Below are 56921 nucleotides of genomic sequence, written 5' to 3' on the forward strand. Positions count from 1 at the left end.
CGCGTCATGGGTGAGGGCCGCCAGCGCGTCACCGATCTCCGGGCCGTCCTCCCCGGTGAGCCCGTTCAGTACCGCCGCCAGCACCCCCAGGTCCTTCTCCGGGCGGCCCAGGGGGGAAGACCTCCTGCCCACGGCCGTCGAACGGCGCGTGCCCCAGGGCGTCGCCCAGGGGCAGGCCAGCAGCAGCTCGGCTGCGAAGAGGCGAGGTACCTTGTCGGCCGCGCGGCTCAGGGCCACGGCCGCCGTCCAGGTGTCCTCGTCCAGCCGCCGGGCGGGCGTGGACACGGCCTCGGACCAGACGGCGTGGTCCCGGTCGGGCCGTACGAGCGCCCGCGCGAGCAGTTCTCCGAAGAGCGTGGGCATACCGAAGTCCGCCCCCAGGCGGGACAGGACTGCCGCGTGTCCGTCCCGTGCGGTCAGGCCGCCCACTGTGACCTGGTCGTAATGGCAGAACCAGTGCCGGTCCTCGACGCGGTTCCGCTCGGCCGGCCCCGTCGCGCCGGTTCGGCACCGCAGCTCGGCCTGCACGCCGGTCCGGGTCCCGTGGCGGGCTCGGTCCAGCGGCTCGTCCCGGTCGGCGCCGCCTGGGAAGTGTCGTCACATGGGCTTGTCAGGGCGCAGGGCTGACCTTCGGTCTGGCCTGCACGTACCATCCCGCGCATGGGGAAGTGGGGATTTCTGCTGGGGCTGCTTTTTGCCGGAATGCTTGGTTGGGCGTTGGCTGGAGCGGTGACCAGTGGCTGCGGGCCATCGCGTCGAGGCGGCTGTGGTGTTCCAGACGGGGCCGGCTGGTATTTCGCAGCGATGATGACCGCGCCGTTGCTGTTGGTCTTCCTCGCGCACTCAGTGACCCGCCACGGCGGCGGGGGGCCAACAGCACTGGGTGTCTCTGCCGGGTTCCTCGTGAGCATCGCATTCGTACTGTCCAATGACCCAGTGCTGCCACGCATGTGGGGCCTGACTGTGGTTCTTGCGGGCTTGGCGATCGGTACGCCCCTCGTCGCGTGGCGCCTGCGTCGCAACCGACGTACTTCGCCCGCTCGGAGGTGGCAGCCTTGATACGCCGCCATGAACTGTCCGATGGGTGAGCGGGAGTTCGTCCGGTCGCCTCTGCATGCGCCGATCAGAGACTCGGCCGCCGGGGGAGCCTAAGTGCCGGGAACCGGCCGACGCACGGGGTTAACGCGCGGCGACCGTCGCCCCGGGTGCCGGGCCGGCGGCCGTCCGCACGGTCCGGCACGTGCCGGACGCCACCAGCGCCTGCGCCACCGCGGCCGCCGACTCCGGGCCGCGGACGAGGAACGCCGTGGTCGGGCCGGAACCGGAGACCAGGGCGGCGAGGGCGCCGGCGGCGCGGCCCGTGGCCAGGGTGCCGGCGAGTTCCGGGAACAGGGAGAGGGCGGCCGGCTGGAGGTCGTTGGAGACGGCGGCGGCGAGCGCGTCCGGGTCGCCCTTCGCCAGGGCCGCGAGGAGTTCCTGGGAGGCGACGGGCTCGGGGATGTCCGTGCCCTCGCCGAGCCGGTCGAACTCCCGGAACACGGCCGGGGTGGACAGGCCGCGGCCGGCCATCGCGAACACCCAGTGGAAGGTGCCGCCGACCTCCAGGGGCGTCAGCTGCTCCCCCCGCCCGATGCCGAGGGCTGCCCCGCCGACCAGGCTGAACGGCACGTCGCTGCCCAACTCGGCGCAGATGTCGAGCAGTTCATCCCGGGATGCGCCGGTCCCCCACAGCGCGTCGCAGGCGACCAGCGCGCCGGCGCCGTCCGCGCTGCCGCCCGCCATGCCGCCGGCGACGGGGATGTCCTTGGCGATGTGGATGTGCACGCCGGGCGTCCGGCCGTACCGCTCGGCGAGCGCTTCGGCCGCCCGCGCGGCCAGGTTCGTACGGTCCAGGGGGACCTGGGCGGCGTCCGGGCCCTCGCAGGTGACGCGGAACTCGTCGGCCGGGGTGACGGTGACCTCGTCGTAGAGGCCGACGGCGAGGAAGACGTTGGCCAGGGGGTGGAAGCCGTCGGGGCGGGCGGGGCCGACCGCGAGCTGGACGTTGACCTTGGCGGGGACCCGGACCGTCACGCTCACGCGGACTCCTCCTCCTGGGGCTGGTTCTGCTTGTGCTCGGCGATCCGCGCGAACTCCTCCACGGTCAGCGACTCGCCCCGCGCCTGCGGTGAGACCCCGGCGGCGACGAGGGCCGCCTCCGCGGCGGCGGCGGACCCGGCCCAGCCGGCGAGCGCGGCCCGCAGCGTCTTGCGGCGCTGGGCGAAGGCGGCGTCGACGACGGCGAACACCTCGCGCCTGGAGGCCGTCGTCTTCAGCGGTTCGGTCCGGCGGACGAGGGAGACCAGGCCGCTGTCGACGTTGGGCGCGGGCCAGAAGACGTTCCGCCCGATGGCGCCGGCCCGCTTGACCTCGGCGTACCAGTTGGCCTTGACCGACGGGACGCCGTACACCTTCGAGCCGGGCGGGGCGGCGAGGCGGTCGGCGACCTCCGACTGGACCATGACCAGGGTGCGTTCGATGCTCGGGAAGGCTTCGAGCATGTGCAGCAGGACCGGGACGGCCACGTTGTACGGGAGGTTGGCGACCAGCGCGGTCGGGGCGGGGCCGGGCAGCTCCGTGACGTGCATCGCGTCGGAGTGGACGAGGGCGAACCGGTCGGCGCGCCCGGGCATGCGGGCCGTGATGGTGGCGGGCAGCGCGGCGGCGAGCACGTCGTCGATCTCGACGGCCGTGACGCGGTCGGCGACCTCCAGCAGGGCGAGCGTCAGTGACCCGAGGCCCGGCCCTACCTCGACGACCACGTCGTCGGGGTGGACCTGTGCGGTGCGGACGATACGGCGGACGGTGTTCGCGTCGATCACGAAGTTCTGGCCGCGTTGCTTGGTGGGGCGTACGCCGAGGGCTGTCGCGAGCTCGCGGACGTCGGCGGGGCCGAGGAGGGCGTCGGGGGCGGGGCTGGTCACGGGGACAAGGGTACGGGGGGTTCGGGGGGCGGGTTTCTTCGCCTGCGGTCCACCCCTACCCGCGCAAGCGGCCCCCGCAGTGCGGCCAAGGGCTCGCCCCCCGCCGCACATACAGCTTCTTCGCGCGGTACGTCTGTTCCGCCGCCGGGGCGTCCTGGGGGCGGCCCTTGCCGCCGAGGGCCTGCCAGGTCTGGGTGTCGAACTGGTAGAGGCCGCCGTAGGTGCCCGACGAGTCGACCGCGTCGGGGCGGCCGCCGGACTCGCAGGCCGCGAGGCCCTGCCAGTCGAGGTGGTCGGCGCCCTGCACGGACGTCGGTCGCGGCTTCGTGCCGACCTTCACCACTTGCGGGCGGGGCTCGCGTACCACCTCTGACCGGATCCGGCGCGGCTTCTGCTTGACGCCGTTGACGGTGCGCAGGGAGTAGGTGACCCGGCGCAGGCCGGGCCGGCCCGCCTCTTCGACGACCTCCGTGCCGCGGAACAGGGCCGGGTCGTCGGTGCGCCGCACCTGGAAGGGGATCGGCTCCTCGCGGACCTCCTTGCCGCCGGTGATGCGCAGCACCGTGACGGTCTGCCCGTCGCGCGGGAAGCTCGCCTGCGGGACCGACGTGGTGTCCTGGCCGCGCAGGGTGATCCCGGCCTCCTCGACGGCCTCCCGCACGGTCGCCGCGTTGGTGCGGACGGTGCGGGCACGGCCGTCCGCCATGATCGTGACCGCGCGTTCGGTCCGCACGTCCAGCGCGAGCCCTTCCCGCCCGATCCGCCGGGAGCGCGACGTGGACACGTACGCGCCCTCCTGTCGCACCCCCAGTTGCCGCAGCGCCCCCTCCACGGTGTGTGCCGTCGTCCACACCTCGCTCCGCTCTCCGTCGAGGGTGAGCCGCAGGGGGCGGCCGTAGTGCACGGCGACCTCGTCGCCGCTGGTGAGCTCCGTGCCGGGTCCGGGTGCCACCACGTCGTGGGCGCCGACGTCGACGCCCTCCTCCGCCAGCAGCTCGGTGACGTCGTCGGCGAAGGTGTGCAGGGTGCGCGCCTTGCCGTCGACGTTCAGCTCGATCGCCTTGTCCTTGGCGACGAACGCCGTGGTGCCGCCCGCCAGGAAGGCGACGACCAGGGCCTGCGGGAGCAGCCGCCGCATGGAGCCGTCGCCCGGCCGCTCGGCGTACCGCGCCTTGCGTCGGCGCGCGGACCGCCGGTGCGAACCGGCGCGCGCCGCGGCGCGGGCTTCGGCGCGCGCTTCCACGCGCGTGGTGCGCGCGCCGGTCGCGGGTGGTGCCGCACCGTCGTCCGGGACGCCCTGCCGGGGCACCCCGGGCAGGGGCGGCACCTCGTAGGCGGGCCGGTAGGTGTCCTCGTAGGCGACGGGCGCCCCGGGCGGTCCGTACCCGAGCGTCTCGGCGCTGTACAGCTCGGCGGGCGGCGCGTCGAAACCGCCGTACACCGGGTCAGCGTAGGGCGGGCCGTACGTCTCGTACGTCCCGGATGTCTCGTACGTCTTGTAGGTCTCGTACTGCGAGTTGCTCACGCCGACACGCTCCAGGGGCCGGAGGGGGTCCAGAGGGGTCCGGATCGGGCCCCCAGAACCTAGCGGAGCGTTCGTCACTCTCCAAAGCGACGCGACTACGCACAGTCGTGCGGCGCGGCTGGGGTCAGTAGCCGAAGGCGCGCGCCGTGTTGTCCGCGAGAGCCGTCGCCAGCGTGTCCTCGTCGACGCCGCGCACCCCGGCCATGGCCCGCACGGTGATCGGCACGAGGTACGGGGCGTTGGGCCGGCCGCGGTAGGGCACCGGCGTGAGGAAGGGCGCATCCGTCTCCACCAGCAGAAGCTCCGGCGGGGCCACCGCCACCGCGTCCCGCAGGTTCTGGGCGTTCTTGAAGGTGACGTTGCCGGCGAAGGACATGAAGTAGCCCGCGCTCGCGCAGATCTCCGCCATCTCGGCGTCGCCGGAGTAGCAGTGGAAGACGGTGCGCTCGGGGGCGCCCTCCTCCTTCAGCACGCGCAGGACGTCGGCGTGGGCGTCGCGGTCGTGGATGACCAGGGCCTTGCCGTGCCGCTTGGCGATCTCGATGTGGGCGCGGAAGGACCTCTCCTGCGCGTCTTTGCCCTCGGGCCCGGTGCGGAAGTAGTCGAGGCCCGTCTCCCCGACGCCCTTGACCTGCTCCAGCCCGGCCAGCCGGTCGATCTCGGCGAGGGCGTCGTCCAAAGCGGCCTGGCCGCCCGGCTCGCGCGCGCCCTGCCTCGACCAGCCGTCGGGGTCGCCGTGCACGATGCGCGGGGCCTCGTTCGGATGCAGGGCGACCGTCGCGTGGACGGCGTCGTACGCGGCCGCCGTCTCGGCCGCCCAGCGGGAGCCCGCCAGGTCGCAGCCGACCTGCACGACGGTCGTCACTCCCACCGACGCCGCCTTCGCCAGCGCCTCCTCGACGGTGCCGGACTGCATGTCCAGATGGGTGTGGGAGTCGGCGACCGGCACCCGGAGGGGTTCCGGGAGCGGGGGCGCGGCGTTCTTGCCGGAGTCGTTCGAAGGCATGCCCCGATCCTACGAAGGGGCACGCCCTCCCCGATGGGGGAGGACCGGGGAGGGCGCCGACAAGGGGAGCCGGACGGGTCAGCTCGCCTTGCGCTGGAAGGGGTGCAACAGGTCGGACAGCTGCCAGTGGTGGTGCTCGGGCTTCTCGTCAGCGCCCTCCGGCACGGGCGCCTCCACGGGCCCGGCGAGCGGCGGCACGCGGTGATGCCGGTGCTCCGCGTTGCGCGCCGACTCGACCCGCCCGGGCCGCATGATCCGTACGACGTGCCCGTCGCAGTTCTGGCACGTGGGCTTGCTCAGCGGGGAGGGCACGACCTTGCCGTCCGCCACGTAGAAGACGACCTCGTGTCCCGCGGCGTCCGTGTGGTGCTCTATCTCGTAGGACTGCTCCCAGCCGTACCCGCAGCGCATGCAGGCGAAGGAGTACGACTCGTTGACGACGGCGTTCGCACCGGCGCGGAGCCCGGTCTGCCCTGCGATCTCACTCATGCCAGCTCCTGTTCCGCTGTGGCGTGAGGACGATTCCGTCCCCGCGACCCAGTGGACTCCCCGGCCGGACCGAAGGCAGCAGAACTGTCGACTGTTGGCGCCGTTTTGGGGGGTTCCTTGCCTCAGCGCCCGTCGCCTTTGCCCACCCATGGGATGCGCCCCGAAGGGGCGCGGGACCGTATCGATGTGCGGCTCCGCCGCGTGGGCGTGATCAACCACACACGACCCGCACCCCGCGAAGCACCCGAGGCCCCACCCCGACCCGGCTACCCCGCGGCGTTCTTCGCGGCGACCACCGCGTCGAAAACCTGCCGCTTCGGCACCCCGGCCTCCTGAGCCACCGCGGCGATCGCCTCCTTGCGCCGCTCCCCGGCCTCCTCCCGCACCCGGACCCGCCGCACCAGCTCCTCCGCCGTGACGTCGTCGGGACCTCGCTCCGGCGCCCCCTCCACCACCACGGTGATCTCCCCGCGCACACCCTCCGCGGCCCAGGCGGCCAGCTCGCCCAGCCCCCCGCGCCGTACTTCCTCGTACGTCTTGGTCAGCTCCCGGCACACCGCGGCCCGCCGCTCCGCCCCGAACACCTCGGCCATCGCCGCGAGCGTGTCGTCGAGCCGGTGCGGGGCCTCGAAGTAGACGAGCGTGCGCCGCTCCCCGGCCACCTCACGCAGCCGCCCCAGCCGCTCCCCGGCCTTGCGCGGCAGGAACCCCTCGAAGCAGAACCGGTCGACGGGCAGACCCGACAGCGCGAGCGCGGTGAGCACGGCGGACGGCCCGGGCACGGCGGTGACCCGCACGTCCCGCTCCACGGCGGCGGCGACCAGCCGGTAGCCGGGGTCGGACACCGACGGCATCCCCGCGTCCGTGACGAGCAGCACCCGCGCCCCGCCCACCAGCTCTTCCACCAGCTCCGGCGTCCGCGCGGACTCGTTGCCCTCGAAGTACGACACCACCCGCCCCTTGGGTGTGACGCCGAGCGCCTGGGTCAGCCGCCGCAGCCGCCGCGTGTCCTCGGCGGCGACGACATCGGCTCCGGCCAGTTCCTCGGCGAGCCGGGGCGGGGCGTCCGCGATGTCGCCGATGGGGGTGCCTGCGAGTACGAGGGTTCCGGTCACGCCCTCCATCCTCCCAGGGGCCGAGGAGGGGGACGCATACCGGCCATGCACGGGACTCACACAGCACGGTTCCCTACGATGGCGCGGTGACCAGTACCGCGTCCTCCACGGACACCCGGCAGGGCCAGGCGCCGCACGAGCAGCGGCCGCCCTGGCAGCAGCGGCTGCGCCGCTTCGGCTACCAGCGCCCACGAAGCGACGCCGGTGACGTCCGTGACCGGCTGGTGCCGCCGTACACCGAGCCCGGCCCCCGCCTGTGGGCCGCGCTCGGCATCCCGCACACGCTCGCGGGTCGGCTGGTGCGCTGGTCGGGCTGGATCGGCCCGCTGCTCGTCACCCTGCTGGCGGGCGTGCTGCGGTTCTGGAACCTGGGCAATCCCAAGGCGGTGATATTCGACGAGACGTACTACGCCAAGGACGCGTGGGCGCTCGTCCACCGCGGTTTTGAAGTCAACTGGGACAAGAACGCCAACGACCTGGTCCTCTCGTCCGGCGGGCACGTCACCATCCCGACGGACGCGGCGTACGTCGTGCACCCTCCGGTCGGCAAGTACGTCATCGGGCTCGGCGAGCTGCTGTTCGGTTTCGACCCGTTCGGCTGGCGGTTCATGACGGCGCTGCTCGGCACGCTGTCCGTGCTGCTGCTGTGCCGGATCGGCCGCCGGCTGTTCCGCTCGACGTTCCTGGGGTGCCTGGCGGGCGCGCTGATGGCGGTGGACGGCCTGCACTTCGTGATGAGCCGCACGGCGCTGCTCGACGGCGTGCTGATGTTCTTCGTGCTGGCCGCGTTCGGCTGTCTGCTCGTCGACCGGGACAAGGCCCGCGAAAAACTCGCCGCGGCGCTCCCGGTGGACGCCGACGGGCGGGTCCGCCCCGACCGGCACGTCGCCGAGACGGCCCGCCTGGGGTGGCGCCCCTGGCGCTGGGCGGCGGGCGTGATGCTGGGCCTGGCCTTCGCCACGAAGTGGAACGGCCTCTACATCCTGGCCGCGTTCTGCCTGATGGCGGTCCTGTGGGACGTCGGCACGCGCAGGGTCGCCGGCGCCCGGCACCCGTACTCGGCGGTGTTCCGGCGCGACACGGGCCTGGCGTTCGTCGCCACGGTCCCCGTCGCGATCGTCACCTACGTGCTGTCCTGGACCGGCTGGATCCTCTCCGCCACCGACGGCAAAGGCGGCTACTTCCGCAACTGGGCCGCGACCGACGGCAAGGGCGGCAGCTGGACCTTCCTGCCCGACTGGCTGCGCAGCCTGTGGCACTACGAGCACCAGGTGTACGAGTTCCACGTCGGCCTGTCCTCGCCGCACACCTACCAGTCCAACCCGTGGAGCTGGCTGGTCCTGGGCCGCCCGGTGTCGTACTTCTACGAGTCCCCCGCGCCCGGCCGGAACGGCTGCCCCGCGGACGCCGGCGAGAAGTGCGCCCGAGAGGTCCTGGCCCTCGGCACGCCGCTGCTGTGGTGGGTCGCCTGCTTCGCGGTCCTCTACGTCCTGTGGCGCTGGCTGTTCCGCCGCGACTGGCGCGCGGGTGCCATCGCCTGCGCCATCGCGGCCGGCTACCTGCCCTGGTTCATGTACCAGGAGCGCACGATCTTCTTCTTCTACGCCATCGTCTTCCTGCCGTTCCTGTGCTTGGCGGTGGCCATGCTCCTCGGCGCGATCATCGGCCCGCCCCGCTCCACGGACACCCGCCGTGTCGTGGGCGCCACGGGCGCGGGCGTACTCGTCCTGCTGATCGTGTGGAACTTCATCTACTTCTGGCCGCTGTACACGGGCCAGGCCATCCCGATCGACGACTGGCGGGCGCGGATGTGGCTGGACACCTGGGTCTAGCCGGTCAGCTGCGAGGATGGTGCGGCTCATCACACGAAACGGGGGGTCGAGCATGCTCGTGCTCATGCTGTCGGTCGTCGTGCTGCTCGTCATCGGCGGCTGCGTCTGCGTCTTCTGGGCGGCCCGGGGCGACGCCCCGCGCTGGGCACGTGGGGTGGCCAAGGCGACGCTGCTCGGCAGCGAACTGGCCCGTAGCGCGGACGGGAGCTCCCGCTCACGGCAGAGCGGCGGGGACGACTAGCCGAATAATCCCGGCACGCTGTCCGGGCGTGGTGCGTGTTCGGTCAAAAATCGAAACAACCGTCCCTGTCGTCACCCTCTGCGCTTAGAGTGCTCCCGGATCGAGCGTTCTGAACGCGTTCAAAGGAGCGCGTGAAGCTCGAGGGGGAGGGGACCGCCCAATGGGCAAGGGGGTCAAGGCCGCTGTCATAGGCGGCGTGTTCACGGTGATGGTGGGCGGGGCCGGGTACGGGGCCTACAACATCATGAGCGCGCTGAACGGGGACGGGGGCGGCACGAGCGGGGTGGCCGCGGAGAAGGAGTCGGGGCCGCCCGACGAGGACGAGGTCAAGGAGACCACGGCCAAGTTCTTCGGCGCCTGGGAGAAGGGCGATGCCGCCACGGCGGCGTCGTACACGAACAACGACGCGGCCGCCGAGCAGCTGCTGACCGCCTTCGGGGACGACGCGCACATCACCGGCGTGAAGATCACGCCCGGCGCGGCGAGCGGCACCACCGTGCCGTACACGGTGAAGGCCAAGGTGGCCTACGACGGGAAGTCCAAGCCGCTGAGCTACAGCGGCAAGCTGAAGGTGGTGCGCGGGCTCACCACCGGACGGCCGCTGATCGACTGGCAGCCGTCCGTCGTGCACCCCGAGCTGAAGAAGGACGACACGCTCGTCACGGAGCGGTCGGCCAGCCCGCCCATCGAGGCGGTCGGCCGCGACGGCTCCGTGCTGACGAAGGAGAAGTACCCCTCCCTCGGCCCGGTCCTGGACGCCCTGCGCGACACATACGGCGAGAAGTCCGGCGGTTCGCCCGGCGTCGAACTGGTCGTCCGGCACACCGGCGGGAGCGCTCCCGACACCCCGCTGCTCACCCTCGCCGAGGGCAAGCCCGGCAAGCTCGTCACCACGATCAGCCCGAGCGCGCAGTCGGCGGCCGAGAAGGCGGTCAAGCGGTTCGCCCAGTCGTCGGTGGTGGCCGTCAAGCCGAGCACCGGCGAGGTGCTGGCTGTGGCGAACAACCGTACGGACGGCTTCAACGCGGCCTTCGAGGGCGAGGCCGCACCCGGCTCCACGATGAAGATCATCACCGCCGCGATGCTCATCGACAACGGCGTGACCTCGATGAACGGTCCGGCACCCTGCCCGGCCGACGCCGTGTGGCAGGGCCAGAGGTTCGAGAACATCACCGACATGCGGCCCGACGAGAGCGCCACCCTCGCCAACAGCTTCATGCGGTCCTGCAACACCGCCTTCATCAAGCTCATCGACGAGAAGCCGCTCACGGACGCCTCGCTGACCCAGGAGGCCGAGCAGCGCTTCGGCCTGGGGCAGGACAACTGGAAGACCGGCATCGTCTCCTTCGACGGCAGCGTCCCCGAAGTCAGCGGCCCGGACCGGGCGGCCGGTGCCATCGGGCAGGGCCAGGTGCAGATGAGCCCGCTGAACATGGCCTCGGTGACCGCGACCGCGATCACCGGCACCTTCCGCCAGCCCTATCTCGTCTCGCCGAAGCTGGACGACCGTCAGTTCGCCCGGGCCCAGGGCCTGAAGGCGAGCACCGCCGCCCAGCTGAAGCAGATGATGCGGCTCACCGCCATCCAGGGCACCGCCCAGGAGGCCATGGCCGGGCTCGGCGGCGACATCGGCGCCAAGACCGGTTCCGCCGAGGTCGACGGGAACGCCAAGTCCAACAGCTGGTTCACCGGGTTCCGCGACGACATCGCGGCGGCGGCCATGACCGAGCAGGGCGGCCACGGCGGCGACGCGGCCGGGCCGATTGTCGCAGCCGTGCTACGAACAGGTGGCTGATCTCACCTCCGCCGGACGGGACTCTAGGGTGGTGGCCGTCGTTGGGACTGCCGAGGGCAACGGGGACCCTGGGAATTCGTGGAGGAACGAACAGCTGTGGGCAACAGAAGGCGCGTCGCCGAGCAAGGGAAGACGAGGCCCGCCGTGATCGGCGGGATGATCGCCGTGGTCGTCGGCGGTGCCGGGCTCGGCGCCTACGCGCTGTACGGCGGCGCGTCGGCCGACGACGGCACCCGGGCGGCCTCCACCGACCAGAAGCCCGAGGTGAAGACCGGGCCCCTGTCGGCGACCGAGGTCACCACCACCGCCAAGGCCTTCCTCACCGCCTGGCAGTCGGGGAAGGTCACCGAGGCCGCCGCGGCCACGGACGACTCGGCCGCGGCGAAGTCCCTGCTCACCGGCTACACGAAGGACGCCCGCATCAAGGACGTCACCCTCACCCCGGGCACGCCCGCGGGCGACAAGGTGCCGTTCTCCGTCAAGGCCACGGTGTCGTACAAGGACACCGAGAAGCCGCTGGCGTACGACAGCGCGCTGACCGTCGTCCGCCGCACGAGCGACGGAAAGCCGCTGGTCGACTGGCACTCCGCGGTCGTCCACCCCGATCTGGAGGACGGCGACAAGCTGGTCACCGGCGAGGCGGGCACACCCCCGGTCAAGGCGCTCGACCGGGACGGCGGCGAGCTGACCGAGAAGAAGTACGCCTCGCTGGGGCCCGTCCTGGACGGGCTGCGCGAGAAGTACGGCAAGAAGGCGGGCGGCAAGGCCGGCATCGAGCTCCGGGTCGAGCGCGGGAAGTCCGCCGAGTCGGACGACCTGTCCGACAAGACCCTGCTGGAGCTGAGCAAGGGCACGCCCGGCACGGTGAAGACCACGCTGGACCCCGCCCTCCAGGCGGCGGCCGAGAAGCAGGTCGCGAAGAAGGCCCGGTCGTCGGTGGCCATGGTGCGGCCCTCGACCGGTGAGATCCTGGCCGCCGCCAACGCCTCGCCCGGCTTCAACACCGCCTTCCAGGGTTCCCTGGCGCCCGGCTCCACGATGAAGGTCATCACCGCGTCGCTGCTGCTCGAGAAGAACCTGGCCTCGGCGGACAAGAAGCACCCGTGCCCGAAGTACTTCACGTACGGGCACTGGAAGTTCCAGAACGACAAGAAGTTCGAGATCAAGAACGGCACGTTCAAGGCGAGCTTCGCCCGCTCCTGCAACACGGCCTTCATCAGCCAGGCGCCCAAGCTCAAGGACGACGACCTGACCAAGCAGGCCCAGCAGGTCTTCGGCCTGGGGCTGAACAACTGGGCGATCGGTGTGCCGTCCTTCGACGGGGCGGTGCCGGTGCAGTCGGCGGCCCAGATGGGTGCCTCGCTGATCGGGCAGGGCGGGGTCCGGATGAACCCGCTGAACATGGCGTCGGTGTCGGCGACGGTCAAGTCCGGCACCTTCCGCCAGCCGTACCTGGTCTCCCCGGACGTGGACGGCCGCAAGCTCGCGACGGCCTCGCGCACACTGTCGGCCGGCACGCTGTCCCAGCTGCGTGAGCTGATGTCGTACACGGCCGACTACGGCACGGCCGCGGAGGCGATGGCCGGGGTCGGCGGCGACGCCGGCGCGAAGACCGGGTCCGCCGAGGTCGACGGGCAGAAGAAGCCGAACGGCTGGTTCACCGCCTACCGGGGTGATCTGGCGGCCGCGGGCGTGGTCCAGCAGGGCGGCCACGGCGGCGAGACGGCCGGGCCGATCGTGGCGGCGCTGCTGAAGACGGGCGGCTGAGCCCCGGGGTCGATGCTCAGTGAGTGACCGGTTCCGCGGCGGCCATGTACGTCCGCCGCAGGAACCGCAGCAGCGCCTGCCGTTCGAACTGCACCACCGACACCCCTTGCGCGGAGTGGAACTCCACGACGGCCTGCACCCGGCCGCACGGCCACACCCGGACCTCACCACTGCCCGCGGGGGCCCGCAGCCCCTCCTCCAGCAGCCGGCGGTCGAAGGTCCACTCGCGCGCCCCGGCTCCGGGCAGCCCGACCCGTACGGCGCCCGGGTCCCGCTCGGGGTCGTAGCGCAGCGTGACCGGGACCGCTTCCCGCTCCGCGTCTAGTGGGATGTCCGCATCCGTGACGATGTGGGCTCGCGCGTACTGCTCGACTACGGACATCCGACGGGCCTTTCACCGTGCGCTACCTGCGTGGAGACTGTGCGTCCACTTCCCTTCCAATGTCGCATATTTTCCGGATTGCGCCCCTGGAGGCCGGACATATCACGGATGAGATAAAACGAGCATCACGCTCTTGCAAATCGTTCGCATCTAGCCACATCATCGAACGGTGCATGTACCTGACGGATTCATCAACGCGCCCACCTCCGCCGCCACCGGTGTGATCGCCGCGGGTGCCATCGCCGTGAGCCTGCGCGGCGCGCGCCGGGAACTCGACGAGCGGACGGCACCGCTGGCCGGACTCGTCGCCGCGTTCATCTTCGCGGTGCAGATGCTGAACTTCCCCGTCGCGGCGGGGACCAGCGGCCATCTGCTCGGCGGTGCGCTCGCCGCGATACTCGTCGGCCCCTACACAGGGGTCCTGTGCGTCTCCGTCGTCCTGCTCATGCAGGGCATCCTCTTCGCGGACGGCGGCCTGACCGCGCTCGGCGTCAACATCACCAACATGGCGATCGTCACCACGGTCGTCGCCTACGCCCTCTTCCGCGGCCTGGTGAAGGTGCTGCCCCGCACCCGCCGGTCGGTCACCGTGGCCTCCTTCGTGGCCGCCCTGGTCTCCGTGCCGGCCTCCGCCCTGGCCTTCACGCTGATGTTCGCGATCGGCGGCACCACCGACGTGTCGATCGGCAAGGTCGCCACCGCCATGGTCGGCGTGCACGTCCTGATCGGCATCGGCGAGGCCGCGATCACCGCGCTGACCGTCGGCTCGGTCATCGCCGTACGCCCGGACCTGGTGTACGGGGCGCGCGGCCTCACGCAGAAGCTCAAGCTGCGGGTGAACGGCGAACTCGTCGACGCGTCACAGGCCGAGCCGGAACCCGCCCCCGTGGCCGCCCGGACCTCGCACCGCAAGGTGTGGGCGGCGGGCCTGGCCGCCTCCCTGGTCCTGGCCGGGTTCGTCAGCTTCTACGCCTCCGCCGACCCCGACGGCCTGGAGAAGGTCGCCGCCGACCACGGCATCGACAAGAAGGCCGAGGAGCACGCCGTGGCCGACTCCCCGCTCGCCGACTACGGCGTCGAGGACGTCGACGACGCCCGCCTGTCCGGCGGGCTGGCGGGTGTCATCGGCGTCGGCGTCACGGTCGTCGCGGGCAGCGCGGTCTTCTGGGCCGTACGCCGTCGCCGTTCGGACGACACGTCCCCGTCGGACACGACGGACACGACCGACACGACGCGCACCACAAGCACGACGAGCGTCTGACATGGGAGCAGGGCACGCGCACAAGCTCTACCGGCACGGGCACTCGCCCGTGCACGGCCTGCCGCCGCACACCAAGCTCGCCGCCGTGTTCGCCTTCGTGGTGGTCGTGGTGTCGACGCCGCGCGAGGCGATGTGGGCGTTCGCGCTGTACGCCGTGCTGCTCGGGGTTGTGGCGTACGTCGCGCGCGTACCCGCGGGGTTCCTGCTGAGGCGGCTGCTGATCGAGGTGCCGTTCGTCGCGTTCGCGGTGCTGATGCCGTTCGTGGCGGAGGGCGAGCGGGTCGACGTCCTCGGCATGTCCCTGAGCGTCAACGGCCTGTGGGGCGCCTGGAACGTGCTCGCCAAAGGCACGCTCGGTGTCGCCGCCTCCGTCCTCCTCGCCGCCACCACCGAGCTGCGCGAACTCCTCCTCGGCCTCCAGCGGCTCAGGCTCCCGCCGCTCCTCGTCCAGATCGCGTCCTTCATGATCCGATACGGCGACGTCATCACGGACGAGATGCGGCGCATGCGGATCGCCCGGGAGTCGCGCGGCTTCGAGGCGAGGGGCGTCCGGCACTGGGGCGTCCTGGCCAAGTCCGCGGGCGCCCTGTTCATCCGCTCCTACGAGCGCGGCGAGCGCGTGCACCTGGCCATGGTCAGCCGCGGGTACGCCGGCTCCATGCCGGTCATCGACGAGGTGACCGCGTCCCGGGCGCAGTGGACGTACGCCCTCGCCCTGCCCTGTGCCGCCCTCGTCGTGTGTCTGCTGGGATGGACCCTGTGACTGATGTGACCCCTTCACCGGCCCCTTCGCTGGACGTGGCCGGTCTGGCCTTCGCCTACCCCGACGGGCACCAGGCCCTCTTCGGCGTCGACTTCTCCGTCGCGCGCGGCGAGCGGGTCGCGCTGCTCGGCCCGAACGGCGCCGGCAAGACGACCCTCGTGCTCCACCTCAACGGCATCCTGACCGGCGGCACCGGCACGGTGAAGGTGGCCGGGCTGCCCGTCGGCAGGCGGCACATGGCGGAGATCCGGCGCCGGGTCGGCATCGTCTTCCAGGACCCGGACGACCAGCTCTTCATGCCGACCGTCCGGGAGGACGTGGCGTTCGGGCCCGCCGCGGCCGGGCTCAAGGGGCCGGAGCTGGAGAAGCGCGTGGACCGGGCGCTGGAGCGGGTCGGCATGGCGGAGTTCAAGGACCGCCCGCCGCACCACCTCTCCTTCGGCCAGCGCCGCCGGGTGGCCGTGGCGACCGTGCTCGCCATGGAGCCGGAGATCCTCGTCCTCGACGAGCCCTCCTCCAACCTCGACCCCGCCTCCCGCCGCGAACTGGCCGACATCCTGCGCTCCCTCGACGTGACCGTGCTGATGGTCACGCACGACCTGCCGTACGCGCTGGAGCTGTGCCCGCGCTCCCTGATCCTCAGCGAGGGCGTGATCGCGGCGGACGGCCCGACCGACGAGCTGCTCTCCGACGAGGAACTGATGCGCGCCCACCGGCTGGAGCTGCCGTTCGGTTTCGATCCGCGTTCGGTGACAATGGGCGCGTGACGAACGAGGAGACCGAGGGCTCGCTGCTGCTGGACGACCAGCTGTGCTTCGCGCTGTACGCGGCCCAGCGGGCGGTGACGTCCGCCTACCGCCCCCTCCTCGACGAGCTCGGCCTCACCTATCCGCAGTACCTGGTCCTGCTGGTCCTGTGGGAGCGCGGGGAGACCACGGTCAAGGAGCTGGCCGCCGCGCTGAGGCTCGACTACGGCACGGTGTCGCCGCTGCTCAAGCGGCTGGAGAGCCTGGGGCTCGTCCGCCGGGAGCGCGCGGCGCACGACGAGCGCTCGGTGCTGGTCGCCTGCACCGGGCCCGGGGAGGAGCTGCGGGAGCGCGCGCAGGGCGTACCGGGCGCCCTGCTCGCGGCGACGGGGCTCGCCGCACCGGAGGTCGCGCGTCTGCGCGAGGAGCTGTGGCGGCTGGCGGAGACATCGCAGACGGCCCCGAACCGCCCGCACTGATCACCCGTTACCCGCGGTTATCACCCCCTGCTGGGCAGACGCTTCCCTACTGGCCGGTACCTTGTGCGCGATGTATTAGTGCGCACCTGTTCTGGGGGATCCAGCCATGACTGACGCCGCCGCCGTCGACACCCGCCCGACGAAGATCATGTATGTCGCCGAGGCCACGGCCCACGGCGGCCGCGAGGGCTATGTCACCAGCCAGGACGGCCGGATCGACCTCAAGGTCGCGATGCCCCCGCAGCTCGGCGGCGACGGCAACGGCACCAACCCGGAACAGCTCTTCGCGGCCGGTTACAGCTCCTGCTTCCACAACGCGCTGATCCTCGTCGGCAACCGGGAGGGGTACGACCTGACCGGCTCCACGGTGTCCGCGAAGGTCGGCATCGGCCCCAACAAGCAGCGCGGCTACGGCCTCGCGGTCGCCCTGAGTGTCTCGCTCCCCGTCCTCGACCCGGGCCTCGCGGGCAAGCTGGTGGACGCGGCCCACGAGGTCTGCCCGTACTCGAACGCGACCCGGGGGAACATCGACGTGACGATCGTGCTTGGTTGAGAGGGGATCGAGTCGGCGAGACGAGGAGTACGGACGTGGACGTGCACGGCACAGTGGCCGAGGGCTTCGAGCCGGTCAGGGACGCGTTCGTACGGAACTTCGGCGCGCTCGGGGAGCGGGGCGCGGCGGTCGCCGTCTACCGGGACGGGCAGCGGGTCGTCGACCTGTGGGCCGGCACGAAGGACGTCGACGGCACGGACCCCTGGGAGCGCGGCACCGCCCAGGTCGTGCGCTCGGCGACGAAGGGTGTCGCCGCCGCCGTACTCCTGCTGCTGCACCAGCGCGGGCAACTGGACCTCGACGCGCCGGTGGGCCACTACTGGCCGGAGTTCAAGGCGCGGGGCAAGGAGCGGGTACTGGTCCGGCACGTCCTGAACCACCGGGCCGGCCTCCCCGTCCTCGACCATCCCCTCACCCCCGAGCAGGCCCTCGACCCGCTCCGGGGCCCGGAGGCGGTCGCCGCGCAGGCCCCCGCCTGGGAACCGGGCACCGGGCACGGCTACCACGCGCTCACCTACGGCTGGCTGCTCGACGAACTGGTGCGACGCGTGACGGGGCAGGGCACCGGCGCATGGCTCGCGTCGCAGATCACCGGCCCGCTGGGCCTGGACCTCTGGCTGGGCCTGCCGGACGCGGAGGCCGGCCGGGTCGGACGCGTGGGCCGCGTCGAGGGGCCCGAGCCGGCCGGCGGCCTGCGCGCCCGCCCGAAGCGTTCGGTCACCGAGGCCTACGCGGACCCGGCTTCCCTGACCCGCCGGGCCTTCGCGGCGATCACCCCGTTCCCGGACCAGAACGACCCGGCCTACCGCGCGGCGGCCCTCCCCGCGACCAACGCCATCGCGACGGCGGACGGACTGGCCCGCTTCTACGCGACGCTGATCGGCGACACCGCCGGCGCCTCACGCCTGTTCACGCCGGAGACGATCGACCTGGCCCGGGGCGAGGAGTCGGCGGGCCCCGACCGCGTCCTGGTGGTCGGCACCCGCTTCGGCCTCGGCTACATGCTGCACGGCAGCGCCTCCCCCTTCCTCACGCCGGGTTCCTTCGGCCACCCGGGCCGCGGCGGCGCCCTCGGCTTCGCCGACCCGGACACCGGGATCGCGTTCGGCTATGTCACCAACGGCTTCCGCAAGACGGTCACGGCGGATCCGCGGGCGCAGGGGCTGGTGCGCGCGGTGCGGGGGGCGCTGGACATCTAGACGTCTCGGAGGCTCCGGGCACCTCCTGGACGTCTCTAGACGTGAATCGGGTGGGAGGTCCGCCCCGACGCCTGGTCGATCTCTTCGTGGGCCTTGGTCAGCAGTCGCATGGCGAGCTCGTTGAGCGCCCGGGCGCCGGCGATCTCCTCCCCGACTCTGGGCTGATTGGCGTCGGTCCGGTGCCGGCTCGCGTGCCCGTGCGCCCGTACCTCGGTGCCGTCGGGCAGCCGGACCAGCGCCACTGCCTGGGTGCGCTGGTCGTCCTCCCGGAACTCCATCTCGACGTGCCACCCCACTGTGGTGTGCATCATGACGATCACCTCCGGAACACTTAGTTCCAGGGTGCTCCTCCCACCGGCTGGACGCACCCCCCTAGCCGGCGTGCAGCATCAGCCCGATCCCGACGACGAGCAGTCCGGCCGCCGCGATCCTCGGCGCCCCGAACCGCTCCTTGAAGAAAACGGCCCCGATGGCGGCGCCCACGATGATCGACGACTCGCGCAGGGCGGCGATGGGCGCGAGCTCGGCCCTGGTCTGGGCCCACAGGACGAGGGCGTAGGCGGTGACGGAGAGGGCTGCACCGATGAGCCCGATCCCGGCGAACGGCCGGAGAACGGCGACCGTCCCCCTCCTCCAGCGGCTCACGGCGTAGGCGGGGATCACGACTCCCTGGACCGCCATCAGCCAGGCGATGTATCCGAGGGAGGAACCGGAGGCGCGCACGCCGAGGCCGTCGACGACGGTGTACACCGCGATCGTCACACCGGTCGCGAGGGCCGCTCCGATCGCCGCCCAGTCGGGCCGGCGCCCGCGCAGTCCCCACACGGCGACGCCGGTCAGCCCCGCGCACGACAGGGCGATACCGGCGGCGGCCCACCCGTCGGGCACCTCGTGCGCGAAGACGGCGGCGAGCACGGTCACGACGAGCGGCACGGTGCCGCGCGCGATGGGATAGGCCTGCCCGAAGTCGCCCAGCCGGAAGGACTTCATCAGCAGCGCGTAGTAGGCGATGTGTATGACGGCGGAACCGAGCAGATACGGCCATGCCCCGGCCGCCGGAAACGCCACGAAGGGCGCCAGGGCCAGCCCGATGACCACCCCGCCGCCCGAGATCAGCGCGAACCCGGCCAGCTTGTCGGTGATCTTGTGGGCGATGGCGTTCCAGCTTGCGTGCGTGACGGCGGCGAGCAGGACGGCGGCGGTGACCAGGGGCGTCACGCGGAGAGCTCGCGCACGTCCACGAGTGTGCCGCCGGCGTGGCCGACGAGGTCGCGGGGCGCCATGGGGAACACGGTGTACGGCGTCCCGGCGGCGGCCCAGACGACGTCGTACCCGAGCAGGGACCGGTCGGCGAGCACGCGCGTCTTCGTCCTGTGACCGAAGGGCGGCACCCCGCCGATGGCGTACCCGGTGGTCTCCCGCACGACATCGGCCTTGGCGCGCGTGACCTTCTCCGCCCCGAGCTCCTTCCGCACGAGCTCCAGGTCGACCCGGGAGGCCCCGTCCATGAGCACCAGTACCGGCACACCGTCCGCCGCGAAGATCAGCGACTTGCAGATCTGGCTCAGCTCACACCCGAGCGCGGCGGCGGCCTCGGCGGCGGTACGGGTGGCTTCGGGGAACCGGCGGACCTGACGTGCGAGGTCCTCGATCCCCAGCTCCCGCAGGGCCTCGGCGAAACGGGGGTGTACTTCGGGGTTCTCGGCGCCCGTGGCGGCTGTCGTCGTCATGCGGGCACGCTAGCGGTACGTGTACGGAGCACGCGAGGTGGTTTCAGCCGGTGCCGTCCTCCGGCCGGACGTCCGCGAACTCCCACCACGCGAGCGGCAGCCAGTCCCCGTCGACGAAACCGTCGACGGACCCGCCGGTGCCCTGGATGGTCACGCGCGTTCCCTCCGGATAGACGATGCCCGACAGGCCGGGGACCGCTACGAGCAATGTGCCGATACGTCGTGACAAGGCCCTACTTCCTTCCCTCTGTAGATGCAAATCGTCTCATCATGCACCAGCCTGGTATATGACCCACGGCACAATTGGAGGTGCGTGACGATGAGGGCTGTCGTGTACAAAGGCCCCTTCGAGGTAGCGATAGAGCAAGTGGAGGACCCACGGATCCAGCACCCGAACGACGTGATCGTCCGTGTCACCTCGACCGCCATCTGCGGCTCGGACCTGCACATGTACGAGGGCCGTACCGCCGCGGAACCGGGGATCGTGTTCGGTCACGAGAACCTCGGGGTCGTCGAGGAGGCGGCAGAGGGAGTCACCTCGCTCAGCCGCGGCGACCGGGTGGTCATGCCCTTCAATGTGGCATGCGGCTTCTGCAAGAACTGTACGGCCGGCTTCACGGGCTTCTGCCTGACCGTGAACCCGGGCTTCGCCGGCGGCGCCTACGGCTACGTCGCGATGGGGCCCTATGTGGGAGGCCAGGCGGAGTACGTGCGCGTGCCCTACGCCGACTTCAACTGCCTGAAGCTCCCCGAGGGCACCGAGAAGGAGACCGACTTCGTCCTGCTCGCCGACATCTTCCCGACCGGCTACCACGGCAACGAACTGGCCGACGTGCGTCCCGGTGACAGCGTCGCGGTCTACGGCGGCGGCCCGGTCGGGCTCATGGCCGCGTACTCCGCGATGCTGCGCGGCGCGAGCAAGGTGTTCGTGGTCGACCGCGTGGCGGAGCGGCTGGAGAAGGCGCGGGAGATCGGTGCCGTGCCGATCGACTTCACGCAGGGCAGTCCGGCGGAGCAGATCAAGGAGCAGACCGACGGCCAGGGCACGGACAAGGGGATCGACGCCGTCGGCTACCAGGCGCAGGCGCAGGGCGAGGACCGCGAGGAACCGGCGACCGTACTGAACTCGCTCGTCGAGACGGTCCGGCCGACGGGCGCGCTCGGCGTGCCCGGCCTGTACGTCCCGCGCGACCCCGGCGGACCGGACGAGCAGGCGAAGCAGGGCATGCTCATGGTCTCCATCGGGCGCCTCTTCGAGAAGGGGCTCCGGATGGGCACCGGCCAGTGCAACGTCAAGCGGTACAACCGCCACCTGCGTGACCTGATCATCGAGGACCGTGCGAAGCCGAGCTTCGTCGTCTCGCACGAGCTTCCTCTCGACCAGGCGCCGACGGCGTACGAGAAGTTCGACAAGCGCGTCGAGGGTTACACCAAGGTCGTCCTCCACCCGCACGCATGAGAGAGCCGGCATGACAAGAGCCGGTGAGGGCTCCCCGTCCCCAGGGGGCCCTCACCGGCCGGTCTCTCAGGACGCGGTCAGGCGCGCACCAGTTCCTTGTCCTGATCCCCGGACGCCGAGCGCAGCCCCTCGCCCTCCACGTCCACGTTGGGCAGCGCCCGGTCCAGCCACTTGGGCAGCCACCAGGCCTTGCGGCCGAGGAGGGCCAGGACGGCCGGGACGATGGCCATGCGGACGACGAACGCGTCGAAGAAGACCGCGATCGCGAGACCGAAGCCGATCATCTTGACCATGGACTCGGACGAGCCGATGAAGCCGGCGAAGACCGCCATCATGATCACCGCCGCGGCCGTCACCACCCGGGCGCCGTGCCGGAACCCCGTCACGACCGCCTGGCCGGCCTTCTCGCCGTGGACGTAGGCCTCCCGCATCCGGGTCACCAGGAAGACCTCGTAGTCCATCGCCAGGCCGAAGACCACGCCCACCATGAAGATCGGCATCATCGACATGACCGGGCCGGTCTGCTCGACGCCCATCAGGCCCGCCAGCCAGCCCCACTGGAAGACCGCGACCACGGCGCCGAGGGCCGCCATCACCGACAGGAGGAAGCCGAGGGCCGCCTTCAGGGGGACCAGGATCGAGCGGAACACCACGATCAGGAGGAGGAAGGCCAGGCCGACCACCAGGACCAGGTAGGGGATCAGGGCGTCGTTCAGCTTCTCGGAGACGTCGATGTTCATCGCCGTCTGCCCCGTGACCAGCACGTTCGCGTCGGAGTCGGCCTTGATCCCGGCGCCCTTGCCGCGGATGGAGTGGACCAGGTCCTCGGTCGCGACCGACGACGGCTTGGAGTCCGGGATGACGGTGATCGTCGCCGTGTCGCCGGCCTTGTTGGGCGCCGGCGGCGTGACCGTGACGACGTCCTCGAGGCCCTTGATCTCGTCGCCGACCGCCGTGAAGGCCGCCTTCGGGTCGTCGCTGGCCTTCGCGTCGACCACGACCATCAGCGGGCCGTTGAAGCCCGGTCCGAAGCCCTCGGAGAGGAGGTCGTAGGCGCGGCGCTGCGTGGTGGACGTGGGCTGGGAGCCGTCGTCCGGCAGGCCCAGTTCCAGGCTCGCCGCCGGGACGGCCGCCGCGCCGAGGCCGATGACCCCGAGCAGCAGGACCGCGACCGGGCGGCGGACGACGAAGCTCGCCCAGCGCGTGCCCAGGTTCGGCTTCACCGGCTTGTCCTGCTTCTCCTGCGCCTTGGCCCGGCCGAGCAGCCTGCCCTTCTCCCCCGCCGGCTTCACCTTCCGGCCCGCGTAGCCGAGCAGCGCCGGGATCATGGTCAGTGCGATCAGCACCGCGATGGCCACCGTGCCCGCCGCCGCGACGCCCATCTTCGTCAGCATCGGGATGTTGACGACGGAGAGGCCTACCAGGGCGATCACGACCGTGAGGCCCGCGAAGACCACCGCGGAGCCCGCCGTGCCGACGGCCCGGCCCGCCGCGTCCTCCCGGTCACGGCCCTCCGCGAGTTCGGCCCGATAGCGGGAGACGATGAACAGCGCGTAGTCGATGCCGACCGCGAGGCCGATCATCATCGCGAGGGTGGAGGTCGTCGAGCCCAGGTCCAGCGCACTGGCCAGCGCCGTGATCGAGGAGACGCCGATGCCCACGCCGATGAGCGCCGTCAGCAGCGGCAGACCGGCCGCGATCAGCGAGCCGAAGGTGATGACGAGGACGACCGCGGCGACCGCGATGCCGATGATCTCGGTGGTGCCGGTGTGCGGGACGGTCTGGAGCGCGTCACCGCCGACCTCGACGGTCAGCCCGGCCTTCCGCGCGTCCTGCGCGGAGTCCTCCAGGGCGTCGCGGGAGGAGTCCTCCAGCTCCATGCCGGAGACTTCGTACGAGACCTGCGCGTACGCGATCGTGCCGTCCTTGCTGACGGCCTTCGCCTGGTACGGGTCGGTGACGCGGACGACCTCGGAGCCGTCGGCGAGTTCCTTGACGGTCTCCTGGACGGTCGCCTTGTTGCCGGGGTCGGTCATCTTCTCGCCGCTCGGCGCCTTGAAGACGACACGGGCGGTGGCTCCGTCGGCGCTGGTGCCGGGGAAGCGCTGCTCCAGCAGGTCGAAGGCCTTCTGCGCCTCCGTGCCGGGGATGGAGAACGAGCTGTTGCCCGCGGCGGGGGCGCTGGCCGCGCCGACACCGGCGAGGGTCAGCAGGGCCACCCAGATCAGGGCGACGAAGTGCCGCCGCCGGAAGGACATCCGGCCGAGTTTGTAGAGGAATGTGGCCACGAGGGCGTACTCCCGGTCAGGTCGTGGGGTTGTTTCTGGGCAGGGCTGGTCAGCCCGACGACGTGAGCGGTGACGTCAGGTGGAGGGCTAGGTCAGGGAATCGTCAGTCGACGGGGAAGTCGTCAGTCGACGGGAACGCCGAGGGCGGGGAGGACCACGGCGTCGATGTACGAGGTGAGGAACTCCTGCGTCGGCGGCCGGTCGTCGATCAGCGTGCGCGTGGCGAACGCGCCGACCAGCATGTGCACGATGTAGTCCAGCGCCGGGCGGCCGGCCTGGACCTCACCGCGGTCGACCGCTCTTTGCACCACCCGGTGGAACTCCTCCATCTCGGGCTCGATGAGCAGTTCCTTGAACGCCTGGAGCAGGTCCGGGTTGCCGTGCACCGCCATGAACAGACCGCGCATCAGCGCGGCGTTCTGCTGCATGGTGCAGTCGTCCTCACGGGAGGTGAGGGCGTGCAGGTCGCCCCGCAGGGATCCCGTGTCGACGTCGGCGATGCTGCCCGGCTTGTTGTGCCGGATCGCCTTCGCCACCAGCTCCGGCTTGCCGCCCCACTGGCGGTAGAGCGTCGCCTTGCTGGACCGGGTGCGAGCGGCCACGGCGTCCATGGTGAGGGCGTCGTAGCCGACCTCGCGGAGCAGGTCGAGCACGGCCGCGTACAGCTCGGCCTCACGCTCGGGCGTGATCCGACTGCGACGCACGGTGGCGGCCTCAGCCATCTCGCTCACCTTCCTGCTCCGAACGACACGGTTTCGTACGTCACGAATGTAGCGCAACCTCATATGAGAACGAAACCGTTTCGTACGTGTCCTGGGTCACGAGATGGCACGCCCGCCGGTTTGTCATAACTTGCTCCGGTCCGCCCCCGGGCAAAGCATGGGGAGGTGAGCTATCTGCGTCTGCCGCACCTCCATGACGACCTGCTGTGCTTCGTGGCCGAGGACGACCTCTGGCTCGCCCCGGTGGACGGCCCCGGCCGCGCCTGGCGGCTCACCGTCGACCGCACCAAGGTGGGCCACCCCCGCTTCTCGCCCGACGGCCGCCACCTCGCGTGCACGAGCTGGCGCAGCCTGGTGCCCGAGGTCCATCTCGTTCCGGTGGACGGCGGTCCGGGCCGGCAGGTGAGCCACTGGGGCAGCGCCGACACCCGGGTCTGCGGCTGGACCCCGGAGGGCGAGATCCTGGCCGTGGCCTCGCACGGCGAGCCCTTCTCGTACTTCACCTGGGCCTACAAGGTCTCCCCCGACGGCGACCCGGGCCGCAAGCTGCCCTGGGGGCCGGTCGCCGACATCCAGGTCGCCGATCTGGACGGGGAGCGCAAGTCCCTCCTCCTCACCGGCACCCCGCCGCACGAGCCGGCCGCCTGGAAGCGCTACCGGGGCGGCGCCACGGGCAGGCTGTGGCTGCACGGCGAACGGCTGCTGGCCGATCTCGGCGGCCATCTGCACTCCCCCATGTTCGTCGGCGGCCGGATCGCCTTCCTCTCCGACCACGAGGGCGTCGGCAACCTGTACTCCTGCGCCTACGACGGCTCCGACCTGCGCCGGCACACCGACCACGACGCCTTCTACGCCCGGCACGCCTCCAGTGACGGCACCCGGGTGGTGTACCAGTGCGCGGGCGACCTGTGGCTGGTCGACGATCTGTCACCGGACGCCGAACCGCGCCGGCTGGACGTACGGCTGAGCGGCCCGCGCGCGGGGCGGCGCCCGTACCAGGTGGCCGCCGCCCAGCACGTCGACGGGATCTCGGTCGACGAGACCGGGCGGGCGAGCGCGGTCGTCGTACGCGGCAGCCTGTACTGGCTCACCCACCGGGACGGGCCGGCCCGCACGCTCACCGACACCCCGGGCGTCCGGGTGCGGATGCCGGAGATGCTCGGCGCGAGCGGGCGGGTGGCGTACGTGACGGACGCGGAGGGCGAGGACGCGATCGAGATCGCCTCCCTGCCCCGGGCGAGCGGCGACCGCCGGCCACGGCGACTGGCCTCGGGGGAACTGGGCCGGGTCCGGGAGCTGGTGTCGGACCCGGAGGGCGAGCGGCTGGCGGTCGCCTCGCACGACGGGCGACTGCTGCTCGTGGACGTGACCGAGGAGTCCGTCGGTGAGGTCACCGAGTTGATCCGGTCGATCAACGGGCCCGTGCGCGACCTCGCGTTCTCCCCGGACGGGGCGTGGCTGACCTGGTCGCATCCGGGGATCGGGCGGACGCTGCGGCAGATCAAGATGGCCCGGCTCGGCGGAACGGCAGAAGGGGACAGGTTCGTCGTCGACGTCACCAACGGCCGTTTCGAGGACGAGAACCCGGTCTTCACGCGCGACGGCCGCTACCTCGCCTTCCTCTCCTGGCGCGGCTTCGACCCGGTCTACGACGTGCACACCGGCGACCTGTCCTTCCCGCTGGGCTGCCGCCCGTATCTCGTGCCGCTGTCCTCCGCGACGCCCTCCCCCTTCGCGGTGAACCCCGAAGGCCGCCCGGCCGCCGGGGGCCTGGACCCGGTGGAGGACGACGAGAACGGGGAGAGCGGCGCCGTGATCGTCGAGGTCGAGGGGCTGGAGAGCCGGGTCACACCCTTCCCGGTGGCCGCCTCCAAGTACTCGGCGCTGTACCCGGTGGCGGGCGGCGGGCTGGTGTGGCTGCGCTGGCCGATCTCGGGCGCGCTGGGCGAGACCTTCGCGAACCCGGACGACACCAGCGGCCGGCCGACCCTGGAGCACTTCGGCATCACCAAGGCCAAGAAGTCCGAACTCGCCGTGCACCTGGACTTCTTCGCGGTCAGCGGCGACGGCACACGGCTGGTGATCGTCGACGAGGGCGAGCTGCGCGCGGTGCCCGCGACCGAGCCCGGTGACGCCGACACGACGGTGTGGATCGACGCGCGCCGCATCCTGCACGTGGTCGACCCGGCGGCGGAGTGGCGGCAGGCGTACGAGGAGGCCGGGCGGCTGATCCGGGCGTACTTCTGGGAGCCGGGCATGTGCGGCATCGACTGGGCCGGGGTGCTGGACCAGTACCGTCCGCTGGTCGAACGGGTCGCCTCCCCGGACGAGTTCGCCGACCTGCTGCGCGAGGTGCTGGGCGAGCTGGGCACGTCCCACGCGTACGTCACCGCCGCCCGGCGCAACGAGGGCCCGCCGCACTACCAGCGCCGGCAGGGCCTGCTGGGCGCCAACTTCGTACGCCGGGAGGGCGGCTGGACGGTCAAGCGGATCCTGCCCGGCGACTCCTCCGACTCCAAGGCCCGCTCCCCGCTGGCCGGCACGGGCATCCGCGAGGGGGCGGTCCTGACCCACGTCGACGGCCGACCGGTGGATCCGGACGCGGGCCCGTACCCGCTGCTGGCGGGCGCGGGCGGTACGACGGTGGAGCTGACCTTCTCACCCGCGGAGGGCGCGGGCCCGCCCCGGCGGGTCGCCGTCGTCCCGCTCGTCGACGAGCGGCCGCTGCGCTACCAGGACTGGGTGGCCAAACGCCGTTCGGTGGTGCGGGAGTTGAGCGGCGGGCGGTGCGGCTATCTGCACATCCCGGACATGGGCGGTTCGGGCTGGGCGCAGTTCAACCGTGATCTGCGTATGGAGGTGTCCCGGCCCGCGCTGATCGTGGACGTGCGGGGCAACGCCGGCGGCCACATCAGCGAGCTGGTCGTCGAGACGCTGAGCCGCACGATCCTGGGCTGGGACCTGACCCGCGACGCCCAGCCCGTGTCGTACACCTCGAACGCGCCGCGGGGCCCGGTGGTGGCCCTGGCGGACGAGGCGACCTCCTCCGACGGCGACATGATCGCCGCCGCGTTCAAACTGCTGAAGCTGGGCCCGGTGGTGGGGCAGCGCACCTGGGGCGGCGTGGTCGGCATGACCGGCCGGCACGAGCTGGGGGACGGCACGGTCATCACGGTGCCGATGAACGCCGCCTGGTTCGACGCCTACGGCTGGTCGGTGGAGAACAAGGGCGTCGCCCCCGACATCGACGTCCTGCGCACCCCGCTGGACTGGGCGGAGGGCCGTCATGCCCAGCTGACCGACGCCGTGGATCTGGCGCTCGGGCTGCTGGAGACCAATCCGCCGGCGACACCGCCGACCTACAGCGACGTACCGGACCGCTCCCGTCCGAAGCTGCCGCCAAGGAGCTGAACCAAGGCCCAGGGCGTGCGGAAGGGGCACCCCGTGCGGGGCACCCCTTCCCTTCAAGCACGCAACGTCAGGCGTCGTAGTCCTGGTCGAAGCGGTCCTCCTGCTCGCGCTCACGCTCGCGGTCGCGGTCACGGTCGCGCTGCGGCTGCGGCTGCGGCTGCGAGGGGTCCATGTCCTCGTCACGCCGGCGGCCACGGCCCTGCATCTGCTCGCGGGCCTGGTCCGCCTTCTGCCGGGCCTGGTTCTGCCACTGCTCGGACTTCTCCTGGAACTGGTCCTTCATACCCATGTGGGTTCACTCCCGTTGGGGGTGAGGGGATCTGGCTCGACCAGATTCACACGAGCCGTGACGCTCTGCATGTCGATCACTTACGGAACGTAGTCCGCTGCTGCTCATCGGCCGCTCCGCCCGCCCCGACGAGGCCCGTGCGCATGCCCGTCAGCCGGTCCGCGAACCGCCGCATCTCCCGTTGGCCCACCGTCCCGATGACCCCGGGCAGATATCCGCGCACGCCCTGCATCCCGCGCAGCCACCACTGCCCGTAGACATGGCTCGACCGGCGCTCGATCCCGGCCACGAGCCGGTCCACCGCCGGGCCCAGCGGGTACGTCTTGTTGGACGGCCAGGGCAGCCGCTGCCTCAACTCCCGCATGACGTCGTCCTGGTCGGCCCCCCGCACCATGTCGGTGTCGGTCCACGACAGATACCCGACGCCGACCTTCACACCCCGGTACCCGACCTCGGCGCTGAGACTGTGCGCGTACGCCTCCACTCCGGACTTGGACGCGCAGTACGCGGTCATCATCGGCGCCGGCGTGATCGCCGCGAGGGACGCGATCTGGAGCAGATACCCCCGGCTCTCCAGCAGCATCGGCAGGAAGGCACGGGCCGTCACCGCCGAGCCGACCAGGTTGACCTCGATCACCCGCCGCCAGGACTCCGGGTCGGAGTCGGCGAACGGACCGCCCGTGGCGACACCGGCGTTGGCGACGACGATGTCGACCCTGCCGAAGCGCTCCTTTACCTCCTCCGCGACCCGGGCCATCGCCTCGTGGTCGGTGACGTCGGCGTGCCAGTGGTCGCTGTCGCTGTGCAGCCGCGCGGACACCTCCTTGAGCGCGTCCGGTTCGAGCCCGACCAGCGCGATCCTCACGCCGCGCGCGGAGAGCTTGCGGGCCAGCAACTCCCCGACGCCGCGCGCCGCCCCGGTCACCACGGCGACCCTGCCTTCGAGGCTCACCCTGCTCATGCGCTCTCCTCGGATACGACCTGGATGTGTGCGTGGACGAGTTCACGGATCTTCCCGGTGACCAGCTCGGGCGCCTCGACGGGCGTCATGTGGCCGATGCCGGGCAGCTCGGTGAGCCCGGTGCAGTGCGGAAGCGCGGCGGCCAGGGCCCGGGCCTGCACCGGCGGCGTCAGCCGGTCCGCCGTACCGACGACGACGGCGGTGGGCACGTCCAACTCCCGGACACCGTGGTCGAGATCGAGCAGGTCCAGCACGTGCGACCAGGTGTGGCGGACCTTGCGGGGGCAGGCGTGCACGATGCGGGCGCAGGCCTCGACCATGTGCGGGGCCGAACCGGGGCCCATCGTGCCGTACTTGAGGATCCGGCGGGCCAGGGGCGTGACCGGGCCGAGCGGCGCCCGGGAGCCCAGGATCCGCCGGGTCAGCCAGGTCCGCAGCCGTCCGGGCCGCATGGGGACGACGGTGGAGGCCGCGACCAGCTGCGAACTGCCCGTGCTGCACAGCAGGACGGCGGCCGTGTGCTCGCGGAAGGCGGTCCTCCCGGAGGCCGCCATCACGGTCATGCCGCCCATGGAGTGCCCGGCGACCACGGCCTGTTCGCCGGGCGCGAGGGTGGCTTCGAGTACGGCCTCCAGGTCGTCGGCGAGGGTGTCGGTGCTGCACGCCGGGCTCGCGGGGCTGCGTCCGTGTCCGCGCTGGTCGTAGGCGACGACCCGGTGGTCGGCGGCCAGGTCGCGGATCTGCGCGGCCCAGAAGGCGGTGGAACAGGTCCAGCCGTGGGCGAGGACGACGGCTGGGGCGCCCTCGGGCCCGTGGACCTCGACGTGCAGCCGGGCGCCGTCGGCGGAGACGGCGGTCAGTTCGCGCGCGGGGGCGGGCGGGGCGTAGGGGCCGGAATCGACGGACAACAGGCGGCTCACGCGTCCACCCCGGCCTTCTGCTCGGCACCCTTCCCGGTCGTCGTCACGGGGGCCCGCAGAACGTCGTACTCCGCGAGATCCACCCGCCGCGTCGCCCGCCGGAACTCGGCTGTCGTACCGGGCCAGATGGTGGTGTTGCGGCCGCTCGCGTCGAGGTACCAGCTGGTGCAGCCACCGGTGTTCCACACGGTCCGCTTCATGCGTTCCTGCACCCGGTGGTTCCAGGCGCTCACGGCGCTCGGCCGGGCGTCGAGGGCGACCCGGCCTCCCCCAGAGCCCGAAGGGCCTGGGGGGACCCCCAGGACGTCGAGCTGGCGTACGAAGTCGGCCAGGTAGTTCAGCTGGGACTCGATCATGAGGATCATCGAGGAGTTCCCGAGGCCGGTGTTGGGCCCGATGATCGTCATCCAGTTGGGGAAGCCGGCCGCGGAGGCGCCGCGCAGGGCCTCCATGCCGCCCTTCCAGGTCTCGGCGAGGGTCCGCCCGTCGGCGCCCACGACCCGGTCGGCGATGGGCATGTCGGTGACGTGGAAGCCGGTGCCGAAGACGATCGCGTCCACCTCGGCCTCACTGCCGTCGGCGGCGACGAGGGTCGATCCGCGGACCTCGGCCAGCCCGCTCGCGACCACGTCGACATTGGGCCGCGCGAGCGCCGGGTAGTAGTCGCTGGACAGCAGGATCCGCTTGCAGCCGATGCGGTAGTCCGGGGTGAGCTTCGCCCGCAGGGCCGGGTCCTTGATGGCCCGGGCCATGTTGCGCCGGGCCAGCTGCTCGACGAAGCCGAGTTCGTTCGGGCGCTTGGTGAAGGCCTGGACCTGCAACTCCCGGATGCCCCACAGCAGTCCGCGCCGCAGCTGCGAGGTGAGGGGCAGCTGCCGGTGGAGCCACCGCTCGGCGTCGCTGATGGCCCGGTCGACGCGGGGCATCACCCACGGCGGGGTGCGCTGGAAGAGCGTGAGCCGCGACACCTCGGGCTGGACGGCCGGCACGATCTGGATGGCCGAGGCCCCGGTCCCCACCATCGCGACGCGCTTGCCGCGCAGGTCGTAGTCGTGGTCCCAGCGGGCGGAGTGGAAGACCTTGCCGGGAAAGGAGTCCAGTCCCGGGATGTCCGGCACCTTCGGATCGGACAGCGGCCCGGTCGCGGACACCACGACATCCGCCGACAGGCTCCCGCTGCTGGTCTCGATGTCCCAGCACAGCCGCTCGGCGTTCCACGTCATCCGCTTCACCTCCGAGTCGAAGCGGATGTGCGGCCGCAGCCGGAACACGTCCGTCACGTGCTCCAGGTAGGCGCGGATGTGCTCCTGCCCCGAGAAGGTGCGCGGCCAGTCGGGGTTGGGCGCGAAGGAGAACGAGTACAGATGCGACGGCACGTCGCACGCGCACCCCGGGTAGCTGTTGTCGCGCCAGGTCCCGCCGACGCTGCTCGCCCGCTCCAGGACGACGAAGTCGGTGACGCCCTCGCGGCGCAGCCGCACGGCGGCCCCCAGCCCGCCGAACCCGGAACCGACCACCGCGACCCGCACATGCTCGCGTTCGTGTTCGCGTTCGCCCATGCCGACACCTCCACACACCACGAGAACCATGCCAGTGAACACTGGCGCAATGGGAGAGTAGGGCAGTGACGTACTGATGGGTAGGGGGCCGTCGAGGAAAGTTACCCTCGGTACGCCTTAAGGTGCCCAGGTGGCCGAGAAGCGTGAATACCGCATGGAAGAACTGGCCCGCCTGGCCGGGATCACGGTGCGCACCCTGCGCTTCTACCGCGAACGCAAGCTGATCCCGCCACCTCGCCGGGAAGGCCGTATCGCCTGGTACGACGACCAGCACCTGAACCGGCTGCGCACGATCACGGCCCTGCTGGAACGCGGCCACACCCTCAGCGGCATCGCGGAGCTGGCGGAGGCCTTCGACCACGGCCGGGACGTCGGCGACCTGCTCGGCGTCGGCGCCCCCACCGAGGAGGAGCCGGTCCACCTCACCCCCGAGGAACTCGCCGACCACTTCGCGGGCGAGGCCACCCCCGAGAACCTCGCCGCCGCGATGGAGCTCGGCTACCTCGGCACCGACGGCAACGAGATCGTCCACATCAGCCGCCGCCTCCTGGACGTCTCCTCGGCCCTGGTCCGCGAGGGCATCCCCCTCGCGGAGGTCCTCGGCGCGGCCAAGCAGGTCCGCACCCACGCCGACGCCCTGGCCGAACTCTTCACCGGCCTGGTCCTGCGCCACGCCACCGAGGACGACCTGCCCCGACTGCGCCCGCTGGCCCGGAGCGTGGTGGAGGCGGAGCTGTCCCTGGCCATGGACCGCAGGATGCGCGGGGGCGGAGGCTGACGCTCAGCGGTCGTAGACGGCGGTCACCGGCGCGTGGTCGGACCACCGCTCCGCGTGCGTGGCGGCCCGCTCGACGAACCCCTTGACCGCCCGCCCGGCGAGCCCCGGGGTGGCCACGTGGAGGTCGATCCGCCAGCCGGTGTCGTTGTCGAAGGCCCGCCCGCGGTAGGACCACCACGAGTACGGCCCCTCGGTGTCCGGGTGCAGGGCGCGTACGACGTCGACGTACCCGCCGTCCGCGGGATCGAAGACCCGGGACAGCCACTCCCGTTCCTCGGGCAGGAACCCGGAGCTCTTGGTGTTGCCGCGCCAGTTCTTGAGGTCGGCCCGCTGGTGGGCGATGTTCCAGTCGCCGCAGACGAGCACCTCGCGCCCCTCGGCGGCGGCCCGCTCCCGGAGCCCCTTCAGATAGGCGAGGAACTCGCCCATGAAGCGCTCCTTCTCGTCCTGCCGCTCGGTCCCGACCTCACCCGAAGGGAGATACAGGGACGCGACGGTGACCCCCGGCAGGTCCGCCTCGACATACCGGCCGCTGCCGTCGAACTCGGCGGACCCGAACCCGACCTGGACCCGGTCCGGCTCACGCCGGCTGTACAAGGACACCCCGGCCCGTCCCTTGGCGGCGGCCGGCGCGTGCACCACATGCCAGCCCTCGGGATCGCGGACGTGCTCGGGCAACTGCTCCGGCTCGGCCCGCACCTCCTGAAGACACAGCACGTCGGCATCGGTCTGCGCCAGCCACCCCACGAAGCCCTTCTTCGCGGCGGCACGCAGCCCGTTCACATTCACAGAGGTCACAGTGAGCACCCCGGCACGATACCGGCACGCTGGACGAGGTCCAGTTCCGGATCGAATACGGTAGCCCGCATGCATATACGCCGGGTCTCCTTCGACCACCCCGACGCCGTGAAGCTGAACGACCAGGTCCAGGCCGAGTACGCCGTCCGTTACGGGGACGACGGCGACGCGACGGTCATGGCCGCTTCGGACTTCGAACCGCCGAACGGCATCTATCTGATCGCGTACGACGAGCTAGGCACCCCCGTCGCCTCGGGCGGCTGGCGCGCTCAGGACGCGAACGACGAGGGCAACCTGGACGGCGACGCCGAGGTCAAGCGCATGTACGTGATCGAGCAGATGCGCGGCCGGGGCCTCGCCCGCCGCATCCTGGCCGCCCTGGAGGAGGACGCCCGCGCGGCCGGCCGCATCCGCATGGTCCTGGAGACGGGCCTCAAGCAGCCGGAGGCCATAGCCCTGTACACGTCCAGCGGCTACGAACCGTGCGCCAAGTTCGGCTACTACCGGCACTACGAGTCGAGCCGGTGTTTCGCGAAGAGCCTCTGAGCGCCGGGGAACAGACGCTTGGGAACAGAGCAGAGCCCCTGTCGGCTTTCGCCGACAGGGGCTCGAAGCTGCGTGGACCTGAGGGGATTTGAACCCCTGGCCCCCTCGATGCGAACGAGGTGCGCTACCGGACTGCGCCACAGGCCCTTGCAACGAGTGAAACTTTAGCACCCCGATCGGCCTGCTTGGAAATCCGTTCCCGAGGGGCGGTCACCTGCGGCTTCGCGGGCTACTCGTTGGCGGCCCGGGGCCGGCCCCCGTCCTCGTACTGGTCGAACAGCGGCGTGCGGCCGCGCTCCCGCGCCCGCCGTGCGGAGGCCGCGCGGCGGGCGTCACTGCGCCCGTCGCCGTCCGCCCTGTCCTGCTCGCGGTGCTCCGCCTCGCCGGGGTCCGCGCCGCCGGCGGGGGCCGGGGCGTCCCCGTGGTCCGGAGTGACGGCGCTCGACCGCGCGGAGCTCCAGGTGTCGGGGGCTCCCAGGTCCACGTCGCTGGTGGCCCGGGGCGCGACGGGTGCGGTCACATAGGTCGGCAGGGGCACCGGCACCGGCTCCCAGCTGTCGCCCTGCCCCGGCCGCCGCTGCCGCTCGCGCTGCTGGTCGACCCACTCGGCGTGGTCGGTCTGCTCGACGAGTGCGCGCCGGTCCGCCGCGAGGGCCGACAGACCGGGGTCGGTCGCCGACCCGGGTCCTTCCTCCGGGTCGTCGGACGCTTCGTCGGCGGAGGCGCGCCGGCGGGGCTGCCGCTGGTGCTCCCGCAGCCTCTGGGCCGCGGCCTCGGCCCGGCGGCGGTCCATCTGGTAGGTGAAGCGGCGGCGCTCCTGGGAGCGCAGGTACGCGATGTACACGCTGAGCATGACGGCGGGCACACCGGGCGCCCACAGGAACGCGAGGCCCCCGACGGCGGCGACGATCGCGCCGAGGGTGAAGGCGAGGAACAGCATGGTGGTGGTGCGCCGACGGCGCGCGAGCACCTTCGAGCGCCGGGCCCGCGCTGCGGCCGCCTCGTTCGCCTTGTTCGCCTGGGGCGTCGCGCCGCGCCGGGCGGCGGGCACGGGCCCCCGTCCGCGTTCGGCACTCGCCGGTCCGGGTGCCGGACGGGCCGGCTGCTCGGGGGCGGGCGACGGGATGGGGGCCTGGGTCTGCGGACGCGTCTTGGACACGGCGAAGGCCCGGACGTCCACCGAGTCGGTGACGGCGTCCAGGTCGTCGGCGCCCTGCTCCCCCTCGTCGGCGGAGCGCGCCCGCAGGTCCCTGGCGTACCGGCGCTCCATGGCCGCCTTTCCGGACAGAAGCCGGATGGCGGTGCTGAAGCGTTCCGTCGGACGGGCCTCGTTCAGCTCGTCCTGCCTACGGAGCCACATCGGCACCAAGTAGGCGGCCCAGGCCCCGACAATGACTGCGTAGATGAGGCCGCTGCTGCTCACGCCTCACACGGTAGAGGGGTTTGCGTGAGGCCATCTGCCAATTGAGCCGGTGTGTCGCACGATCTGGCTGATATTTCGAACTTTTTTTGTGACCGATGCGATCAGCAGACCGACGAGGCCGGGAATTCAATGACCTGAGGCGGTCACCGGTCGATCAATTTCGAACATATATTCAATTCCCGGGGTGGCGCCGGATTCCCGGATTACTCTGCGATCGTGCCCGGTGCCAGCGCCTCAGCAACCCGTCCGGCACCTCTTCCGCCGTCAGCGCGAAGACGAGGTGGTCCCGCCAGGCCCCGTCGATGTGGAGATAACGCGGCCTGATCCCCTCCTCACGGAATCCGAGTTTTTCCACGACCCGGCGGCTCGGCCCGTTCTCGGGGCGAATGCAGACCTCGATGCGGTGCAGCCCGACCGTGCGGAAACAGTGGTCCACGACGAGCGCCACCGCCGTCGGCATCACCCCGCGGCCGGCCACCCCCTCGTCCACCCAGTAGCCGACGTGCCCCGAGCACATCGAGCCCCAGGTGATTCCGGCCACGGTCAACTGCCCCACCAGCCGCCCCTGGTACTCGATGACGAAGGGCAGCATCCGGCCGGCGTTCGCCTCCGACCTCAGGTGGCGGACCATCTGGCGGAAGGTGGGGCGATGCGTCAGCGGCCCGCCGGGCGCGGGCGGCGGAATGGTCGCCTCCCAGGGGCGCAGCCAGTCACGGTTGCGTCGGTTGACCTCGCGCCACGCCCGCTGGTCGCGCATCTTTATCGGCCTGAGGACGATGTCGCCGTCCACCAGCTCGACGGGCCAGGATGGGCTGTTCAGCTCGCACCCCCAGTGCCGGGTCTGGGGTGGTCACCGCCGCGGAGCTGCTCGACGGCGTGGACCAGCAGCGGCTCCAGGACCGCCAGGCCGTCCTTCACACCGCCGCTGGAGCCGGGCAGGTTGACGATCAGCGTCCCGCCCGCCACTCCGGCCAGCCCCCGGGAGAGCGCCGCGGTCGGCACCTTCTCCCTGCCGAACGCCCTGATGGCCTCGGCGATGCCCGGGACCTCGTGGTCGATCACCCGGCGCGTCGCCTCGGGCGTGCGGTCGGTGGGCGAGATGCCCGTGCCGCCGGTGGTGACGATGACGTCGTAGCCGGTCTCGACACCGGCGCGCAGGGCCGCCTCCACCGGGTCGCCGTCGGGGACGACCTGGGGGCCGTCGACCTGGAAGCCGAAGCCCTTCAGGCCGTGCGCGATCAGCGGGCCGCCCTTGTCCTCGTAGATCCCGGCGGCGGCCCGGTTGGAGGCGGTGACGACGAGAGCGCGGTATGTCATGCCCGGCTCCAGTCGCCCGACTTGCCGCCCGTCTTCTCCTCCACCCGTACGTCCGTGATGACCGCTCCCTTGTCGACCGCCTTGACCATGTCGATCACGGTGAGCGCGGCGACGGAGACCGCGGTGAGGGCCTCCATCTCGACGCCCGTGCGGTCCGTCGTCTTCACGGTGGCGAGGATCTCCACCGCGTCGTCCGCGACCGACAGGTCCAGTTTCACACCGGACACCGACAAGGGGTGACAGAGCGGGATCAGGTCCGGGGTGCGCTTGGCCCCCATGATTCCGGCGATCCGCGCGGTCGCGAGGGCGTCGCCCTTGGGGACGCCCTCACCGCGCAGCAACTCGATCACGCGGGGTGAGACGAGGACGCGTCCGCTGGCGCGGGCGGTGCGCGCGGTCACGTCCTTCTCCGACACGTCGACCATGCGGGCGGCACCCGCCTCGTCGATGTGCGTCAGGCGGTCCTGCGTAGGGGGATCCTGCGTGCTCATGCTGTGTGGCGCTCCCGGTCCGGCCTGCTGTGCGCGACACGGTACCCCCAACCAGCGCCTCTCAGCCGAGCAGGACCACCTCGACCTCGGCGCCGGGCTCGACGGACTCGGTGTCCTCGGGGACGACGATCAGCGCGTCGGCGTGGGCCAGGGCCGCGACCAGGTGGGATCCGGCGCCGCCGACCGGGGCCACCCGTCCCCCGGCGTACGTGCCGCGCAGGAACTGGCGGCGGCCCTTCGGGGAGGTCAGCGCCTTGTCCGCGGTCAGGGTCGCCCGGGTCGTCGGCCGGTGGACGTCCTCCAGGCCCATGAGCGCGCGGATGGCGGGGCGGACGAACAGTTCGAAGGAGACGTACGACGACACCGGGTTGCCGGGCAGGGCCAGCAGCGGCGTGTGGTCGGGGCCGATGGAGCCGAAGCCCTGGGGCTTGCCGGGCTGCATGGCGAGCTTGCGGAATTCGATGCCGCTGCCCGCCTCGTCCTCGTCGGCGACGTGGGACAGCGCCTCCTTGACGACGTCGTACGCCCCGACGCTCACACCGCCCGTGGTGACCATCAGGTCGGCGCGGACCAGCTGGTCCTCGATGGTGGAGCGCAGGGTCTCGGCGTCGTCGGCGACGGCGCCCACGCGGTAGGCGATGGCGCCGGCGTCGCGGGCGGCGGCGGTGAGGGCGAAGCTGTTGGAGTCGTAGATCTGACCGGTGCCCAGTTCCGTGTCCGGCTGGACGAGTTCGCTGCCGGTGGAGAGCACCACCACGCGCGGGCGCGGGCGGACGCGGACCGTGCCGCGGCCGATCGCGGCGAGCAGGCCGATCTGGGGCGGGCCGAGGATCGTGCCGGCCTCCAAGGCGCGGTCGCCGGCCTTCACGTCGCTGCCCTTCGCGCGCACGTGCGCGCGGGCCTCGGCCGGGCGGTACACGTGCACGTGTCCCGTGGCGCCCTCGGGGCCGAGGCTGCGGGCGCGCATCCCGGCCACCGGGCCCTCGCCGAGCCCGCCGTCGGTCCACTCCACGGGCACGACCGTCTCGGCGCCGGGCGGCAGCGGGGCGCCGGTCATGATGCGGGCGGCCTGGCCGGGGCCCACGTGGAGCAGTTCGGCCTGGCCCGCGGCGACGTCCCCGACGACCTCCAGGGCCGCCGGGAACTCCTCGCTCGCGCCCGCGACGTCCGCGACCCGCACCGCGTAGCCGTCCATCGAGCTGTTGTCGAAGGGCGGCAGGGACACCGGCACCGTGACGTCCTCGACGAGGACGCAGCCCTGGGCGTCGAGCAGATGCAGCTCGATGGGCTCCAGAGGCCGGACGGTGGCGAGGATGTCCTCCAGGTGCTCCTCCACCGACCACAGGTGGTCGGGGCCCGAGTGGTCCTGGCCGGTGACGCGGGGCGCGGCGCTGCTCAACGTGTTACATCTCCTCGGCTACGTAACTGCGAAGCCAGGTCCGGAAGTCCGGGCCCAGGTCTTCACGTTCGCATGCGAGTCGGACAATGGCACGCAGGTAGTCACCGCGGTCGCCGGTGTCATAGCGGCGGCCCTTGAAGACGACGCCGTGCACCGGGCCGCCGATCTTCTCGTCCTCGGCGAGCTGCTGGAGGGCGTCCGTGAGCTGGATCTCACCGCCGCGGCCCGGCTCGGTCCGGCGCAGTATGTCGAAGATGCTCGGGTCGAGGACGTAGCGGCCGATGATCGCGTAGTTGGACGGGGCGTCGGCCGGGTCGGGCTTCTCGACGAGGCCGCTGACCTGGACGACGTCGCTGTCCTCGGTGGTCTCGACGGCCGCGCAGCCGTAGAGGTGGATCTGCTCCGGGGCGACCTCCATGAGCGCGATGACGCTGCCGCCGCGCTGCTCCTGGACCTCGACCATGCGCTGGAGCAGGGGGTCGCGGGGGTCGATCAGGTCGTCGCCGAGGAGGACGGCGAAAGGCTCGTCACCCACGTGCGGAGCGGCGCACAGGACCGCGTGGCCGAGGCCCTTGGGGTCGCCCTGGCGGACGTAGTGCATCGTCGCGAGGTCGCTGGACTCCTGCACCTTGGCGAGGCGGCTGGCGTCGCCCTTCTTCTGAAGCGCCGATTCCAGCTCGTAGTTGCGGTCGAAGTGGTCCTCGAGGGGGCGCTTGTTGCGGCCCGTCACCATGAGGACGTCGTCGAGACCCGCGGCGACGGCCTCCTCGACCACGTACTGGATCGCCGGCTTGTCGACGACCGGCAGCATCTCCTTGGGAGTGGCCTTCGTGGCCGGCAGGAACCGGGTACCGAGGCCTGCTGCTGGAATGACAGCCTTGCTGATCCGAGGGTGCGACTGAGTCATGCCCGCCACCATATCCGGTGCCTTTGCATGGAATCTGCGGCTCCGGTTCATAGGCGCTCATATGAGCGTATTGGAACGGTACGGGAGCAACCATTGAGTCACATCGGACGTCCGGGCGAGCCTGACAAGCGGAGTTTGCGGCGCGATCTCCTCGCGGTGAGGAACAGGTTGACGGCGGATGACCTGCGGGAAACCTCGGCCGCGCTGGCCGGCCGGGCGCTGGAGCTGCCCGAGTTGGCGAGGGCCCACACGGTGGCCGCGTACGTCTCCGTGGGCAGCGAACCGGGGACGCGCGCGCTCCTGGACGCGCTGCGCGCCCGGGGCGTACGCGTCCTGCTTCCGGCCCTGCTCCCCGACAACGACCTGGACTGGGGCGTCTACGAGGGCGAGGGCTCGCTGGCGCGCGTCCAACACGGCGGCAGGATGGCCCTCTTCGAGCCCGCGGGCGAGCGCCTCGGACCGGACGCCGTGACCACCGCCGACGCCGTGCTGCTGCCGGGGCTGGCGGTCGATACGCGCGGGATGCGGCTGGGGCGCGGCGGAGGCTCGTACGACCGTGTGCTGGCGCGGCTGGAGCGGGCGGGTGCGCGTCCCTCGCTGGTGGTGCTGTTGTACGACTCGGAAGTGGTCGGGCACATCCCGGAGGAGCCCCACGACCGGCCGGTGCACGCGGTGGTGACGCCGTCGGGGGTGCGGCGGTTCGGGCAGGAGAGCTGATGCGAAACGGCCCTCCACGCGTGCGTGGAGGGCCGTTCGGTTTCCGGTCTCAGCGGCTCACGGCTTGAGCACCAGCTTGTCGGTCGTGCCGTCCTCGACCGCCCGGTCCGAGAAGGACCACGGGAGCAGTTCGCCGTCGGCCCACTTGTCCGTCTGGTCGACGTAGTGGGCGCTGTAGGCGTGCCCGGAGGCGCCGCTGAGGTTGATCCAGCGGGACTTGTCGAGGTCGCCGAGGTTCACGACCATCCGCATGGACGGCACCCACACCACGCCGTAGCCGCCGGCCGCGTTCCAGCCGGTCGCGTTGACGGTGGCCTCGCCGCCGCTGAGCTCCCAGGGGCCGCGGTTGAGGGCGTACTGGACAAAACCGGGGCCCTCGGTGCCGAGGGTCTGGTTCTTCAGGAACAGGCGGTGCAGCCGGCCCCAGGTCCAGGTGTCGATGTCCTTGCCGAGCTTGGCGGTCAGCTCCCAGCGGGCGTCGACCATGGCGCGCCTGAGCAGCTGGTCACGGTTGACGGCACCGTCGCGGGTGCCCACCTCGGGCGTCTTCCACCAGTCGCTGTCCGGCTGGTCCATCAGCTTGCGGACCACCTCGAACCAGCGGTCGCCGCCGTCGGGCTGCGCCAGGTCGGGATCGCGCTCGCCGCACTCGCGCACCTCCTCCGCCTCGTCGGCGGGCCCGGTGGTGTTGACCGGCTTCACCCACAGGCACTGGCCCTTGACCCGCAGCTCCTTGGGCAGCTTGTTGCCGAAGGCGAGCTTGAGGATGTTGCGCCAGACCGCGTTGAAGTAGGCGGCGGCCGCCGAGTCGGTGTCCTGGGTGTAGTCCCAGCCCTCCAGCAGCTTCTGCGCCTCGCGGACGTCCTTGTCCTCGGGGTCGATCTTGAGCAGCGTGGGCACCAGCAGCCGGGCGATCTCGCTGCTGTTGTCCAGCTGCATCTGGCGCATGTCGTCCGTGGAGATCTTGCCGCCGTCCTTGATCTTCGACTGGATCAGGTCGCTGATCCGCTGGCTGCGCGTGCCGTAGCCCCAGTCCTCGGTGAGCGTGTACGGGTACTTGTCCGGGTCGATCACGGCCTGGTTGGCGGTGACGATGTAGCCGCGGTCCGGGTTGTACTCGTACGGCAGCTCGTCCTGCTGGATGTAGCCGGTCCAGCGGTACTTGGGGTCCCAGCCGGGCGCCGGGACGGAGCCGTCGTCGTCCTGGGAGCGCTTCGGGATCCTGCCCGGCAGGGTGTAGCCGATGTTGTCCTCGGTGTCCGCGTAGATCAGGTTCTGCGAGGGCACGTCGAACAGTGCGGCGGCCTTGCGGAAGTCGGTCCAGTTCTTCGCCCGGTCCATGGCGAAGACGGCGTCCATGCTGGTGCCAGGCTGAAGCGCGGTCCAGCGCAGCGCGACGCCGTAGCCGTCGCCTCTGTCGGGTGCGGCGGTGTCGACGGTGGCTTTCTTGCCGACCTTCACGAGCTCCTTGGCCCGGTCGGACAGCAGGGGCCCGTTGTTGGTCTCGCGGACGACGATCTTCCTGGGCGAGCCGCCGGCGACCTTGATGGTCTCCTCGCGCGTCTCGAAGGGCTTGATCTTGCCGTCGTACTGGTAGCCGTTGCCGGTGATCTTCTCCAGGTAGAGGTCCGTGACGTCGACGCCGGAGTTGGTCATGCCCCAGGCGATGTCCTGGTTGTGACCGATTATCACGCCCGGCATGCCGGCGAAGGTGTAGCCGCTGACGTCGTACTGGCACGCGCTGGAGACGCTGCGGCAGTGCAGGCCCATCTGGTACCAGACGGACGGCAGCGAGGGCGACAGGTGCGGGTCGTTGGCCAGCAGCGGCTTGCCGGTGATGGTGTGCTTCCCTCTGACGACCCAGGAGTTGGAGCCGATGCCGTCGCCGTTCACCCCGACGGCCGGCGGGAGGTCGCCCAGGGCATCGCTGAGGCCGGTGAGCTGACTGTCCAGGCCTGAGGTGCCGGAGGCGCCGGAAGCCGTGCCGGAGGTGCCGGAGGCCGTGCCCGCTGTGCCCGCCGTGCCGGCCGCCGTGCCGCCGGTTCCGCCTGTGCCCGTGCCGCCGGTGCCGGTGCCTGTGCCCGTGCCGGTGCCTGTGCCCGTTCCGCTCGTGCCGCCCTGTTCGAACGCGCCCGTCAGCTCGTCGTACTGGCCGTCCTGGACGATCGCCTTGTTCCGGCTGTACGGATACTGCGGGTACAGCTCGGCGATCTGCTTCGGGCCGAGGCGGCTGGTCAGCAGGGCGCGGTCGATCTCGTCCTGCATGTTGCTGCGCAGGTCCCAGGCCATCGCCTTCAGCCAGGAGACCGAGTCGACCGGGGTCCACTTCTGCGGCTTGTAGTCGTTGGTGAACCCGAGCGCCGCGTACTCCAGGGAGATGTCCTTGCCGTCCTTGCCCTGGAGGTAGGCGTTGACCCCCTCGGCGTAGGCCTGGAGGTACTTCTTCGTGGCGGCCGACAGCTTGGTGTCGTACTCCTGCTTGGCGACCCGCTCCCAGCCGAGCGTGCGCAGGAACTCGTCGTTGTCGACCTGGCTCTCGCCGAACATCTCCGACAGCCGGCCGGCGGCCATGTGACGGCGCACGTCCATCTCGTAGAACCGGTCCTGCGCCTGGACGTAGCCCTGCGCCATGAACAGGTCCGCGTCGGAGGAGGCGTAGATCTGCGGGATGCCGTAATTGTCGCGTTTGACCTCGACGGGTCCCGAGAGGCCCTTCAGCGTGAGGGAGCCCTTGGTCTGCGGGAAGGAGGCCCGGACGGTGCTGACGGTCCAGTACCCCCCGAAGCCGACGCCCCCGATGAGGGCCAGCACCAGGACGAGCACGATCAGGCGGGCTTTGCGCCCCTTTCTCCTGCCGGACTTGGCGGGCTGCTGACCCGTGGAGGCGGTGGTGTTGGGGGGCATCGCTGTCCTTGCTGTCCTAACGCGAGCGGCAGGTTCGGCTGTGCTTTTAACTGAGCGCTGGAGCAACGATAGGCGCAGGGCCCTGCGCCCCTTGACGCGGAGTCGGGAACAGGCACGGACGAACGTTCGATCCTGCCCTCGGAAGCGTCAAGAAATCGTCAAGAGTTAGGTAAGGTAACGAAGTAGTTGGCGCGATGCGCCACCGCGTCATGTGCGATGTACGTGAGCCCACGCGCGCGTGCGTGTGAGCCAGGGAAGGATTCGGCCGCTGACTGTTCACCACCTCAACCAGCTCCTGCTCGTCTGCTCGCTCGTCCTGCTCGTCGCCGTCGCAGCGGTACGGATCTCCTCGCGCAGCGGGCTCCCCAGCCTGCTCGTTTATCTGGGGATCGGCGTCGCCATGGGCCAGGACGGCATCGGCGACATCCACTTCGACAACGCCGAACTGACCCAGGTCATCGGGTACGCGGCCCTGGTCGTGATCCTGGCCGAGGGCGGTCTGGGCACGAAGTGGAAGGAGATCAAGCCGGCCCTGCCGGCCGCCACGGCACTGGCGCTGGCCGGTGTCGCGGTGAGCGTCGGGGTGACGGCGACGGCCGCGCACTACCTGATCGGGCTGGAGTGGCGGCAGGCGCTGATCATCGGGGCGGTCGTCTCCTCGACCGACGCGGCGGCCGTGTTCTCCGTGCTGCGGAAGATTCCCCTCCCCTCGCGCGTGACGGGCACGCTGGAGGCGGAGTCCGGCTTCAACGACGCCCCCGTGGTCATCCTCGTGGTCTCGCTGTCCACGGCGGGTCCGGTCGAACACTGGTACGTGCTGCTCGGCGTGATCCTGCTGGAGCTGGCCATCGGCGCGGCCATCGGGCTCGCGGTGGGCTGGCTCGGCTCCTGGGGGCTGAGGCACGTGGCGCTGCCGGCCTCCGGCCTCTACCCGATCGCCGTCATGGCCATCGCCGTGGTGGCGTACGCGGCGGGCGCGCTGGCCCACGGCAGCGGCTTCCTCGCGGTGTATCTCGCCGCGATGGTGATGGGCAACGCGCGGCTGCCGCACTGGCCGGCCACGCGCGGCTTCGCCGACGGGCTGGGCTGGATGGCCCAGATCGGCATGTTCGTCCTGCTCGGCCTGCTGGTCACCCCCCACGAGCTGGGCGACGACATCGTGCCCGCGCTCGTCATCGGGCTGGTGCTGACCATGGTGGCGCGCCCGCTGAGCGTGGTGGTCTCCCTGTCGCCCTTCCGGGTCCCGTGGCAGGAACAGGCCCTCATGTCCTGGGCCGGGCTGCGCGGCGCGGTGCCCATCATCCTGGCGACCATCCCCATGGTGGAGGGCGTGGAGGCGAGCCGCCGGATCTTCAACATCGTCTTCATCCTGGTCGTCGTCTACACCCTGGTCCAGGGCCCGACGCTGCCGTGGCTCGCCCGCACGCTGCGCCTCGGCGACGGTTCGGAGGCCGCCGACCTCGGCATCGAGTCGGCGCCGCTGGAGCGGCTGCGCGGGCATCTGCTGTCCGTGGCGATCCCCGAGGGGTCGAAGATGCACGGCGTGGAGGTCAACGAGCTGCGGCTGCCGCCCGGCGCCGCCGTGACGCTTGTCGTACGGGCATCGGAGTCGTTCGTTCCGCTTCCTACGACGGTGCTGCAACGCGGGGACGAACTCCTCGTCGTGGCCACGGACCCCGTGCGGGACGCCACGGAGCGCCGGCTGCGCGCGGTGGGCCGCGGCGGCAAGCTGGCCGGATGGCTGGGGACGGACGAAGCGAGTCACTAGCCGGACGAAGCGAGCCGTTGAGGGCGGTTTCGCGTCGTTCATGCCCCCGATTTCGCAGGCGGGCGCATCCGCAGTGCTCTTTTTCACAGGCCGGCCTTCCCAGGTGCCTGTACGATGAAGGCGTTACCCAAGATCGAACCACCTCTGCCTGACGCAGAGCTGGCGCGACCGTATGGCGGTCGGGTCGCCCCTCCTCAACCGGGCCCCGGCATCTACCGCAGTTCCGCGCAAGAGGACAGCTCTCGGCGCCGCCCGCTGACGGGCCCGCGCTACCAGGCGGCAGAAAGGCACGGGCCGTGGCGTCCACGGTCACCTCGAAGCAGTCGAAGAACTCGATGACCTCGAAGAACTCGACGGCTTCCGTCCGCCCGGGATACGGCCGGCTGCTGCGCACCCGCGGCGCCTGGACGTTCCTGCTCCCCGGCTTCGCGGCGCGCCAGCCGTTCGCGATGCTGACGATCTCCATCGTGCTGCTGGTGCAGCACACCACCGGCTCCTACGGAGCGGCGGGCGCCGCCGCGGCCGTCACCGGTGTCTCCATGGCGCTCTTCGCTCCCTACAGCGGACGCCTCGCCGACCGCTACGGGCAGCGCGCCGTACTGGTCCCCGGCGTGCTGCTGCACGCCCTGTCCGGGCTGACGCTGACGGCGCTGGCGCTCATGGACGCGCCCTTGTGGGCGCTGTTCGTGGCGGCCGTCCCGACCGGTGCCTCGGTGCCGCAGGTCGGGCCCATGGTGCGGGCCCGCTGGGGCGTGAAGCTCAAGGACTCGCCGCTGATGACCACCGCGGCGGCCTTCGAGTCCGTCACGGACGAACTGACCTTCGTCGTCGGCCCGCTGCTGGCCACCGCCCTGTGCACGACCGTCGACCCGGCCGCCGGGCTGGTCACGGAGGCCTCACTGACCCTGATCGGCGGTCTGCTGTTCGCCGCGCAGAAGAGCACCCAGCCCTCGGTCGGAGGCGACAGCGGTCACGCGCGCGTGGAGCACGTTTCCGCACTGCGGATCCCCGGGGTGCGCGTCCTGATCGTGACGTTCCTGGGCATCGGGTCCGTCTTCGGCGGTATGCAGGTCTCGCTGGCCGCGTTCACCGAGTCGATCGGCGAACCGGGCCTCAACGGCGTCCTCTACGGGGTCTTCGCCGCGGGCAACATGCTCTCCGGTGTGGTCTGCGGCGCGATCGCCTGGAAGGTGGCCCCGCAGCGGCGCCTCGTCGTCGGCTACACGGCGCTCGCGCTCACCGCGTCGGGCCTGTGGGCCGCCCACTCGGTGCCGGTCCTCGCCGGACTCGGCCTGCTGGTCGGCATGTGCATCGCGCCCGCCCTGATCACCGGCTACACCCTGGTCGAGAGCCTGGTCCCGGCCGGTGCCCGCACCGAGGCCTTCACCTGGCTGACGGGCGCGGTGGCGCTCGGCCAGGCTGCCGCCGTCACGGTCGCCGGGCAGCTGGAGGACCGCTTCCGGGACGGCGCCGGTTTCCTGGTGCCGATGGGCGGCACCGTGCTCGCCCTGGCGACCCTCCTGGCCCTGCGTTCCCGGCTGTCGGGACGCGCCCAGGGCCGCACCGTCGCGCGTGGCGTGGGTCACCGCGTGCCGGTGGCAGTGGACTGAACGGCCGGAATACGTCAAGATGGATCGTCGTTAGCACTCATCGAGTGAGAGTGCCAGGAGGAAGACAGTGCCCACCTACCAGTACCAGTGCACCGAGTGCGGCGAGGGCCTCGAGGCGGTGCAGAAGTTCACCGACGACGCCCTCACCGAGTGCCCGAGCTGCAAGGGCCGCCTGAAGAAGGTGTTCTCGGCGGTCGGCATTGTCTTCAAGGGCTCCGGCTTCTACCGGAACGACAGCCGCGGCTCCTCGTCGAGCAGCACCCCGGCGTCGAAGTCGTCGAGCACCTCCTCGTCGTCCTCCGACTCCGGCTCCGGTTCCGGCTCCGGCTCCGGCTCCGGTTCGAGCTCGTCGTCCGGCACCGGCAGCTCCACCAGCAGCAGCACCGCCGCGTAAGGCTGCTCCGGCTCCGGCTCCGGTTCGAGCTCGTCGTCCGGCACCGGCAGCTCCACCAGCAGCAGCACCGCCGCGTAAGGCTGCTCCGGCTCCGGCTCCGGTTCGAGCTCGTCGTCCGGCACCGGCAGCTCCACCAGCAGCAGCACCGCCGCGTAAGGCTTGTTTCTTGCGGGACCCTGTCGCCTTTCGGCGGTGGGGTCCTCGGCGTTTCCGCGTGCGGTTAGGGTGCGGACATGGCGAACAAGGCGAACGTGGCGAACACGGGGGGCGCCGGGATCGGCGTCATCGGCGGCTCCGGGTTCTACTCCTTCCTCGACGACGTGACCGAGGTCCAGGTCGACACCCCCTACGGGCCGCCCAGCGACTCCCTCTTCCTCGGCGAGGTCGCCGGCCGGCGCGTCGCCTTCCTGCCCCGGCACGGACGGGGCCACCATCTGCCGCCGCACCGGATCAACTACCGGGCCAATCTGTGGGCGCTGCGGTCGGTAGGCGTGCGCCAGGTGCTCGCCCCGTGCGCCGTCGGCGGGCTGCGTCCCGAGTACGGGCCGGGCACGCTGCTGGTCCCGGACCAGCTGGTCGACCGGACCAAGTCCCGCGCGAACACGTACTTCGACGGACTGCCGCTGCCCGACGGGACGGTGCCGAACGTGGTGCACGTGTCGCTGGCCGACCCCTACTGCCCCGCCGGGCGGGCCGTCGCGCTGAAGGCGGCGCGCGGGCGGGACTGGGAGCCGGTGGACGGGGGCACGCTGGTCGTCGTCGAGGGGCCGCGCTTCTCGACCCGTGCCGAATCGTTGTGGCACCAGGCGCAGGGCTGGTCGGTGGTGGGCATGACCGGCCACCCCGAAGCGGCGCTCGCCCGCGAGCTGGAGCTCTGCTTCACGTCCCTGACCCTGGTCACCGACCTCGACGCCGGTGCCGAGACCGGGGAGGGCGTCTCGCACGACGAGGTGCTGCGGGTGTTCGCGGCGAACGTGGACCGGCTGCGGGGAGTGCTGTTCGACGCGGTGGCGGGGTTGCCTGCGGAGGACGAGCGGGGCTGTCTGTGTGTGAACGCGCTGGGTGGGATGGATCCGGGGTTTGCGCTGCCGTAGGTGGTGGGCTGTGGACTGTGGGGGCGCGGAACTTGCCGTTCGGGTGAGGGAGTTGTCCACAGGGCGGCGGTAGGTCCACAGGCCTGAGCGGGCTGTGCCGCGAAGCCTCATCGTGGGGAGCGCAAGCCGGTCGCTCGTCCCAGGTGGTGGTTCCCGTGTCCTTCGCTCCCTCTCCTTCCGCATCCCTGTTGCCTCCTTCAGCCGCCTCGGTCCAGGCCGGATCCGAGGTCCCGGTGGCGCGTGAGGTGCCGCGGTTCGACCCCGTACGGGTACGCGGCGGCCGAGTCGGCCGGCTGGTGCGGCACCGGCGGCGGGCCCTGGCCGTGGGCCTGGCGGTCACCGCTACCGCGCTGGTCGCGGCGGGACCGCGCGGCTCCGACGGTGCCCGTGGACACCCCCGGGCGCAGCCCCACGCGCACGCGGCCCCGGTGTCCGGGGAGCAGTCCGTGCGGACGCGCCGTGCGATGGGGGCGGTGACGGCCCCGGTCCGGATCGCCGACGCGGCCACCGTACGGCTGCTGCGGCCCGGCGACCGGGTCGACGTCATCGCCGCCGAGGAGACGGTGTCGGGCGGCGACGCCCGGGTGGTCGCGCGCGGGGCCAGGGTGACGAAGGTGCCGGAACCGCTGGAGGGTGCGGGCGACGGCGGTGCGCTGGTGGTGCTGTCGGTGCCGCGCGCCACGGCCGTCCGGCTCGCCGGTGCGAGCGCCACCGCGCGGTTGGCGGTGACGATGTGGTGACCTCCCTGATCTCGTCAAATCGCTCGTTCGAAGGACCCAGGTGCTCCGTCCGGCGCGACGTTGACGTAGGTTGCGGAGCGTTTTGTTCCGCAAGCTGCTCGTGCGAGGAGAGACCCCGAGGTGAGCGAGAAGAAGGAACCGAGCCTCTGGGAGGGCTTCAAGGCCTTCCTGATGCGCGGGAACGTCGTCGACCTGGCGGTGGCGGTGGTGATCGGTGCCGCCTTCACCAACATCGTCAACGCCGTGGTGAAGGGGATCATCAATCCCGTCGTCGGGGCCATCGGGACCAAGAACCTCGACCACTACAGCTCATGTCTGAGCTCGACGTGCGAGGGCGAGCAGGGCATTCAGATCCTGTGGGGTTCCGTCCTCGGTGCCGCGCTGAGCTTCGTGATCACCGCAGCGGTGGTCTACTTCCTGATGGTTCTGCCCATGGCCAAGTACCTGGCCCGGCTGGAGGCCCGCCGCAAGGCGAAGGAGGGCGCGCAGGAGGTCATCGAGGTGACCGAGCTGGAGGTGCTGAAGGAGATCCGGGACGCACTGGTCGCACAGCGAGGCTCCGGGCACGACCGGCAGTAGCAGCGCGGCTGCGGGCACGACCGGCAGTAGCAGCGCGGCTGCGGGCACGATCGGCAGCAGCGCCACGGGCGGCCGCCCGGCCGGGTCAGAGGTGGTGGGGCGGCTTCTCGTCGAGGAAGCGCTTGAGGTCGGCCGCGCCGCCGCTCCCGCCGTCGGAGCGTTCGCCCCAGCCTCGGTCGGTGTCGTCGGAGGACTGCTGGTCGAGCGGGTCGTCGAAGACCAGCGCGGGCTTCGGGGCGCGCGGCTCGGGATCGGGGGCGGCGGTGCTCATGCGTCCAGGGTACGGTCGCGGAGAAAATCCCCGCGCCTTCTGTTGTGCTGGGACTCATGACCTCCAGCCCCGCTCCCCCGCCCGCCTCCTCCGGCATGCCGGTCCCCTCCGGCCCGCCCGGCGGCCGGGGACCGCTGCGCAGGCTCAGGGCCCGCGGACGCGACGAGGCGCACCGGGCGGCCTCGCCGCTGGAGCTCTTCTTCGACCTGTGCTTCGTCGTGGCGGTGGCCCAGGCGGGCATCCAGCTGGTGCACGCCGTCGCCGAGGGGCATGCGGGCGAGGGGATCCTCGACTACGCGATGCTGTTCTTCGCCCTGTGGTGGGCGTGGATGAACTTCACGTGGTTCGCGTCGGCGTACGACAACGACGACGTGCTCTACCGGGTTGTCACGCTGGTGCAGATCTCCGGTGTGCTGGTCCTCGCGGCCGGGGTTTCCCGGGCGTTCGAGGAGCACGAGTTCTTCGTGGTCTGGCTGGGCTACCTGATCATGCGGCTCGCCCTGGCGGCGCAGTGGCTGCGCGCGGCCCGTTCGAGCGAGGGCCCGGAGCGGACGACGGCCCTGCGCTACGCCGGTGGCGTGCTGCTGTGCCAGGTCGGCTGGCTGGGGCTGCTGTTCCTGCCCGAGGGTGCCCGGCCCTGGTGGTTCCTGGTCATGGCGCTGCTGGAGATGTGCGTGCCGCCGTGGGCGGAGAAGGACCACCCCACGTCCTGGCATCCGCGCCATATCGCGGAGCGGTACGGGCTGTTCACCATCATCGTGCTCGGCGAGACGATCGCCGCGGCCACGGTCGCCGTGAAGTCCGGAGTCGAGGAGAACGACGCCCTGGGCGAGCTCCTCCCCATCGCGGCGGGCGGGCTGCTGATCATCTTCGCCGCGTGGTGGGTGTACTTCGTGGTGCCCATCCACGACCATCTGCGGTCCAACCGGCAGGCGTTCCTGTGGGGCTACGGCCACTACCTGGTCTTCGCGTCGGCGGCAGCGGTCGGGGCCGGGCTGGAGGTGGCGGTGGAGCAGACGGTGGGCAAGGCGCACATCTCCACGCTGGCGGCGTCGTCCGCCGTGACCCTGCCGACGGCCCTGTACCTGCTGACCTTGTGGGCCCTGCACTCGCGCCACTTCAAGTCGGGCATCGCCCAGCAGCTGGTGCTGCCGACGACGGCACTGCTGGTGATCTGCTGCACGTTCCTCGGCGACTGGGCGGTGTTCGCGGCGGGTGTCGTCTGCGCGCTGTCGGTGGTGGCGGGAGAGACCCTGGCCACGCGCAGGGCCGCCCGCGCGGCCCGAGCCCCCCGCGCCGACGGGCCCGGGGTGGCGGCCGCCGGGTGACGGCGCCCGCCAGGTCCCGAGTCCCCGCGAGCCGGGCGGGCTGACGGGGTCGACCGGCCGGGCACGCCCGACGGGACCGGCCCGCTGGGCATGCCCGACGAGGCCCCGATCCTCCGGGCATGCCCGAGGAAGCCCGACCCGTCGGGCACGCCCGACGAGGCCCGACCGGCTGGGTACGCCCCCATGGTCCCGACCGGCCCGGCTCGCCCGCGGGGGCCGGGGTCTGGACAAGACTGGGGCGCATGACAGTTGACGCTCTGGTGGACGCTCTGACGGATGTCTCCGGCCTGCGGGTGGGGCACGCGACACGCGCCGGCGACGGTTGGCTCACCGGCACCACGGTGGTGCTGGCCCCGGAGGGCGGGGCGGTGGCCGCCGTGGACGTGCGGGGCGGTGGTCCCGGTACCAAGGAGACGGACGCGCTCGACCCGCGCAACGTGGTGCGGAAGGTCGAGGCGATCGTGCTGACCGGCGGCAGCGCGTACGGGCTCGACGCGGCTTCGGGGGTGATGGCCTGGCTGGAGGAACAGGGGCGTGGGATCCGTGTCGGGGCGGACCCGGCGCATGTCGTGCCGGTGGTGCCCGCCGCCTGTGTCTTCGACCTGGGGCGCGGCGGCGACTTCCGGGCCCGGCCGGACGCGGCCACCGGCCGTGCGGCGGTCGAGGCGGCCGCGGCGAGCGAGCCCGGCGCACCGGTGCCCGAGGGATGCGTGGGCGCCGGCACGGGGGCGGTGGTCGGGGTGGTGAAGGGTGGCGTCGGCGGCGCGAGCACCGTGCTCGGCTCGGGGATCACGGTCTCCGCGCTGGTGGTGGCCAACGCGGCGGGGTCGGTGCTGGATCCGGAGACGGGGGTGCTGTACGGGGAGTTGTTCCAGGGGCGGGTGGAGTACCCGGAGGCGCGGGTGCACGAGGCCGCGCGGCGGCGCCTCGCCGAGACGGCCGCGAGGAGCGCGCCTCCGCCGCTCAACACCACGCTCGCGGTGGTCGCCACGGACGCGGACCTGTCGAAGGCGCAGGCGCAGAAGCTGGCCGGCACGGCACACGACGGCATCGCCCGCGCGGTGCGGCCGGTGCACCTCCTCAACGACGGGGACACGGTGTTCGCGCTGGCGACCGGGGACCGCGCCCTGGACGCCGCGAACCCGCTCGCCCTCAACGAGATCCTCGCGGCGGGCGCGGACGTGGTGACGCGGGCGATCGTGCGGGCCGTGCGCGCCGCGGAGCCGGTCGACGGTCCGGGCGGGGCGTGGCCGTCGTACGGGGAGTTGTACGCGGGCCGCTGAGCGGACGGGCACCGCACAGCGGCTCCACAGCGACACCGGACACCGGACACCGGACATTGTCCCGTCCCTGTAACGGTGATGTCGCTCATGGCGGTCGGACGCAACCCGACCGGCCGCCCGGCCCCTCTTCTCCCACGTACTGGAGCGGACCACGCACATCACTCGAACTGGGAGCAGCCCGTGACAACGCCGGACATTGCAGCGCGGCGCAAACTGGGGGCATGTGCCGCCCTGATGATCGGCGCCCTGACGCTCACCGCCTGCGGTGGCAGCGCCAACGCCAAGGACGACGCCAAGGGTGGCGACGACTCGGCGAAGACGTCCGTCGCGAAGATCGCCATCTCGGCGGAGGACGGTTCGACCGACGCCTCCATCAACTCGACCGGCGTCCAGGTCAGCGACGGGAAGCTGACCGACGTGAAGATGACGGTGGCGGGCAGCGATCAGGCCGTACCGGGCTCGATCTCCTCCGACGGCAAGGCCTGGAAGCCGAAGGAGCAGCTGGAGCGCGGCACGAAGTACCAGATATCGGCGACCGCGAAGGACACGGAGGGCCGCACGGCCGCCGCGAACTCCATCTTCACGACGGTCACCACGGCGAACAGCTTCATCGGGACGTACACGCCGGACAACGGCACCACGGTCGGTGTGGGCATGCCGGTGTCGTTCAACTTCGACAAGGCCATCACGAACCGCAAGGACGTGCAGTCGCACATCACGGTCACGTCCAGCAGCGGGCAGAAGGTCGTCGGCCACTGGTTCGGCTCGCAGCGGCTCGACTTCCGGCCCGAGGAGTACTGGAAGGCCGGCTCCAAGGTCACGATGAAGATCGACCTGGACGGGGTCGAGGGCACGAACGGCGTCTACGGCGTGCAGAAGAAGACGGTCACCTTCACCGTCGGGCGCTCGCAGGTCTCCACGGTCGACGTCAACACGCAGACCATGACGGTCGTGCGGGACGGCAAGACCGTCAAGCAGATCCCGATCTCGGCGGGCAGCCCGGAGCACACCACGTACAACGGGCAGATGGTGATCTCCGAAAAGTTCGTGCAGACCCGGATGAACAGCCGGACGGTCGGGCTCGGCGGTGAGTACGACATCCCGGACGTGCCGCACGCGATGCGCCTGACGACGTCCGGCACGTTCATCCACGGCAACTACTGGTACAACAAGGGCAACCCGCCCTTCGGCCGCCAGGGCACCAGCCACGGCTGCGTCGGCCTGGCGGACGTCCGGGGCGCCGGGGGCAGCACGCCCGCCAAGTGGTTCTACGACAACTCGCTCATCGGGGACGTGGTGGTCGTCAAGAACTCCCCCGACAAGACGGTGACGCCGGACAACGGGCTCAACGGCTGGAACATGGACTGGAGCCAGTGGGTCGCGGGCAGCGCCTCGTAAGCGGATGAACGCCCTCCCCACCTGGGATTTTTGACGGACCGACCGGGCCGCGCGGGAACTTTTCGCGCGGCCCGCGCGTTTTCCTGGACGTACGTTTTCTCGGTTCCCGGACATGATGTCCGACCGAGGGGCTACCGTATGCACCCACAAGGTGACATGCAGCAACGCCGGGAGAAACCTTGAGCGTTCCGTACGAGACGGCAGCGTACGAACCCCACGACTCGCCCGAGTCTCCGGAGGAGCACCTCGCGCGACTCCTCGGCCGCGCCCTGAACTCCTTCGAGCTGCCGGACGAGACGATAAGGCGGCTGGACTGCGCGCTGGCGCACGACGGTTCGCTGCACTCCGCACACCACAGCGCGGGCCTGCACCGGGAGACGTACCGGCACACGTGGCTGCTCGCCGACGGTTCGGCGCTCACACTCTGGGAGCTCGTCCACAACACGGCCCCGGGCAGCGAACCGCAGCACGAGGTGTACGTCGACGAGGAGGAGCTGCGCGCCGCCACCTCGCGCCTGCCGCTGCCGCCGGACACGCCTGACTTCGAACTGCCGGTGACGGTGCAGCTGTCCCAGGTCGCCGCGCCCCGGCACGCTTACGGTGGAGACGACTCGGCGGACCACGCGCGGCGTTTACTGCGCCGTGCGGAGAACGCGGACCGGCCGGGCGATGACACGGCGGCCCTGCTGGCCACGGCCTCCGGTCACCAGATCACCCAGGCCTTCGGCCGTCCGTGCCGCGCGGGCCGGGCGGGGCTGGGCTACTCGCTCTACGAGCACGCGTTCCTGCTGCGCGACGGCGCGGAGGTCTCCCTCTGGGAGGTGGAGCACACGGCGACGCCGGACGGGCGGCACATGTGCGAGGTGTACGCCAGCGAGGACGCGGCACGCGAGGCGATGGAGCGGCGGGCGGCGCAGCTCTCCTGATACCGCGGCGCTAGGGGGTGTCCGCCCCCTGGTCCCTGTCGCCGAGGTGGCGCACCAGCTCGGCGAAGGCGTCTCTCTCCTCCGGGGTCAGTTCCACGGACTCCGACCGGTGACCTGTCTGCCGCTGTTGCGGGAGAGCGGGGAGGGAGTGGCCCTCGGGCCACCGGGAGACGTGCTCAGGCATGCGCCCCAGTAGACACCACGGCCCGGGACTTCGGTCCCGGGCCGTGACTTTCGTGATCTATCTCGCAGGTGGCATGAACGGTTCACACGCTCCGAAAGGGGGACGAACCCTGGACTCCCAGGCGTTGAGCCCTTACGCCGCCACCGGCTGCTTCGTCTCCGCCGCTTGAGCCGCGCTGCCCTCGCCGGAGGCCGACGTGGCGCCCGGAGCCGGCTTGCGCAGGCCCTTCAGGACGACCACCAGGGCCGTGGTGACGCAGACGCCCGCGGCGATGGCGACCAGGTAGAGCAGCGGGCTGCCGATCAGCGGGACCACGAAGATGCCGCCGTGCGGGGCCCGCAGGGTGGAGCCGAAGGCCATCGACAGGGCGCCGGTGATCGCGCCGCCCGCCATGGAGGCCGGGATGACGCGCAGCGGGTCGGCCGCGGCGAACGGGATCGCGCCCTCGGAGATGAAGGAGGCGCCGAGCACCCAGGCGGCCTTGCCGTTCTCGCGCTCGGTGTGCGTGAAGAGCTTGCCGCGCACGGTCGTGGCCAGGGCCATCGCCAGCGGAGGCACCATGCCGGCCGCCATGACCGCCGCCATGATCTTCATCGCGGAGTCGCTGGGGCTGGACACCGCGATGCCGGCGGTGGCGAAGGTGTAGGCGACCTTGTTGACCGGACCGCCGAGGTCGAAGCACATCATCAGGCCGAGGAGGGCGCCGAGCAGGATGGCGTTGCTGCCGGACAGGCCGTTCAGCCAGTCGGTCATGCCCTTCTGGGCCTCGGCGATGGGCTTGCCGATGACGACGAACATCAGGAACCCGACGATCGCCGAGGAGATCAGCGGGATCACCACCACCGGCATGATGCCGCGCAGCGCCGCCGGGATGTTCACCTTCTGGATGGCGATGACCACGCCACCGGCGATCAGACCGGCCGCGAGACCGCCGAGGAACCCGGCGTTGATGGTCAGGGCGATCGAGCCGCCGACGAAGCCGGGGACGAGACCGGGCCGGTCGGCCATGCCGTAGGCGATGTAGCCGGCCAGGACCGGGACGAGGAAGCCGAAGGCCACCCCGCCGATCTGGAAGAGCAGGGCCGCCCAGCTGTCGGCCTGGAGCCACATGAAGTGCTCCATCACCGAGGGGGCCTTGTCGACCTTCCAGCCGCCGATCGCGAAGCCGAGAGCGATCAGCAGACCGCCCGCCGCGACGAACGGCACCATGTAACTCACGCCGGACATCAGCCACTTGCGCAGCTTGGTGCCGTAGCCCTCGCTGGAGTCGCCGCTGCGCTCGACGGGCGTGCTGCCCGGGGAGCCGGAGGTGACCTCACCGCGGGCGGCCTTGTCGCGGACCTCGGTGATGAGTTCCGCGGGGCGGTTGATGCCCGCCTTCACACCGACGTCGACCGTCGGCTTCCCGGCGAAGCGATCCTTCTCCCGTACGGGCACGTCGTGGGCGAAGATCACGCCGTCCGCCGCCGCGATGACCGCCGGGTCGAGCCGGGTGAAGCCGGCCGAGCCCTGGGGCTCGACGGTGATGTCGACACCCGCCGCACGGCCGGCGTTCTCCAGCGACTCGGCCGCCATGTAGGTGTGGGCGATGCCGGTGGGGCAGGAGGTGACGGCGACGATGCGGAACGGGCGCTCCCCCGCGTCAGCGGTGTCGTCGGCGTCGTCGGTGACCGTGGCGGCGGCGGGAGAGGCCGCTCCCGCCGACGCCACGGGGTCTTCGGAGCCGGCCTCGGCGGACGGGTCGGCCGCGTCGGGCTCGTCACCGCGGATCAGCGCCGCCGCGGCCGCCGCGTCGCCCACCGCGCGCAGGGCGTCGGTGAACTCCGTGTTCATCAGCTGCCGGGCCAGCGACGACAGGATCGTCAGGTGGGCGTCGTCGGCGCCGGCCGGCGCGGCGATCAGGAAGATCAGGTCGGCGGGGCCGTCCGCCGCGCCGAAGTCGATGCCGTCGGCGCTGCGCCCGAAGGCGAGCGTCGGCTCGGTGACGTGCTCGCTGCGGCAGTGCGGGATGCCGATGCCGCCGTCGAGGCCGGTCGGCATCTGGGCTTCGCGGGCGGCCACGTCGGCGAGGAAGCCGTCCAGGTCGGTCACCCGGCCCAGGGCCACCATGCGCTCGGCGAGGGCACGCGCCGCCGCTTCCTTGGTATCGGCGGACAGGTCGAGATCGACCAGGTCCGCGGTGATCATGTCGCTCATCGCGGGCTCCTTAGCACGCGTATCGCCCGGTCAGACGAATGGGCGGGGGAGGGGACGGGGATGCGGTGGGGGGTGACGGGGGTGGCGGCGGGCCGTAACGGGGAGGTCGGCCGCTCGCGGGTCGGTCCGCGCTGCTCCTCGTACGTCATGACACCGGCTCCTTCAGCGCACGGTCCGCCGGGATGTCCGCCGTGACCGTCACCGCGGCCGGGTCCAGGTCGCCGGGCTCCGGCATGACGCTGCCGGGCAGCTGGACGGCCGCCGCGCCATGGGCGACCGCCGAGGCGAGGGCCTCGGGGCCGCTGCCGCCGGCGATCAGGAAACCGGCGAGGGAGGAATCACCGGCGCCCACGTTGCTGCGTACGGTGTCCACGCGGGCGCCGCCGAACCAGGCGCCCTCGTCGGAGACGAGCAG

Annotated in this window: 54 protein-coding genes and 1 tRNA gene (1 of these 55 only partly in view); 25 read left to right on the plus strand and 30 right to left on the minus strand. The window is 71.6% G+C overall.

The features are described 5' to 3' along the window. Window positions 1–1179: 1179 nt before the first annotated feature. The 6 genes from ABFX81_RS23965 to rsmI form a co-directional block, all read right to left on the minus strand. Complete coding sequence (locus tag ABFX81_RS23965) at window positions 1180–2079, minus strand: 4-(cytidine 5'-diphospho)-2-C-methyl-D-erythritol kinase (RefSeq protein ID WP_346138632.1); 900 nt, start codon at window positions 2077–2079, stop codon at window positions 1180–1182. Beyond that, window positions 2076–2963: a 16S rRNA (adenine(1518)-N(6)/adenine(1519)-N(6))-dimethyltransferase RsmA gene (rsmA, locus tag ABFX81_RS23970; RefSeq protein ID WP_086855483.1), complete on the minus strand. Its 888-nt coding sequence runs from the start codon at window positions 2961–2963 to the stop codon at window positions 2076–2078. Before rsmA ends, ABFX81_RS23965 begins: the two co-directional genes overlap by 4 nt. Window positions 2964–3018: 55 nt before the next feature. Then, the gene (locus ABFX81_RS23975) at window positions 3019–4488 is read right to left on the minus strand and encodes a ubiquitin-like domain-containing protein (RefSeq protein ID WP_086854158.1); all 1470 of its coding nucleotides are present in this window, start codon (window positions 4486–4488) and stop codon (window positions 3019–3021) included. Window positions 4489–4612: 124 nt separating this feature from the next. Continuing rightward, a complete protein-coding gene (locus ABFX81_RS23980) occupies window positions 4613–5494 on the minus strand; it encodes a TatD family hydrolase (protein ID WP_086854159.1) in 882 nt (293 codons plus the stop codon). 78 nt (window positions 5495–5572) lie between these two features. Next, window positions 5573–5983 carry a hypothetical protein gene (locus ABFX81_RS23985; protein ID WP_086854160.1) on the minus strand — a complete coding sequence of 137 codons (411 nt, stop codon included), beginning with the start codon at window positions 5981–5983 and terminating at the stop codon, window positions 5573–5575. 266 nt (window positions 5984–6249) lie between these two features. Then, window positions 6250–7098 (minus strand): 16S rRNA (cytidine(1402)-2'-O)-methyltransferase, encoded by an 849-nt coding sequence (rsmI, locus tag ABFX81_RS23990; RefSeq protein ID WP_346138633.1) that lies wholly within the window; start codon window positions 7096–7098, stop codon window positions 6250–6252. Window positions 7099–7184: 86 nt separating this feature from the next. Between rsmI and ABFX81_RS23995 the strand changes: the two genes are divergently transcribed. The 4 genes from ABFX81_RS23995 (at window position 7185) to ABFX81_RS24010 (ending at window position 12733) form a co-directional block, all read left to right on the plus strand. Next, entirely contained in the window at window positions 7185–8930 is a 1746-nt protein-coding gene (locus tag ABFX81_RS23995; RefSeq protein ID WP_086853911.1) for a phospholipid carrier-dependent glycosyltransferase, read from the plus strand. A 52-nt stretch (window positions 8931–8982) separates the two neighbouring features. Beyond that, window positions 8983–9171: a hypothetical protein gene (locus ABFX81_RS24000; protein ID WP_086853913.1), complete on the plus strand. Its 189-nt coding sequence runs from the start codon at window positions 8983–8985 to the stop codon at window positions 9169–9171. 160 nt (window positions 9172–9331) lie between these two features. After that, window positions 9332–10966, plus strand: coding sequence for a penicillin-binding transpeptidase domain-containing protein (locus ABFX81_RS24005; protein WP_346138635.1), 1635 nt, complete (start codon window positions 9332–9334; stop codon window positions 10964–10966). A 96-nt stretch (window positions 10967–11062) separates the two neighbouring features. After that, window positions 11063–12733, plus strand: coding sequence for a penicillin-binding transpeptidase domain-containing protein (locus tag ABFX81_RS24010; protein ID WP_086852004.1), 1671 nt, complete (start codon window positions 11063–11065; stop codon window positions 12731–12733). A gap of 16 nt (window positions 12734–12749) precedes the next feature. Here ABFX81_RS24010 and ABFX81_RS24015 read toward each other — a convergent pair whose 3' ends face one another. Then, window positions 12750–13115 carry an SsgA family sporulation/cell division regulator gene (locus ABFX81_RS24015; RefSeq protein WP_086852002.1) on the minus strand — a complete coding sequence of 122 codons (366 nt, stop codon included), beginning with the start codon at window positions 13113–13115 and terminating at the stop codon, window positions 12750–12752. Window positions 13116–13284: 169 nt separating this feature from the next. Here ABFX81_RS24015 and ABFX81_RS24020 point away from each other — a divergent pair, with 169 nt between their 5' ends. From ABFX81_RS24020 to ABFX81_RS24045, 6 genes are all read left to right on the plus strand, one after another. After that, complete coding sequence (locus tag ABFX81_RS24020; protein ID WP_086852000.1) at window positions 13285–14376, plus strand: energy-coupling factor ABC transporter permease; 1092 nt, start codon at window positions 13285–13287, stop codon at window positions 14374–14376. A 1-nt stretch (window position 14377) separates the two neighbouring features. Continuing rightward, window positions 14378–15139: a cobalt ECF transporter T component CbiQ gene (cbiQ, locus tag ABFX81_RS24025; protein WP_086851998.1), complete on the plus strand. Its 762-nt coding sequence runs from the start codon at window positions 14378–14380 to the stop codon at window positions 15137–15139. Next, on the plus strand, window positions 15127–15906 hold the full coding sequence (locus ABFX81_RS24030; protein WP_086851995.1) for an ATP-binding cassette domain-containing protein: 780 nt from the start codon (window positions 15127–15129) through the stop codon (window positions 15904–15906). The genes cbiQ and ABFX81_RS24030 overlap by 13 nt, the downstream gene beginning before the upstream one ends. Then, complete coding sequence (locus tag ABFX81_RS24035) at window positions 15903–16364, plus strand: transcriptional regulator, SarA/Rot family (RefSeq protein ID WP_086851993.1); 462 nt, start codon at window positions 15903–15905, stop codon at window positions 16362–16364. The genes ABFX81_RS24030 and ABFX81_RS24035 overlap by 4 nt, the downstream gene beginning before the upstream one ends. A gap of 106 nt (window positions 16365–16470) precedes the next feature. Beyond that, window positions 16471–16917 (plus strand): Ohr family peroxiredoxin, encoded by a 447-nt coding sequence (locus ABFX81_RS24040; protein WP_086851992.1) that lies wholly within the window; start codon window positions 16471–16473, stop codon window positions 16915–16917. Between the two features lie 35 nt (window positions 16918–16952). Next, window positions 16953–18116, plus strand: a complete 1164-nt coding sequence (locus tag ABFX81_RS24045) for a serine hydrolase (protein WP_086851990.1) — start codon at window positions 16953–16955, stop codon at window positions 18114–18116. Window positions 18117–18151: 35 nt separating this feature from the next. Here ABFX81_RS24045 and ABFX81_RS24050 read toward each other — a convergent pair whose 3' ends face one another. The 4 genes from ABFX81_RS24050 to ABFX81_RS24065 form a co-directional block, all read right to left on the minus strand. Then, on the minus strand, window positions 18152–18427 hold the full coding sequence (locus ABFX81_RS24050; RefSeq protein ID WP_086852008.1) for a dsRBD fold-containing protein: 276 nt from the start codon (window positions 18425–18427) through the stop codon (window positions 18152–18154). Between the two features lie 61 nt (window positions 18428–18488). Further along, the gene (locus ABFX81_RS24055) at window positions 18489–19334 is read right to left on the minus strand and encodes an EamA family transporter (RefSeq protein ID WP_086851988.1); all 846 of its coding nucleotides are present in this window, start codon (window positions 19332–19334) and stop codon (window positions 18489–18491) included. Then, window positions 19331–19846, minus strand: coding sequence for a YbaK/EbsC family protein (locus tag ABFX81_RS24060; protein WP_086851986.1), 516 nt, complete (start codon window positions 19844–19846; stop codon window positions 19331–19333). Before ABFX81_RS24060 ends, ABFX81_RS24055 begins: the two co-directional genes overlap by 4 nt. Window positions 19847–19889: 43 nt before the next feature. Continuing rightward, the gene (locus tag ABFX81_RS24065) at window positions 19890–20075 is read right to left on the minus strand and encodes a hypothetical protein (protein ID WP_086851984.1); all 186 of its coding nucleotides are present in this window, start codon (window positions 20073–20075) and stop codon (window positions 19890–19892) included. A 90-nt stretch (window positions 20076–20165) separates the two neighbouring features. Here ABFX81_RS24065 and ABFX81_RS24070 point away from each other — a divergent pair, with 90 nt between their 5' ends. Next, on the plus strand, window positions 20166–21305 hold the full coding sequence (locus ABFX81_RS24070) for an alcohol dehydrogenase catalytic domain-containing protein (RefSeq protein ID WP_086851983.1): 1140 nt from the start codon (window positions 20166–20168) through the stop codon (window positions 21303–21305). A 77-nt stretch (window positions 21306–21382) separates the two neighbouring features. On the opposite strand, the gene ABFX81_RS24075 is transcribed toward ABFX81_RS24070, so the two are convergent. Together ABFX81_RS24075 and ABFX81_RS24080 are read right to left on the minus strand one after the other, a co-directional pair. Then, a complete protein-coding gene (locus tag ABFX81_RS24075; RefSeq protein WP_086851982.1) occupies window positions 21383–23593 on the minus strand; it encodes an MMPL family transporter in 2211 nt (736 codons plus the stop codon). Between the two features lie 122 nt (window positions 23594–23715). Continuing rightward, window positions 23716–24315 carry a TetR/AcrR family transcriptional regulator C-terminal ligand-binding domain-containing protein gene (locus ABFX81_RS24080; protein WP_086851981.1) on the minus strand — a complete coding sequence of 200 codons (600 nt, stop codon included), beginning with the start codon at window positions 24313–24315 and terminating at the stop codon, window positions 23716–23718. Between the two features lie 165 nt (window positions 24316–24480). On the opposite strand from ABFX81_RS24080, the gene ABFX81_RS24085 reads away from it, so the two are divergent. After that, window positions 24481–27726 carry a S41 family peptidase gene (locus tag ABFX81_RS24085; protein WP_086851980.1) on the plus strand — a complete coding sequence of 1082 codons (3246 nt, stop codon included), beginning with the start codon at window positions 24481–24483 and terminating at the stop codon, window positions 27724–27726. A 67-nt stretch (window positions 27727–27793) separates the two neighbouring features. Here the strand turns inward: ABFX81_RS24085 and ABFX81_RS24090 are convergent, their stop codons facing one another. From ABFX81_RS24090 to ABFX81_RS24105, 4 genes are all read right to left on the minus strand, one after another. Continuing rightward, complete coding sequence (locus tag ABFX81_RS24090) at window positions 27794–28015, minus strand: hypothetical protein (RefSeq protein WP_086851979.1); 222 nt, start codon at window positions 28013–28015, stop codon at window positions 27794–27796. A gap of 76 nt (window positions 28016–28091) precedes the next feature. Beyond that, a complete protein-coding gene (locus ABFX81_RS24095) occupies window positions 28092–28976 on the minus strand; it encodes a short-chain dehydrogenase/reductase (protein WP_086851978.1) in 885 nt (294 codons plus the stop codon). Beyond that, on the minus strand, window positions 28973–29896 hold the full coding sequence (locus ABFX81_RS24100) for an alpha/beta fold hydrolase (RefSeq protein ID WP_346138636.1): 924 nt from the start codon (window positions 29894–29896) through the stop codon (window positions 28973–28975). The genes ABFX81_RS24095 and ABFX81_RS24100 overlap by 4 nt, the downstream gene beginning before the upstream one ends. Beyond that, window positions 29893–31455, minus strand: a complete 1563-nt coding sequence (locus tag ABFX81_RS24105) for a flavin-containing monooxygenase (protein WP_346138637.1) — start codon at window positions 31453–31455, stop codon at window positions 29893–29895. Before ABFX81_RS24105 ends, ABFX81_RS24100 begins: the two co-directional genes overlap by 4 nt. A gap of 130 nt (window positions 31456–31585) precedes the next feature. Here ABFX81_RS24105 and ABFX81_RS24110 point away from each other — a divergent pair, with 130 nt between their 5' ends. After that, complete coding sequence (locus tag ABFX81_RS24110; RefSeq protein WP_086845547.1) at window positions 31586–32233, plus strand: MerR family transcriptional regulator; 648 nt, start codon at window positions 31586–31588, stop codon at window positions 32231–32233. Window positions 32234–32236: 3 nt separating this feature from the next. On the opposite strand, the gene ABFX81_RS24115 is transcribed toward ABFX81_RS24110, so the two are convergent. After that, window positions 32237–33040: an exodeoxyribonuclease III gene (locus ABFX81_RS24115; RefSeq protein ID WP_086845549.1), complete on the minus strand. Its 804-nt coding sequence runs from the start codon at window positions 33038–33040 to the stop codon at window positions 32237–32239. Window positions 33041–33100: 60 nt separating this feature from the next. Between ABFX81_RS24115 and ABFX81_RS24120 the strand changes: the two genes are divergently transcribed. Further along, window positions 33101–33577 (plus strand): GNAT family N-acetyltransferase, encoded by a 477-nt coding sequence (locus ABFX81_RS24120; RefSeq protein ID WP_086845551.1) that lies wholly within the window; start codon window positions 33101–33103, stop codon window positions 33575–33577. Window positions 33578–33650: 73 nt separating this feature from the next. Here the strand turns inward: ABFX81_RS24120 and ABFX81_RS24125 are convergent. The 7 genes from ABFX81_RS24125 to galU form a co-directional block, all read right to left on the minus strand. After that, a tRNA-Ala gene (locus ABFX81_RS24125) sits at window positions 33651–33724 on the minus strand. An 82-nt stretch (window positions 33725–33806) separates the two neighbouring features. Further along, on the minus strand, window positions 33807–35000 hold the full coding sequence (gene sepX, locus ABFX81_RS24130; RefSeq protein WP_086845553.1) for a divisome protein SepX/GlpR: 1194 nt from the start codon (window positions 34998–35000) through the stop codon (window positions 33807–33809). Window positions 35001–35172: 172 nt separating this feature from the next. Continuing rightward, complete coding sequence (locus ABFX81_RS24135) at window positions 35173–35793, minus strand: GNAT family N-acetyltransferase (protein ID WP_346138749.1); 621 nt, start codon at window positions 35791–35793, stop codon at window positions 35173–35175. A 23-nt stretch (window positions 35794–35816) separates the two neighbouring features. Continuing rightward, window positions 35817–36317, minus strand: a complete 501-nt coding sequence (locus ABFX81_RS24140) for a MogA/MoaB family molybdenum cofactor biosynthesis protein (protein ID WP_086845557.1) — start codon at window positions 36315–36317, stop codon at window positions 35817–35819. Beyond that, window positions 36314–36808: a cyclic pyranopterin monophosphate synthase MoaC gene (gene moaC, locus ABFX81_RS24145; protein ID WP_086845559.1), complete on the minus strand. Its 495-nt coding sequence runs from the start codon at window positions 36806–36808 to the stop codon at window positions 36314–36316. The genes ABFX81_RS24140 and moaC overlap by 4 nt, the downstream gene beginning before the upstream one ends. A gap of 61 nt (window positions 36809–36869) precedes the next feature. Further along, window positions 36870–38207, minus strand: a complete 1338-nt coding sequence (glp, locus tag ABFX81_RS24150) for a molybdotransferase-like divisome protein Glp (protein WP_086845561.1) — start codon at window positions 38205–38207, stop codon at window positions 36870–36872. A 4-nt stretch (window positions 38208–38211) separates the two neighbouring features. Beyond that, on the minus strand, window positions 38212–39114 hold the full coding sequence (gene galU / locus ABFX81_RS24155; protein WP_086845577.1) for a UTP--glucose-1-phosphate uridylyltransferase GalU: 903 nt from the start codon (window positions 39112–39114) through the stop codon (window positions 38212–38214). A 93-nt stretch (window positions 39115–39207) separates the two neighbouring features. Between galU and ABFX81_RS24160 the strand changes: the two genes are divergently transcribed. After that, the gene (locus ABFX81_RS24160; RefSeq protein WP_086845563.1) at window positions 39208–39831 is read left to right on the plus strand and encodes a 5-formyltetrahydrofolate cyclo-ligase; all 624 of its coding nucleotides are present in this window, start codon (window positions 39208–39210) and stop codon (window positions 39829–39831) included. 57 nt (window positions 39832–39888) lie between these two features. Here the strand turns inward: ABFX81_RS24160 and ABFX81_RS24165 are convergent, their stop codons facing one another. After that, entirely contained in the window at window positions 39889–42735 is a 2847-nt protein-coding gene (locus ABFX81_RS24165) for a penicillin acylase family protein (RefSeq protein WP_086845565.1), read from the minus strand. Window positions 42736–42973: 238 nt separating this feature from the next. On the opposite strand from ABFX81_RS24165, the gene ABFX81_RS24170 reads away from it, so the two are divergent. The 6 genes from ABFX81_RS24170 to mscL all read left to right on the plus strand — a co-directional run bounded on the left by ABFX81_RS24170 (window position 42974) and on the right by mscL (window position 48920). Further along, window positions 42974–44503: a potassium/proton antiporter gene (locus tag ABFX81_RS24170; RefSeq protein ID WP_086845567.1), complete on the plus strand. Its 1530-nt coding sequence runs from the start codon at window positions 42974–42976 to the stop codon at window positions 44501–44503. Between the two features lie 296 nt (window positions 44504–44799). Next, on the plus strand, window positions 44800–46113 hold the full coding sequence (locus ABFX81_RS24175; RefSeq protein ID WP_346138638.1) for an MFS transporter: 1314 nt from the start codon (window positions 44800–44802) through the stop codon (window positions 46111–46113). A 67-nt stretch (window positions 46114–46180) separates the two neighbouring features. Next, window positions 46181–46507, plus strand: coding sequence for an FmdB family zinc ribbon protein (locus tag ABFX81_RS24180; RefSeq protein ID WP_086845571.1), 327 nt, complete (start codon window positions 46181–46183; stop codon window positions 46505–46507). Window positions 46508–46740: 233 nt separating this feature from the next. After that, window positions 46741–47601, plus strand: a complete 861-nt coding sequence (locus tag ABFX81_RS24185; protein WP_086845573.1) for an S-methyl-5'-thioadenosine phosphorylase — start codon at window positions 46741–46743, stop codon at window positions 47599–47601. A 188-nt stretch (window positions 47602–47789) separates the two neighbouring features. Then, window positions 47790–48341 carry a hypothetical protein gene (locus ABFX81_RS24190; RefSeq protein ID WP_086845580.1) on the plus strand — a complete coding sequence of 184 codons (552 nt, stop codon included), beginning with the start codon at window positions 47790–47792 and terminating at the stop codon, window positions 48339–48341. 120 nt (window positions 48342–48461) lie between these two features. Continuing rightward, on the plus strand, window positions 48462–48920 hold the full coding sequence (mscL, locus tag ABFX81_RS24195; protein WP_086845575.1) for a large conductance mechanosensitive channel protein MscL: 459 nt from the start codon (window positions 48462–48464) through the stop codon (window positions 48918–48920). A gap of 85 nt (window positions 48921–49005) precedes the next feature. Here the strand turns inward: mscL and ABFX81_RS24200 are convergent, their stop codons facing one another. After that, window positions 49006–49191, minus strand: a complete 186-nt coding sequence (locus ABFX81_RS24200; protein ID WP_346138639.1) for a hypothetical protein — start codon at window positions 49189–49191, stop codon at window positions 49006–49008. A gap of 56 nt (window positions 49192–49247) precedes the next feature. Between ABFX81_RS24200 and ABFX81_RS24205 the strand changes: the two genes are divergently transcribed. The 4 genes from ABFX81_RS24205 (at window position 49248) to ABFX81_RS24220 (ending at window position 54126) form a co-directional block, all read left to right on the plus strand. Beyond that, window positions 49248–50519: a low temperature requirement protein A gene (locus ABFX81_RS24205; protein WP_346138640.1), complete on the plus strand. Its 1272-nt coding sequence runs from the start codon at window positions 49248–49250 to the stop codon at window positions 50517–50519. Window positions 50520–50761: 242 nt separating this feature from the next. Then, window positions 50762–51802, plus strand: a complete 1041-nt coding sequence (locus ABFX81_RS24210; protein ID WP_086849584.1) for a P1 family peptidase — start codon at window positions 50762–50764, stop codon at window positions 51800–51802. A gap of 180 nt (window positions 51803–51982) precedes the next feature. Beyond that, on the plus strand, window positions 51983–53200 hold the full coding sequence (locus tag ABFX81_RS24215; RefSeq protein WP_086849586.1) for an Ig-like domain-containing protein: 1218 nt from the start codon (window positions 51983–51985) through the stop codon (window positions 53198–53200). A 179-nt stretch (window positions 53201–53379) separates the two neighbouring features. Beyond that, on the plus strand, window positions 53380–54126 hold the full coding sequence (locus ABFX81_RS24220) for a DUF6227 family protein (RefSeq protein WP_086849587.1): 747 nt from the start codon (window positions 53380–53382) through the stop codon (window positions 54124–54126). Window positions 54127–54136: 10 nt separating this feature from the next. On the opposite strand, the gene ABFX81_RS24225 is transcribed toward ABFX81_RS24220, so the two are convergent. The 3 genes from ABFX81_RS24225 to pfkB form a co-directional block, all read right to left on the minus strand. Beyond that, window positions 54137–54310, minus strand: a complete 174-nt coding sequence (locus ABFX81_RS24225; protein WP_346138641.1) for a hypothetical protein — start codon at window positions 54308–54310, stop codon at window positions 54137–54139. Between the two features lie 132 nt (window positions 54311–54442). Continuing rightward, window positions 54443–56506: a PTS fructose transporter subunit IIABC gene (locus tag ABFX81_RS24230; protein WP_346138642.1), complete on the minus strand. Its 2064-nt coding sequence runs from the start codon at window positions 56504–56506 to the stop codon at window positions 54443–54445. Window positions 56507–56651: 145 nt separating this feature from the next. Continuing rightward, a protein-coding gene (gene pfkB / locus ABFX81_RS24235; protein ID WP_346138643.1) for a 1-phosphofructokinase crosses the window boundary here: on the minus strand, window positions 56652–56921 show its 3' end. 678 nt of this gene lie beyond the right edge of the window; the window shows 270 of its 948 coding nt (coding positions 679–948); the start codon falls outside the window, past its right edge — the gene reads right to left on this strand; it ends in the stop codon at window positions 56652–56654.

The organism is Streptomyces coeruleofuscus, assembly GCF_039532725.1.
Taxonomy (GTDB): domain Bacteria; phylum Actinomycetota; class Actinomycetes; order Streptomycetales; family Streptomycetaceae; genus Streptomyces; species Streptomyces coeruleofuscus.

Bases quoted from the DNA above. Each gene is read 5' to 3' on its own strand.
- ABFX81_RS24080 (WP_086851981.1), bottom strand. From the start codon at position 24,315: ATGGCTGAGGCCGCCACCGTGCGTCGCAGTCGGATCACGCCCGAGCGT.
- ABFX81_RS24050 (WP_086852008.1), bottom strand. From the start codon at position 18,427: ATGATGCACACCACAGTGGGGTGGCACGTCGAGATGGAGTTCCGGGAG.
- ABFX81_RS24120 (WP_086845551.1), top strand. From the start codon at position 33,101: ATGCATATACGCCGGGTCTCCTTCGACCACCCCGACGCCGTGAAGCTG.
- ABFX81_RS24060 (WP_086851986.1), bottom strand. From the start codon at position 19,846: ATGACGACGACAGCCGCCACGGGCGCCGAGAACCCCGAAGTACACCCC.
- ABFX81_RS24225 (WP_346138641.1), bottom strand. From the start codon at position 54,310: ATGCCTGAGCACGTCTCCCGGTGGCCCGAGGGCCACTCCCTCCCCGCT.
- ABFX81_RS24185 (WP_086845573.1), top strand. From the start codon at position 46,741: ATGGCGAACAAGGCGAACGTGGCGAACACGGGGGGCGCCGGGATCGGC.
- ABFX81_RS24200 (WP_346138639.1), bottom strand. From the start codon at position 49,191: ATGAGCACCGCCGCCCCCGATCCCGAGCCGCGCGCCCCGAAGCCCGCG.
- ABFX81_RS23980 (WP_086854159.1), bottom strand. From the start codon at position 5,494: ATGCCTTCGAACGACTCCGGCAAGAACGCCGCGCCCCCGCTCCCGGAA.
- galU (WP_086845577.1), bottom strand. From the start codon at position 39,114: ATGACTCAGTCGCACCCTCGGATCAGCAAGGCTGTCATTCCAGCAGCA.
- ABFX81_RS24015 (WP_086852002.1), bottom strand. From the start codon at position 13,115: ATGTCCGTAGTCGAGCAGTACGCGCGAGCCCACATCGTCACGGATGCG.
- ABFX81_RS24005 (WP_346138635.1), top strand. From the start codon at position 9,332: ATGGGCAAGGGGGTCAAGGCCGCTGTCATAGGCGGCGTGTTCACGGTG.
- ABFX81_RS24000 (WP_086853913.1), top strand. From the start codon at position 8,983: ATGCTCGTGCTCATGCTGTCGGTCGTCGTGCTGCTCGTCATCGGCGGC.
- ABFX81_RS24040 (WP_086851992.1), top strand. From the start codon at position 16,471: ATGACTGACGCCGCCGCCGTCGACACCCGCCCGACGAAGATCATGTAT.
- ABFX81_RS24140 (WP_086845557.1), bottom strand. From the start codon at position 36,317: ATGACATACCGCGCTCTCGTCGTCACCGCCTCCAACCGGGCCGCCGCC.
- ABFX81_RS24095 (WP_086851978.1), bottom strand. From the start codon at position 28,976: ATGAGCAGGGTGAGCCTCGAAGGCAGGGTCGCCGTGGTGACCGGGGCG.
- ABFX81_RS24210 (WP_086849584.1), top strand. From the start codon at position 50,762: ATGACAGTTGACGCTCTGGTGGACGCTCTGACGGATGTCTCCGGCCTG.
- ABFX81_RS24090 (WP_086851979.1), bottom strand. From the start codon at position 28,015: ATGGGTATGAAGGACCAGTTCCAGGAGAAGTCCGAGCAGTGGCAGAAC.
- ABFX81_RS24105 (WP_346138637.1), bottom strand. From the start codon at position 31,455: ATGGGCGAACGCGAACACGAACGCGAGCATGTGCGGGTCGCGGTGGTC.
- ABFX81_RS24230 (WP_346138642.1), bottom strand. From the start codon at position 56,506: ATGAGCGACATGATCACCGCGGACCTGGTCGATCTCGACCTGTCCGCC.
- ABFX81_RS24165 (WP_086845565.1), bottom strand. From the start codon at position 42,735: ATGCCCCCCAACACCACCGCCTCCACGGGTCAGCAGCCCGCCAAGTCC.
- moaC (WP_086845559.1), bottom strand. From the start codon at position 36,808: ATGAGCACGCAGGATCCCCCTACGCAGGACCGCCTGACGCACATCGAC.
- ABFX81_RS24205 (WP_346138640.1), top strand. From the start codon at position 49,248: ATGACCTCCAGCCCCGCTCCCCCGCCCGCCTCCTCCGGCATGCCGGTC.
- ABFX81_RS24030 (WP_086851995.1), top strand. From the start codon at position 15,127: ATGGACCCTGTGACTGATGTGACCCCTTCACCGGCCCCTTCGCTGGAC.
- cbiQ (WP_086851998.1), top strand. From the start codon at position 14,378: ATGGGAGCAGGGCACGCGCACAAGCTCTACCGGCACGGGCACTCGCCC.
- ABFX81_RS24070 (WP_086851983.1), top strand. From the start codon at position 20,166: ATGAGGGCTGTCGTGTACAAAGGCCCCTTCGAGGTAGCGATAGAGCAA.
- ABFX81_RS23985 (WP_086854160.1), bottom strand. From the start codon at position 5,983: ATGAGTGAGATCGCAGGGCAGACCGGGCTCCGCGCCGGTGCGAACGCC.